This window comes from Streptomyces sp. NPDC102283 (assembly GCF_044766265.1).
GTDB lineage: Bacteria > Actinomycetota > Actinomycetes > Streptomycetales > Streptomycetaceae > Streptomyces.
Map to the genome: position 1 here is coordinate 487,490 of NZ_JBIWLQ010000002.1, position 57,671 is coordinate 545,160.

Genomic DNA, 57,671 nt, shown 5'->3' on the forward strand with positions numbered 1-57,671 from the left:
CCACCGGGGCGAGCGGGTCCGCGGCGGCGCCGACCGAGCCGAGCATGGCCAGGGAACGGCAGTACGCGCCCTGGGAGTTGGACCACGGCAGGTAGCCCTCGGCGGGCAGTGCGGTGCGCCCGGCGCGGTGGGCGCCCAGCACGTCCTCGACGGCCGCCACGGGGTCGATGTCCGCCAGGCAGGCGCGAACGGCCGCGCGGTCCAGGAAGAGGAGTTGTTCCTTCGTGGTCGGGGGCGCGGTGTGGGTGGTCATGTAGGTGCTGGTCCTCTCCGTCAGGGGCGGGGCGTTTCGCCCGCCGGCGGCGAGCGGTTCGGCTCGCCTGGTCAGATGTCGGTGCGCAGGTGGCCCGCGATCAGATGCAGCAGCGCCTCGTCGGCTCCTCCGGCCAGCCCGTGGGCGCGGGCGTCCCGGTAGGCCCGCTCGACCGGCCCGTCCTCCATGTAGCCGCCCGCGCCGTGCAGTTGGAGTCGCAGGTCGGCGCTTTCGCGTTCCAGCCTGCTCGCCCGCAGCTTGGCGATGCTCGCCTGCCGCAGGGCGGGAGCCTTCTCGTCGAGCAGGTGGAAGACAGCCCCGGTGTACTGCTCGACCAGCGCCAGCTCGGCGTCGAGTTCCGCCAGCTTGAAGGCGATCGCCTGGTGGTCCATCAGGGATCTGCCGAGCACGGCGCGTCCCCGCGCGTGCTCGACGGTCTCCCGCAGGGCCGTCTCGGTCCGTGCCGTGGCGACCGCGGCGAGGAAGGCGCGCTCGCGGGTGAGGACCCGGGTCAGCGCCTCGTACCCGGAGCCGGGTTCGCCCAGCAGGTTCTCCTCGGGCACGCGTACGTCGGTGAAGGTCAGACTGCCGTGGTCGCAGGCCCGGTTGCCGAGCTTTCCGGTGTACCGTGCCCGGCTCACACCCGGGAGCCCGGTGGGGACCAGGAGCAGGGCCAGCGAGTCCAGACCGGTGGCTCCCCGTTCCCCTTCCCCCTCGACGAGGTGGCAGACCACGACGGCGAAGTCGGCCACGGAGCCGTTGGTGATGTACGCCTTGTCGCCGGTCAGCCGGATCCCGTCGGCCGTTCTGACGGCTGTCGCCCGCAGCGCGGCCAGATCCGAGCCACCGCCCGGCTCCGTGGCGGCCAGGGCCGCGACCAGCTCGCCGCGGACCGCGGGCCGCAGGAACTCCGTACGGACCCGCTCGCCGCCCGCCTCGGCGAGCAACGGCAGCACGATGTCGGTCTGCACCGACAGGCTCATGGCCGGGGATCCCGCCGGGAGGCGGCCCAACTCCTGTGCCCAGACCCAGGAGTAGCCGAGGTCGAGGCCGAGTCCGCCGCTCTCTTCGTCCAGGGGCAGGGTCAGTCCGAGCAGGCCCTCCTCGCCGAGAGCGCGGCAGATCTCGTGCGTGGGCATCCGGCCCTCGCTCTCCCAGCCGTGCAGGCCGGGCAGGAGGACGCGCTCCAGCACGGCGCGCACCGAGTCACGGAACAGCTCGTGGTGCCGGTTCAGCCTCATGACGCGCCTCCGGTCACCGCGCGGGCGACGTGGCCGAGGGCCAGCAGGTACTGCTCGGCCCAGGCCAGGACCGTCGGGCGGCGGAAGAGGGACGGGCGGTAGGTGACGGTGAGGGCCTGTCCCTCGATCCCGTTGCCGCCGCCGGTCAGGCTGAAGGCGAGGTCCATCTTGCTCTGGCGCTCGGCCGGGTCGCGCTCCGCCCACCGGAAGCCGAGAGCGGGGTCGGGCGGTGGGGCGTCGGCGAAGTCCTGGACCGCCAGCGAGACCCTCGCAAGCGGCATCCGGGTGCCGTCCCGGGGCGCTCCGAGCCTGCTGACCAACTGGTCGAAGGGGTAGGTCTGGCAGTCCAGCACCTCGGCCACCTCCTTCCTGGCGAGGGCGACCAGGCCGTGCGCATCGCGGACGCCGTCCAACCGCATCCTGGCGAGCGCCGTGTTGACGAAGAGACCGACCGTCCCCTCGTCCTCGGCGCGCACCCGGCCGGCCACCGGCACGGCGACCACCAGGTCGTCGGCGCCGCTGACCCTGCGCAGCAGTACGGCGAGGGCGGCCAGGGCGAGGGTCAGCCGGGTGTGGCCGCCCTCCGTGCCGGCGCGGGCGACGAGGGCGCCCAGTGCGCCGGGCAGCGGCACCGAGACGTCGTCACCGTCGGCGTGCTCGTCGACCGGCACCGGGTCGACGGGCAGCGGGAGCGGCTCCGGGCGGTCCTCGAACCGGCGGGCCACCCGGTCGGCGAGGCCGGGCCAGCGGGACGACTCCGTCTCGCGCTCCCAGCGGACGTGGTCGGCGAAACGGTGCGGGCGGGGGCCGGGCTCCGGTTCACCCGTCGTGACCCTCCGGTAGGCGGCGAGGAAGTCCGCCACGAGGATCGTCAGGCTCCAACCGTCGCAGAGGATGTGGTGCACGACCAGTTCGAGCCGGAAGCGGGACGGGGCGGTGCGCAGCAGCGCGACACGGCACAGCGGCCCGACACGCAGCGGGAGCGGGGTGCGGTGCAGCAGCCGGACCCTCTCCTCGACGACCCGGGAGCGCACCGCTTCGGGCAGGCGGACCGTGTCCAGGAAGCTCCACTCGGTCAACGACTCGTGCTCCACGACCTGGTGGGGCTCCGCGCCGTCCTGGTCGGGCGCCTCGAACCGGGTGCGCAGCGCCTCGTGCCGTCCGGCCACCCGCAGCCACGCCGTGCGGGCGACGATCGGGTCGAAGGAGCCCGTCACCTCGAAGGAGACGGTGACGAGGTGGTCCAGTCTGTCGGGGTCGACCTCGTGCAGCAGCCAGACGCGGCGCTGAGCGGCGCTGAGCGGATACCGGTGGGCGTCGGCGGTACTGCCCGTGGTGGTGCCGGGCGTGTCACCGGGGGCCGGGGCGCCCGGGGCGCCCGGGGCGGCGGGGTCGGGCACCACCGCCAGATGGCCGGCGAGCGCCTGGGCCGTCGGGTGGTCGAGCACAGCGGTCGGCGGGACACGGCGGCCCAACGCACGGCTCAGCCGTCCCGCCACCCGGACCGCGAGCAGCGAGTTCCCCCCGAGGGAGAAGAAGTTGGCGTGCCGGTCGAGCCGCGCCACGTCCAGCACGTCCCGCAGCGCCGTCGACGTGATGTCCAACAGGGCGGTCGTGGGGCCGTCGTCCACCGTCGGCGGCGGCCCGTTCTGCGACATCGCGGTCATCGAAGCTCTCCTCGTATCGCGTCTCTCAGGTCCCGGCCCAGCTCGTCGAGGAGCCGCTCGCGCTGTTCCCGCAGATAGAAGTGGCCTCCGGGGTAGCCGCGCCGGGTGCTGCCGCCGGAGGTCAGCGCGGCCCAGCCCGGGTGGGTGCGGGGCGAGACGGTGGGGTCGTCGTCCCCCGCGACCACCAGGAAGGGCGTGGCCAGCGGGGACCGCACGGCACGATCCGCGTACGAGCGGTAGACGTCGTGCAGGCGGAGGTCCGCCCGCAGCGGCCCGAGCACCATCTCGCGCCATTCCGGATCGTCGAGCAGGGCGGCCATGCCGTCGTGGTCCAACCGCCGTACGTAGTCCAGGAGTTCTTTCGTGGTGCGGGGCGGCCCGGTCTCGGTGGGCATCTCCTGCGGCGCCTGGTGCGCGGAGGCGGCGAAGAGCACGGGCGCGGGATGTCCGCGCCGCTCCAGCTCGCGCAGCAGCTCGTAGCCGGTCAGCGCACCCATGCTGTGGCCGAACACCGCCATCGGGCGGTGCGCCAGGGGCGCGACGGCGTCGGCGAGCGCGGACACCAGCGCCGCCCAGTCGGTGACCGCTTCCTCCTCGACGCGGTCCTCGCGGCCCGGGAGGCGCACGGCCACGGGTTCGAAGCCCCCCAGCGGATACCGCTCCCAGCCCGCGTAGCCCAGGGCACCGCCGCCCGCGCAGGGCAGGCACAGCAGTACGGGTCCCGCGCCCGCCCGCCAGCCGCCCGCGCAGGGACGCAGCCAGCGCGTGTCGGTCAGTTCGTCCATGCCGTGCCGCCTTCGCTCTCCTCGGCGCCCGCCAGCTCGGCCAGCGCCGCCTGCCACAGGGGGACGATCTCCTTGAGGGCCGCTTCCGGCAGGTCCCAGCCGGTGAGTCGCAGGGCCGCCCCGGAGGCGCCCGCCACGACCGTGAACTGGACGGCCCCCGACAGCTCCGGGGCCTTCGCCGTGGGGCTGCCGTGCTCGGTCAGCCGTCCTCCGGTGCCCGGCACGGCGGTGCCGGTCCCGGTGCGCTGCTCCGCCGGCTCCACCGTGAACAGGAACGAACTGGTGAGCGCTTCCCGCCGGCCGGGCCAGCGGCCCGCGAGCCCCGGGCAGTGCTCCAGCAGCGCCGCCGCCCAGTGGGCGTCGGGGCCCGCGTGCGCGCTCCACGCGGCGGCGGCCGAGCGGAGGGTTCCCGCCGCTCCGCCGCCCTCCGCGTGGACCAGCAGCGGGACCGTGTCCGAGAGATTCGCCACCGCGACCGTGGGGCCGCCCTGCCGTGGCAGGCTCAGTGGTACCGCCGCCGACCCCAGCCAGCGGTGGACGGCCAGCGCGACGGACGCGATCAGCCGCGGCTCCCACTCCCCCGCCGCGCCGCGCATGAGCGGTTCGGGCAGTGCCCCCGCCTCCACCTCGGTCACGGTGCTCTCGGGGGTGAGGCGGGGGGCGAGGCGCCATTGCGCCTGCCGCTCGGCCTCCATGAACGCCTTCAGATGCTCCTCGGGGTGCAGCGCGCCGGCCTTCTCGGACAGCCGCGCCAACTGCTCGGGGAGCGGCACCAGGGGGGCGGGCGGCGCGCCGAACCCCAGCGCGGCGGCGAGCTCCTCGGTGATGCGGCGCAGCGCGTTGCCGTCCACGAGGAGATGCCGCACGGCCAGCAGCAGCCGGGACCCGGTGGGCAGCCTCAGCAGAGCGGCGGTGACCGGCAGCCCGTACCGCAGCCCGGTGCGGGCGGCGAGCAGCGGACGGACCCGGTCGACCAGGGCGGGACTGTCCCCGTCCAGCACGGGGAGGTCGAAGCGCAGGACGCGCAGGGCGCGCAGCCGCAGTCGCGCCTGGCTCGTGTCGAGCCGGGCTCCGAGCAGTGGATGCCGATCGACGATCTCGGCGAGCGCACGGCGTACGGCTTCGGGGGCGACGGTGCTCGGCAGCCCCAGGTCGAGCACCGCTTGGTCGCCGGTTTCCTCGGTGTCCCCGCCGAGCAGGGCCAGCGCGGTGGCCGGGGGCAGGTCGAGGTGGAGGCCCGTGTCGTCCGCCAGCTCATGGCGGGCCTCGGGCAGCAGCGGCGCGAGGGCGTTCTCGTGGGCCGCCCCGTGCCGGCCCGCGTCGTGGTGGCCGGGAGAGGGAGGGCGGCCGTTCCGTCCGGGAGGGCCGCCGGTAACGGCCGGCTCGGGGCGGCCGGCGGAGGGGGCCCGCGCGGGGAGGCCACCGATGGTGGCCCGGTCGGCAAGGGCACGGACCGTACGGGCCTGGAGGAGGTCCGCGGCGCGCACCGTCACGCCCTTCTCCCGCAGCAGGGCGACCACGCGGAAGGCGAGCAACGAGGAGCCTCCGCGCACGAAGAAGTCGTCGTCCGCGCCGACCCGGGGCACGCCGAGCACCTCCGCCCAGGCCGCGGCGATCGCCTCCTGGGCGGGCCCCCGCGGTGCGGTGCCGTCCGCCGGTGCGTTGGCGTGCCGTTCGGCGGCCAGGGCGAGCAGCCCTTCCTTGTCCACCTTGCCGTTGGCGGTCAACGGCACGGCCGTGAGCGGCACGAGGACATGCGGAACCATGTACGCGGGGAGCCGCTCGCCCAGTTCGGCCCGGACACGCTCCTCGGTCAGGCCGGGGCCCACGTAGCCGCAGACGATCTGTTTGGCGGGTTCGGTGCGCAGGACCACGGCTCCCGCGGTGACCCCGGGGACCGAGGTGAGCGCCGCCTGGACCTCTTCCAGTTCGATGCGGTAGCCAGAAACCTTGACCTGGCTGTCGGTGCGGCCCTGGAACTCCAGGACCCACTGCCCCTCGTGTTCGACGAGCCGTGCCAGGTCCCCGGTCCTGTACAGCCGCTCGGTCGTGCCCGCACTCACCGTCAGCTCGTGGAAGCTGTGTTCCGTGGCCTGCTGGGAGCGGTAGCGCCGGGCCAGCCCCGTACCGGCCAGGTGCAGCTCGCCGGTGATGTGCGGCGGGCACAGGGCGCCGCGCTCGTCGAGGACGTACGCCCGGTAGTTCGGCAGCGGCTCCCCTATGGGTACCTGCCCCTCCGTCACGCCCGGGTCGACCAGGAACTCGGTCGCGTTGACGGTCGCCTCGGTGGGCCCGTAGATGGTGTTGAGCCTGGCGGGAGAGTCCACCACCCGGTACCAGCGGTGGGTCTGGTGGAAGAAGTACGTCTCGCCGCCGACGACGATCCAGCGCAGCGCGGGCAGCGCCGTGTGTCCGCGCTGCGCCGCCACGTCGAGCAGCTGCACCCAGTGCGGGGTCACGATGTCCAGGTGCGTGATCCGTTCGGCGGCCAGCCAGTCCAGGAACTCACCGCCGTCGCGTTGGACCCGGTCCGGTACGACGACCAGGCAGGCACCCGTGAGCCATGCAGGGAAGAGCTGCTGCACGGAGGGGTCGAAGGTCAGCGGCGCGGTCTGGCAGAGCCGGTCGTGCGGCTGCACGTCGTGGCGTTCGACGAACCACGCGCAGAAGTTCAGCAGGGCTTCCTCACCGGTCACCACGCCCTTCGGGGTACCGGTGCTGCCGGAGGTGTAGATGACGTACGACGTCCCCTCCCGCGGCGGCTCGCCGGCCGGCCGCCGCTCCCCCGGTCCGTCCTCGGAGGCGGTCCATCCGGCCGGGGCGTCCGCAGGGGCGCCGATCACCACCCTCGCCGCGAGTCCGGTCCCCACTCCCGTCGTCGTTGCGGATCCGGTTCCGGCCAGGAGGGCTGCCGCGGGGGCGTCCGCCACCAGGGCGACCGCCGCCGAGTCCGTCAGGGTGAACTCCAGCCGCCGTGCCGGGCCGTCCGTGGCCAGCGGCAGGTAGGCGCAGTTCAGCTTGAGGGCGGCGAGCAGCCCGGCGTACTCCCCACGCCGCCGCGCCGCGGCGACGGCGACCGTGCCGCCGTCCGTCACCCCCAGGCTCGACAGCACTCCGGCGATCCGGTCCGCCTCGGCGTGCAGTTCCCGGTAGGTGTAGGCGCCGTCGTCCGCCCGCACGGCGATCTCGCCGGGGCGCCGGGCGGCAACCTCCTCCAGCCTCCGTATCAGGGCGGGCCCGTCGGGCCACGGCCTGGCCCGGTCGTTGAAGGCCGTCCAGGCGGCCCGCTCCTCGGTGCTCAGCAGCGCGTCCGAGGGCGGCCCGAACTCCGTCGGCGGGTGGGGAGTGGTAGTCACTGGGGCGGTGGTCCTTCCTGCGAGTCTGACGGCGGGAGGTGACGCGGTCGTGCGGTTCGGGACGTACGGGCCCGTGCGGTGGCTCGCCTCCGGCTCTGCCGGGCGTCCGGCGGGCGGACGCGGGGCTCGACGGGCGCCTCCTACGCCTCCGCGGCCAGCCGGCTCAGGGCGCGACGGGCCTCGCGGGCGAGCAACGCGGCGGTGGGTGCGGCGACTTGTGCGGGTTCGTACTCCAGGCGGCAGCGGAAGCTCCCCTCGTCCTCCTCGTGGCAGACGAGGGCGAGCGGCTCGGAGCCGGTCTCCCGCCACCGGGTGGCGTCGGACGCGCGGCGCAGGGGCGCGGGGCCGGCGGGTGCGTCGGGGTAGTTCTGGAAGACGAAGGCCGCGGCCGGGTCGCGTACCGCCGTCGGCCGCCCGGCCAGCAGTTCGTCGGGGTCGGCGGCATCCTGGGCGAGAATCGCGGCCAGGCCGCGGTGCAGCCGCGCGAGTCGCTCGCGGGCCGTGCCGGAGAGGTCGACGGGGACGGGCAGACTGCGGGCGAGGCAGGCCACCGCGCGCTCGATGTGCGGGATGTCCACGTTGCGGCCGGAGGAGACGACGCCGATGGCGAAGGCACGCTGTCCGCACACCGCGCCCAGTGCCTCCGCGTAGGCGAGAAGGTAACCGGCGCTGGGGGCGCATCCGGCGTTCGCGGTCACCGCCCGTACCGCCGCGTCGGTCTTCGGGGGAACGGTCCACTCCAGGTGTGCCCGTTCCGCCTCCTGGCCCCGGCGGGCCCGGGGCAGCGTGAGCGGCTCCACCGCGTCGAGACCCGCCAGCCACTCCCGCGAGGGCGCGGTGGACGGCAGTTCCGCGAGGCGGCGGGCGAGTTCACGCGGCGGGAGCACGGGCGCCGGCAACGGACGGAAACGGCCCGCCGCGACACTGCCGTACAGCGTCTCGAACTCGCGCTGGACCAGTTCCCAGGACCAGCCGTCCGAGATGACGTGGTGAAGCGTCCAGACGAGGGCGAACCTGCCCGGTTCCAACGCGACGGCGGCGACCTTCAGCAGGGGCGGCGAGGCGAGGTCGAAGCCCTCCCGCAGCGCCGCGTCACCGTGTCGGCGCACCGCCGCACGCCGCTCCGCCAGGCCCGCGCCCGCCGCCTGGTGCACGGTGAGCGGAATCTCCACCCGTTCCTTCGTCACGGCACGGAATCCGTCGGCCCGGCTCTCGACGCCCGTCCTGAGCACCTCGTGGCGTTCCGCGAGCAGCTGGAGTGCCGTCCGCAGGGCTTCGGCGTCGAACTCCTCCTCGTACTCATGGCTCTCCTGGACGAGTCCGAGCTGCGGGGTGCGGTCGGCGAGCAGGGTCGCCACGGCGAGCCGTCGCTGAGCGGGCAGCAGCGTCGGCGCTCCGCCGGCGGCGACGGCGGCCGGCGCGGCGGGCCGGCGGGCCGGGCTGCGGTCCAGATGACCCGCGAGCCTGCGAGCCGTGGGATGGGCGAACACGTCCATGGCCTGGATGGGCAGTCCCGCCTCGGCGCAGTGCCGGCGCAGCCGGATGGTGGCGATGGAGTCCCCACCGCTGCGGAAGAAGTCGTCGTCGGGGCCGATCTCCGGCTTACCCAGGACCTGCCGCCACAGCTTCAGCAGCCGCCGCCCGGTGGTGCTGAGCGCCTGGGCGTCGCCTTCGTGGTCGCCGGAGTCCGTGACGTCGCGCAGCAGGAGCGCGACCGCCCTGCGGTCGGCCTTGCCGTTCGCGGTGCGGGGCAGGACGTCGACCACGAGGATCCGGGTCGGGACCAGCGCGGCGGGCAGCTCCGCGGCGAGGGCGGCGCGCAGCGCGGCGCCGGTGACCGGCGAGCGGGGGACGACCGCGGCGTTCAGTTCGCGGCGGCCCCGCTCGTCGTCGAGCACCACCGCGATCGCGTCGCCGACCCGGGGGTCGGCGCCCAGCGCCCGTTCCACCTCGGGGAGTTCCAGCCGTACGCCGTTCACCTTGACCTGGTCGTCGCGGCGGCCGACGAACACCAACTCGCCCTGCGCGTTGTGCCGTACGAGGTCGCCGGTGCGGTACCACCGGGCGCCGTCCCGGGTGACGAACCGTTCACCGGTGAGGGCGTCGTCGTCCAGGTAGCCGCGGGCGACCCCGATCCCGCCGAGCAGGAGCTCGCCGTCGGCCTCGGGCGGGCAGGGAAGCCCGTCCGCGTCCAGGACGAGGGCGCGCAGTCCGGGCAGGAGCCGGCCGATGGGCGGCGCGCTGCCGGTGACAGGCCGTGTCACCTCGTACGAGGTGGCGTCGACGGTCACCTCGGTGGGGCCGTAGATGTTGAAGAGCCGGTGCCCCTGCTGCCATGGCCGCCACTGGTTGACCCGGGCGGCCGGGAGGACCTCACCGGCCAGCAGTACGGCCCCGAGCGCGGGCAGCACCGTCTCGCCGGCGGCGACGCGCTCGGCGCAGTGCTCCACCACCGGCGCCCAGAGGGAGGGCACGGAGTCCCAGTGGGTGACGGACTGGGCGGCGAGCCAGTCGTACAGTCGCGCGCCGTCCGTCCGGACGGACTCCGGTACCGGCAGCAGGGTCGCGCCCACCGACCAGGCGGAGAAGATCTGCTGCACGGAGGCGTCGAAGTGCAGGGAGGCGTTCTGGGTGACCCTGCTCCCGCCGACGAGGTCCGTGGTGTGTGCCACCCAACGCGCCAGGTTGACCGCGCTCCGGTGCTCGACGAGGACGCCCTTGGGGGTTCCGGTGGACCCCGAGGTGAAGATCGCGTAGGCCACGTCGTGCGGCCGCGGCCCGGCCGGCGCTACCGCCGCCCCGGACCGCGGGCCCGGCGCCGGGGGCAGCGCGTCGAACTCCGCGAGCGCACCGCCGCCGAGCTTGCCACGCTGGAAGGGCAACGCCCGGTCGATGAGGAGCGCGGGTGTCCCGGTGAGGCCGAGGGCGGCCCACTCCTCCGCGTCGGTGACGACCGCCGAGAGCGCCGCCCGCCCGGCGATCTCACGCAGCCGCCGCGGCGGCGCGGCGGGGTCGAGCGGCACATAGGCCCCGCCCGCGGCCAACACCCCGAGGAGCGCCGGATAGATGAGCAGCGATCGGTGCGCGACGATCCCGACGCGCGGCTCGCCCGCCGGCTCCCCTCCGGTGCGCAGCGTCCTCACCCACCGGGCGACCCGGGCCGCCCCGTCTGCCAGTTCGCGGTAGGTGAGTGCCTGCTCCCCCAGGCGTACGGCTTCGGCGTCCGGCGTGCGCCGTACCTGCTCCAGCACCATCCGGACCAGCGTGGTGTCCACGTCCCAGGAGGGCGCGGGGCCCTCCAGGGCGCCGGGCAGCGCGCGCCGGTCCTCCTCCGTGCGCAGGTCCCACGTGGTGAAGTCCAGATCGGTCACTGCTCGCTCCCCGGCCGGTTCAGTAGCGATTGGCTGTCGGACGTGCCGCTCTCGGCGCTCCCGGGGCTCCTCGCTGTCGCGGGACCGGTCCGCAGGCCACGTCCGACGAGGGCGTAGCCGGCGAGGCACACCAGGACCACCTCGAAGACCAGGACGGTGCTCCAGGAGCCGAAGCGGTCGAGGAGGAAGCCGGTGAGGGCGTAGCCGAGCGGCAGGCTGCCCTTCGAGAGGAAGGTCATGAAGCCCTGAACCTTGCCGAGCTGATCGCTCCGGACCTGGCTCATCAGGTACTTCATCTGGATCACGTTCAACACGGCGACCTGGAACGCGACCAGGCCCCAGACCAGCCCGATGCCCCAGCTCGGCAGGTCGACCAGCAGCAGCGGGAAGAGGAGTGCGGTGAGCCAGTGCTTGCCGACCACGGCGCTCCGCAGCCCGAGTCCCCGCTCGACGCGGGGGGCGAGCGCGGCACCCAGCAGACTGCCCACCCCGGCGGCGGTGAAGACGGTGCCCACCTCGAATCCGGAGGCGCCGCTCTCCTTCGCCAGCACGATCAGCAGCAGACCGATGCCCGCGAAGAGGAAGTCGCCCACGATCGTCAGCGCGGTCAGGGTGCGCACCAGCGGCAGCCGTGCGGTGATCCGCATACCGGCCGTCAGTTCGCGCCGCCAGTGCAGCGGTGGCGGGGCACCCTCGGGCCCCAGCCGCGACCTGATCGCCAGGATGGCCACCACGATGGCGACGAAGGACAGGGCGTCGAGGAAGAACGGCGCGGCGGGGCTCATGGCCTCGAACATCAGGCCCGCCAGCGGGGGTGCGACGAGCGCCGACGTCCCCCAGATCGTCTCGCTCTGGCTCGCCGCCTCGCCCAGCTTGTGCGGCCCGGTGATCGCGGGCAGCGCCGCCGTGTTCGCGATGCGGTACGCCGTCGCGGCGAGGCTGTTGACGAAGGCGACCACGTACAGCTGCGGGAGGGTCAGCCCGTCCATCAGGTACGCGATCGGCACGGTGACGATCGAGACCATGCTGAGCAGCGAGGCGCCGACCATCACGGCCCGCCGGGAGACCCGGTCCACCAGCATGCCGATCGGCAGGCTCAGCAGTAGCGGGGGGATCGCCTCCACGCTGCCGACCAGCCCGGCGTGGAGCGGGGAGGAGGTGAGGAACAGCACGATCAGCGGCAGGGCGACGGCGGTCACCTCGTCGCCGACGGCACTGAGCAGCGTGCCGCCCCACCAGAGCCTGAAGTCCCGGTTGCGCCGCAGCGGCACGGGCTTCTCCTGCGACGGCGGGTCGGCAGGGGCCGTACGCGTCACCTGGGCTCCTCCCGCCGGCCGTCCGCCACCAGCTCCTCGGTGATCGCGGTGAGGCCGCGCTCCAACTCCTCCCGCGGGCAGGAGAATCCGATGCGCATCCGGTCCGGGTGCCCGAAGACGCGGCCGGGGACCGCCAGCACCCCGTGCACGGACAGCAGCCGCTCGCACAGGTCCGTCGTGTCCTCGTGGCCGGTGAACCGGGGGAAGGCCGTGACGCCGCCGCGGGGCGCCGGGCACTCGACCGCTCCCCCGCTCGCGTCGGCCCACTCCAGAAGGAGCTCGCGGTGGTGCCGCGCCTCGGCCAGCCGGGGGGCGATCAAGGTGTCCGCGTGCTCCACCGCGACGGTCGCGAGCCGCTCGACGAGCGGCGAGAGGCTGAGCGTGAGGTAGTCCCGGATCCGGACGAGTTCGGGCAGCAGCTCACGGGGCGCCACGCACCAGCCGACGCGCAGCCCGGGCAGGCCGTACGCCTTGGACAGCGTGCCGAAGGACAGGGAACGGTCGAGGTCCCGCGTGGGGTCGGCCGGCCGGGGGAGATCGTGGACGAGGTCGGTGAACGCGCCGTCCCACAGAAGGGTGGCCCCGCTCCGCTCGACCAGTTCGAGGAGTTCCGCACGGCCCTGGGCGTCCACGCAGGCTCCGGTCGGATTGTGCGGGAAGTTCACCACGACGAGCCGGGTCCGCTCGTTGAGCACCTTCCGCAGATCGGCCGGGTCCGGCACGAAGTCGTTCTCGGGGCGCAGCGGCCAGGTCCGCAGCACCGCGCCCGCGGCTGCCGCGAGCGCCCACAGCGAGTGGTAGGCGGGTCCGGGAACCACGACCTCGTCCCCGGGACGCACCAGCGCGCCGAAGGCGAGGAAGAGCGCCTCGGTGGAACCGTGCGTCGTCATCACCGCGTGGCCGGGACCGGGGCGCACCCGCGCCGCGACGGCGGCGCGCAACCGCTCGTCGCCCAGCGAGGGCCCGTCGCGGAACATCAGCCGGTCCAGTTCCGCCGGGTCCAGCAGTACGGGATCGAGGGCGCGCAGGTCCCCGAGGGTGTAGTTGTGCACCCCGCTGCTGCTGATGTCGGTCTCCGCCTGGAAGTAGCGCTCGCGCAGCCAGTCCTCCAGCGGGGCCGCGGGCAGCAGGTGCGTGCCCGCGCTCGGCGGCCGCCTCATCGCCGGCCCAGGACACGGGAGTCGCCGCCGGAGCGCACTTCGCGCGAACGGTGCAGATCCCTGGTGACGTTGATGCGCTTGAGCCAGCGGTCCCCGCCGTCGTAGCGGGGCTGGAACGCGCGCCTGCCGTGCACCGACCTGTGGTTGTCGATGAACGCCACGTCGCCCGCGTGGAGCACCACGTCGTACAGTTCCGCGTCGATCAGCTCGCGCAGGACCTTCAGCGCCGCCGCCGCCTCCTCGTCGTCGTCGGCCGGAGCGCTGAAGTCGCCGTCGATCCGGAGCCGGGGTGCGGCGCGGTGGCCGGTGAGGATCGGCACCGGGTCCGGGCGCTCGACGGCCCGAGCGATCTCCTCGAACTCCCCGCTCCCCCGCTGTGCGGTGGAGTTGTTGACCGGGAGGTGGGAGTCGTCGGGGCGGATCAGGAAACGGTCCTGGAAGAGCACGTCGACGGTCCGCTCGTCCAGCTCGCCCAGCGGGGCCCCGGCCAGGGTGGTGGCCACACGGTCGGGGTTGCGCAGGGAGAACAGGCCCACGTAGTCCGCCCGATGAGGTGAGAAGGCGTCCTCGGTGTGCCAGCCGAGCTCCTGGCGGCTGCTGGAGCTGACCAGGCTGTGTTCCCCGCCCCGAATCGGCAGGACGTCGGTGACGACCCGGCCGTCCTGCTGGGTCGCCCAGCCGAAGACGTCACCGAGGAGGCCGGCGTAGAGGACGAGGAGGAAGGAGAAGGGGCGGGATCCGGTGGTGAGGGCGTCGCGCCAGTGGGCGGGCGTGGGCCCGAGCAGCTCGTCGTCGACGAGGTTGCCCCGTACGACCAGGGCGTGCGGACGTTCCTCGAGACGGGACCTGGCGATGAACCTCCGTAACCGCTTCGGTAGTTCATGGGCGATGACGGAGGCTTCCGCGAGGAACTCCGGGTCTTCGGCGTCCTCGTACTCCCGTGCGCACCAGGAGGCCAACGCGGCTGCTTCGGCGGCTTCCCGAGGGGTCAGCCGCAGTTCGTTCCACGGCCGGGCGTGCGGAGCTGAGGCGAGCGGCGGTTCCCCGCCGTCGCGCTTCGTGCCGGGTTCGGTCATCGCGGTGCGTCCTCCTCGGACGGTGCGCCGGTGGCGGGCGAGGTGTCGTCGGCCGACCGGAAGCCGGGGCAGGCGGCGCCGGTGCGGTGCCGCAGTCTGCCGGGCTCGGCCGGCAGGCCCAGCCGGTCCAGCCAGGCCGGGTGGTAGACGGTCGGGCCGTAGTGCTCACCGAGGTCGGGGCAGACACACAGCGCGTGGCGTACCTCGGGGTTCCGGTAGAGGTACTCCAGACAGCCGGCCAGCACCGCTCCGCTGGAACCGCCGACGGCGATCTGGGTGTCGTGGCGCAGGGTGTGGCAGCAGGCCACCGCCTGGCGCTCGTCCACCAGCAGCACCTCGTCGGTGCTGGCGTCGTCGAGGAAGGCGGAGCGTCTGCTCGCACCGATCCCGGTGAGACTTCGGGGGCGCGGAACACCGCCGAAGACCGTCGAGCCCCGTACGTCCACCGCGACGATCCGCATCCCGGGGCGGGTGCGCCGGAAGTGCCGGGACAGTCCGGCGAGGGTGCCGCCGGTGGAGACCCCGGCGAAGAGCGCCTGCGCCGTGCCGTCCACCTGTGCGTCGAGCTCCGGTCCGGTCCAGGACTCGTGGATGCGCCAGTTGGCGTCGTTGGCATACTGGTTGGGCCACACCGCGTGCGGCAGGTCCCGCACCAGCTCACGCACCCGTGCCAGCCGGTCCTGGAGGTGGGTGGTGGCGTCGTCCGGGGTCTTCACCCAGTCCAGCTCGCCGCCGTTCGCCTCGATGGCCTGCTGGATGACGGGCGACTGCCGGTGGTCGACGACGGCGACGAAGCGCAGTCCGAGCTCCCGGCAGATCGCGGAGAGCGCGAGCCCGAGGTTGCCCGAGGTCGACTCCACGACGGTGGCGCCGGGCACGGAGAGCTCGTCGGCCACCGAGCGGATCAGGCTGAGCGCCGTTCTGCCCTTGATGGAGCGCCAGGGCGAATGGCCCTCCAACTTGAGCGTGAGGGTCCGTGGGATACCCGCGATCTCCGTGCGGATCGTTCGCACCGGGGTGACCGGGTAGTCGGCCATGGCCCGGGCCACATGGCCGAGCACCGGTCCGGCGGAAGGGGTGCGGGGGGCGGGCCCGGGGGTGGCGGCCGCAGTCGGCGAAGTGGGTGGCATCTCCTCGTCCTCATCTCGGTCCTGCTCTGGTTGTCGGAACTACTGCGCTGCTCGGGAAGCACGCCTGCCGGCCCCGCTTCCCAAAGGCCCCGGTGCGGCTCAGTCCTGCGGTTCCAGGGGGGCGTCGAGGTCGGCGAGCAGCCCGAGCAGAACGGCCTCCCACCGGTTCTTGATACGTGTCGTCCGGCCGCGCCCGAACCGTCCGGGCCGGTACTCGAAGACGCCGACCAGCCCGTCGGGGGTGTCGAACACCTCCAGCAGCAGACCGAACTTCGCGGTGCCGCCGAACCCCGGCTCCAGCGGGGTGACCCGGACGCCGTCGAGACGCAGGGGGGTGCGGGAGTCCAGGTAGGAGAAGGCGATGTCGTGCCCCGGCGCCCGGTCGGCGGCGTGCCGTCCGCCCAGTTCGTCCACGATCGCGTCGAAGGACACCTCCGCGTGCTCCAGTACCCTGCGCCAGCTCTCGTCCACGGCGGCCACGGTCTGCCGTGCGCTCCGGCCGGGCCCGCCGCGCAGCCGCAGGGGCACGTGGTTGACGAAGAGCCCCACGACGTCCGCGACCCGCTCGTCGGTACGGCCCGCCACCTCGACGCCGATCACCTGGTCGGCGGGGCCGTCCGCCGCGAGGGCGACCGCGAACGCCGTGAGGGTGAGGACGAAGGGGGTCACACCCAGATCTGCCGCGACGAGGCGCAGTTGGCCGGAGAGCTCGGCGCCCAACGGCACGGTCCGGCTCTCCCCCGCCCGTGCGGTGCCCGCGTCGTCCGGCGGCCCGCTCCCTCCCGCCGCCGCCACGTCCCCGGAGTCCGGTCCTCCGGCGCGGGAGGGCAGACCGGCCAACTCCTGCCGCCAGAAGTCGAGGTGCGCGCGGTGGGACCCGGCGGCGACGCGTTCGCTCTCCCACCGTGCGTAGTCGATGAAGGCGAGCCGCGGCGGGGCCGGGCACAGCCCGCCGCCCGTGGAGTGCCGTCGGTAGAGACCTTCGAGATCCCGCCACAGCAGGCCGAAGGACCAGCCGTCCACGACCAGGTGGTGCGCGGTGAACAGAAAGACCCATTCCTCCTCGCCGATCCGGGCCAGGGTGGTCTCCGCCAGAGGGCCGGACAGGTCGAACACCCGGTGCCCCGCCCGCTCCAGCAGGCCGGACACCGCCGCTTCGCCCTGACCCCGCAGATCGGACCGCAGGAGCCGCGCCGACAGCCGGTCGTCCACCACCATCTCGGGGTGATCGTCCCCCTCCACCCGTCCACGTAGGGCGTCATGACGACTCATCAGCTCGTGCAGCGCCGCCTCGAAGGCTCTCTCGTCGAGCGGACCACGCAGCCGAAACGCCTCCGGCACGGCATAGGCGGCGGTGCCGGGCCAGAGCTGCTCCTCGACCCAGATCCGGCGCTGCGCTGCGGACAGCGGCGCCCGGTCCCCGCCTAGCGGACGCAGTCCGTCGGCGTCCCGGCGCTGCCCGGCCCGCTCCGGCTCCGGGAGGGCGGCGGCCAGCTCGCGCAGCACCGGATGGAGCAGGAACAGCGTCAGCGGCGCCCGGACACCGAGTTCGTCGCGCACCCGTGCGGACAGCGTGGCCACCAGCAGCGAGTGACCGCCCAGGCCGAAGAAGTTGTCGTCGGGGCCCACCTCGTCGACACCCAGCAGCTCCTGCCAGATACCCGCGAGGGCCGTCTCGGTGGGGCCTTCGAGTCGCGCCACGCCCGGCGCGCCCCGGCCGGGCCGCTCTCCCGGCCCCGTCTCCCCGGGTGCGGGAAGGGCCGTACGGTCGAGCTTGCCGTTGACCGTCAGCGGCAGCGCGTCGAGCGTGATCACGGCGGTGGGCACCATGTAGGACGGCAGCAGCTCGGCCAGCTTCCCGCGCAGGCCCGCGTCCGTGCCGTACGGCGGACGCGCCCGCACGGCGTAGGCGACGAGGTACGCGGCCTCCGGGGTGTCCGCCCTGCGGACCACGGCCGTCGCCGCGCTCACCCCCGGCTGCTCGCACAACAGGCTCTCGATCTCACCGGGTTCGATGCGATGTCCGCGCAACTGGACCTGGTGGTCGCTGCGTCCGGCGAAGTCCAGCAGCCCTTGCGCGGTGAACCGGCCCAGATCACCCGTGCGGTACATCCGCGCGCCGGGTGGGCCCCAGGGGTCGGGAAGGAAGCGGTCGGCGGTCAACGCCGGCCGACCCAGATAGCCCCGGGCGACCGGGTCCCCGGAGACGTACAGCTCACCGACCGTGCCCCGGGGCACGGGCCGCAGCGCCTCGTCGAGGACGTACACCCGGGTGTTGGGGAAGGGCGCTCCGATGGGCAGGCGTTCGGTGCCGGAGTGGGCCCGGACGTCGAAGGCCGTCATCTCGACGGTGGTCTCCGTCGGGCCGTACATGTTGCACAGCTCCGCGCGGAGGAGCTCTCGGCACCGGTTCGCGGTCGCCACCGGCAGGGTCTCGCCGCTGGTCATCACCTGGCGCAGGGTGGGGCAGCGGTCCGTCCCCTCCAACGTCTCCAGCAGGACGTTCAGCATGCTGGGCACGAAGTGGACGACGGTGACCCGCTCCCGCTCGACCGTCTCGACCAGATGGGCGGGGTCGGCGTGGCGGCCGGGCTCCGCGACGACGAGGGTGGCTCCCGTGCTCAGCGCCCAGAACACCTCGCGTACGGACACGTCGAAGGAGAGCGGCGACTTCAGCAGCAGCCGGTCCTCGGTCGTGAGCCCGAACGTCTCCTGAAGGGTCAACAGGTAGTTGACCACGCTGTGGTGTTCGACCATCACGCCCTTGGGCCGGCCCGTGGAACCCGAGGTGTAGATGACGTACGCCAGGTCCTGTGGACGCGGGGCCGGTGCGGGGGCCGTGGCCGGAAAGCGGTCCGTCGCCGCGTCGTCGACGAGGAGCACGGAGTCGGCCGGGGTGTCCGCCAGGGCCGCGGCCAGCTGCCGCTGGGTGAGCAGGACGTGGGCCCCGCTGTCGGAGACCAGCCCGGCGATGCGCTCGGGCGGGTTGTCCGCTTCGACGGGCACATAGCCACCGCCCGCCTTGAGCACCGCGTACACGGCGGTCAGCACGTCCGCGCCGCGCAGGAGGCACACGGCGACCGGGACGCCCACGCCCACGCCCAGCTCGCGCAGGGCGTGGGCGAGACGCGAGGAGCGCTCGTCCAGCTCCGCATAGCTCAGTCGGGCGCTCTCGCCCGTGGCGGTGCGCCAGGTGACGGCCGTGCGCTCCGGAGCGAGGGCGACCTGCCGGGCGAACAGGCCGGTCAGCGTGGACCCGTCCGGCAGGGGACGTACGCGCCCTTCGCCGAGGGTCAGCAGTTCGTGGTGCGCGGAGTCGGTCAGCAGGGGCAGCCGGGCCACGGTGGCACCAGGTGCGTCCGCGGCTGCGGTCAGCAGGGTCTCCAGCTGCTCCGACCAGCGGCGGACGGTCGCGTGCTCGAAGAGGTCCGTGCTGAACTCGATGCTCAGCGCCATGCCGTGCTCGGTCGGCGGCCTGAAGGTGAACAGCGCGTCGCACTGCGCGGAACCGTCGTCCGTCTCCAGGGTGCGCACCGCGAGCCCCGGCAGTTCGATGGTTTCGGGCACGTCGTCGTACAGCGCGATGACCTGGAAGGCGGGGGTGCGCCGTGCGTCGCGCCGCACCCCCAGCTTCTCGATGACACGCGCGTAGGGCGCGGCCGAGTGGTCCATGGCGCCCAGCAGGCTTTCCTCCGCCCGCTCCACGACCAGGGAGAACGGCACGTCGGCGCGGACCGGCCAGCGCAGCGCCACCGAGTTGAGGCACAGGCCCACCAGGTCGTCCACCTCGGCGTCGAAGCGCCCGGCGACAGCGCTGCCGATCACCACGTCCTCGTGGCCCCCCGTCCGGTGGAGCAGGGTGCTCAGTCCGGCGAGCAGGATCACGAACGGGGTGGTGCGGTGGGTCGAGGCGAGGCGGCGCACCGCGCCGGCTGCCCGCCGCCCGAACTCCAGCCTGAGGGTGGCCCCCCGGCCACTGCGCTGCGGCGGCCGGGGCCGGTCCAGCGGCAGGGTCACCTCGTCCGGGATGCCGTGCAGCTCGGTCGTGAAGTACTCCAGGTGCCGGTCGGTGACGCCGTCGCGCTCGTTGCGGCGCTCGATGTCGACGTACCGCTGGTAGCTGACGGCGGGCCGGCGCGGCCTCGGCTTCCCCGCGGTGTCGGCCCCGTAGTGCGCGGCGATGTCCTCCAGCAGCAGCTCGGTGGACCAGCCGTCCGCCACGATGTGGTGCAGCACGACGACCAGCAGGTGCTCCTCGGCTCCGAGCCTCACCAGCACCGGGCGGAAGAGCGGTCCGTCGGCGAGGTCGAGACCGGCTATCTGCTCGCGGACCACACGTCGCAGCACCGCGTCCGGGTCGCCGCCCGGCTCCGGCGGTGCGTGCCGCATGCGCAGTTCGTCGGCCGGCGTCTCCGCGCGCACGGGGACTCCGTCCTGTTGGGGAAAGCACGAGCGGAGCGAGTCGTGCCGGCGGACGACCGCGTCGACGGCCCGGTCCAGCGCCTCCACCTCCAGGGCGCCCCGGAGGTGGAGAGCGAGGGTGATCGCGTACTCGGCGGGTGTCTCCGAGATCTGCGCCAGCAGCCACATCCGGTGCTGGGCGGAGGAGAGTTCGTCCGTGCCCGTGATCCCCGCGCCCTTCTCGACGGCGTCGGTGAGGGTCGGACGCAGCGCTTCGGCCAGCTGGGCCGGGGTCTGGTGCTCGAAGACCTCGCGGACGCCGATCCCCGGGTGCACCGCCACGCGCAGTTTGGCCACGAGCCGGGTCGCGTGCAGGGAGTTGCCGCCCATGCCGAAGAAGTTCTCGTCCGATGTGATGGGGATGCCGCCCAGCACGTCGGCCATGGCGTCCAGGACGGTGCGCAGGAGGAGATCGGGGTGCGGGGGCACGGTGTCCGGCGCGTCGGACCGTGCGGGCCGGGAGGCGGGTTCGGCAGGGCGTGCGGGGGATGAGGAGGCGAGCCGGGCGAGATCCCCGGCGGCGAGTTCGGCCAGTGCGTTGCGGTCGAGCTTGCCGTTGGGCGACAGCGGCAGCGTGTCCAGCTCGACGAGACGGGCCGGCACGAGGCCTGCGGGCAGCCGTTGCCCGAGGAACGCGCGGAGCTCCTCGGGCCCGGCCCCCCTGCCGGTGAAGAATCCGGTCAGTGCGGCCTGTGCACCGCTGCCCACGGCGATCACGGCGGCCGTGCCGACCTGCGGATGCGCGGTCATCTCCGTCTCGATCTCGCCGGGTTCGATCCGGCGGCCGTGCAGTTTCACCTGGTGGTCGATGCGCCCCAGCAGCCGCAGTTCGCCGCCGCCCTCCCACCTGCCGAGGTCACCGGTGCGGTAGAGCCTGCTTCCCGGCGGTCCGAACGGGTCGGGCGGGAACCGCTGCGCGGTCAGGGCCGCCCGCCCGTGGTAGCCGCGCGTCACGCTGGCCCCGCCGAGATAGACCTCGCCCACCTCGCCCCCGGTCAGCTGTCGCATCTCGTCGTCCAGGACGTAGGACGTCGCGTTGGACATGGGCCGGCCGACCAGCACCGGCGCGGCCGGGCGGTCGCGCGGCGCGGTCCACCAGGTGGAGTCGACGGAGACCTCGGTCGCCCCGTAGAGGTTCACCAGGTCGCACGGGAGCCGGTCGTGCACGTCGGTGACCAGCGCGGGGCCGAGCGCCTCCCCGCTGACGAAGATCCGGCGAAGCCCCGCGCACTGTTCGGGGTCGAGCCCGTCCACGAACGTGCGCAGCAGCGAGGGCACCATGTGGAAGGAGGTGACGCCGTGTTCGGCGATCAGCGCGCTCAGGTAACGGGGGTCCGTGTGGCTGCCGGAGAGGGGGAGCACGGTGGCGCCGCCGGTGAGGAGCGGCAGGAAGATCTCGTACACGGATACGTCGAAGGAGAGCGAGGTGACCTGGAGCATCCGGTCTCGCGGCCCCATCGGGAAGTGCTCCAGCATGCCCAGCAGGTAGCTGACGATGCCGCGGTGCTCGACCATGACGCCCTTGGGCAGGCCGGTCGAGCCCGAGGTGTAGACCAGGTAGGCGAGGTGTTCGGGCCGCGCCGCCCCCTCGACGGGCGTCAGCGGATGGTGTGCGAACCGCTCTCCCGTTCCGTCGACCGGGATCACCGCGACCGTGCCCGTCCCGCCACGCAGGCCGATCGGCAGCCGGTCACGGAGGTGTTCGCGCAGCAGGACGGCCCGCGCCCCTGAGTCGTCCACCATGTGCTGGATGCGCGCGGCCGGATACGCCGGGTCGACGGGCACGAACGCCCCGCCCGCCTTCAGTACGCCGAGCAGTGCGACGACCAGCTCAGGATCGCGCTCCAGCATCACCGCGACGGGCGTCTCCGCCCGCACCCCGAGGGCACGCAGCTCGTGGGCCAGCCGAGTGCTGCGCTCGTCCAGCTCGGCGTAGGTCAGCACCACGCCGTCATGGACGACGGCAGCGGCACCGGGCGTCGCGGCGGCCTGCGCACCGACGCGTTCGTGCAACGTCGCGGCGCGGCCGGCCCCGACCGTCGGATCGGCAGCCGGTGCTTCCGACCCGGGCAGGTGGCGTACGGCGTCCATACAGGAATACTCCCGACATTCGGCTCATCGTGCGGCGGCCGTTCCATGGTGGAGGTGTCGGGGAGTGCCGATCAATTGTTCCTTCGTCGCAGCGCGCGGTGGTCCTTCCCGCGGTCCGCGACGCCCCCCTTCGGCAGCGTCGCGGCCCCCGCCGAAGGGACCACGGCCACTACGACCTCGGAACGAAGCGGGCTCAGCCGGCCGCTCCCGGCGGATGTGCCCTGCGCTCGCCCGTGGTGCACTCCGACAGCCGGGAATGCTTCGCCGTCGAGGCCCGCGCGCGGACGGGACGGGGCCGGCGGCTCATCGGGGGGTGAAGGTGACCGGGAGGGCCCGGGGGCCGCGGAACGTCGGGGCGTAGCCCCAGTCGACCTCGCCGCTCGGGAGGTCCAGGGCCAGGTCCGGCAGGCGGCCGAACAACGTGGTGATCGCGATCTCCGTCTCCAGCTTCACCAGATGGCTGCCCAGACAGGTGTGCGCGCCGTGGCCGAACGCCAGGTGCGGGCGGGCATCACGGGTGAGGTCCAGGGCGCCGGGGTCGGGGAACCGGTCCGGGTCGCGGTTTGCCGCCGCCAGCGACAGCAGCACCACGTCGCCCTCTCCCACGCGGGCGTCCGCGATCGTCATGTCCTCGCCCGCGTACCGGTACTCCGCCACGTGCGACGGCGAGTCCAGGCGCAGCAGCTCGTTGATCGTCCGGGACCAGTCGAGGTCGCCGCCCAGCAGTGCGGCTCGCCGGCCGGGGTGGGCGAGCAGGCGCAGGACGGTGGTCCCGAGGAACTGGATCGTGGTGATGTGACCGGCGCCGATCAACGTCATGACCATCACCTCCAGCTCGTCACCGGTCAGCGCGCCCGACTCGATCAACCGCGTCGGCAGGTCGTCCCCCGGGTGCGATCGCTTGTAGGCCACCAGCTTCCGGACGTAATCCAGCACCTCGGCCAGTTTCGCCTCGTCACGCGGCTGCTGGAACTTCGCGCGGTACCACATGTCCAGCACGTCGGCGGCGGGCGCCCGCTCGGCTTCCGGGACGCCGAGCAGGTCGTGCATGACCGCGACCGGGACCTCCCGGGTGTATTCGGCGACGAGGTCCGCGTGCCCCCGCCCGGCGAACGACTCGACGGCGCGCGCGCAGGTCCGGGCGGTGCGATCGCGCAGGCGGGACACGGCGGCGGGGGTGAACGCCGCGGCGACGAGCCGGCGCAGCCCGGCGTGTCCGGGATCGTCCAGGTTGGACAGACCGGGCGGGTGCGGGTCGGGGTCGACCGGGGCACGGCTGCCCAGGCGGCGGTCCGCCAGGCAGGCGCGGACGTCGTCGTACCGGGTCACCAGCCACATCCGCCCCGGCACGTGCGGGCCGCCGACGGGGCAGACCGGGTCGTGCTCGCGCAACCAGGCGTAGCCCGGGTACGGGTCGGCGCTCACGACGGCCGGCCGGCGATCAGCAGCTTCTCCAGCGGGGACGCGGCGAGCGGCACGACCCGCGACTCGGTGAGCCCGGCCTCGCCCAGCCACGCGGCGAGGTCGGTGTAACGGTGTACGCCTCCGGCGTGGCCCTGCCACAGGGTCAGGTCGAACATGCCGAGGAATCCGGCCGCGGCCGGGCCCAGCCCGGCCGGTGGTTCCCGGTCGTGGTCGAGGACGGCGATGCTTCCCGTGGGGGACAACGATTTCGCCGCACGCCGGAACAGCTCACGGCACTCCTCGGGGCGATGGCCGTGCAGGACGTTGAACAGCAGCACCAGATCGTGCCCGGAACCCAGGTCGTCGGTGAGGTAGTCGCCCGCCCGCGCCGTCACCCGGTCCGGCGGGACGTCTTCGCGCAGGGCCGTGATCGTCTCGGGCAGGTCGAGGACGGTGACCCGCATGTCCGGGCGACGGCGGCACAGTTCGACGGTGTGGTCGCCGTGGCCACCCCCGATGTCCAGGACGGTCGACGCGGGAGGCAGTGCGGCGGCGATGTCGTCGGCCAGGGCCGCGGCGGCGCCGGCGAGCATCCGGCGCAGGCGGGCCCCGGAGGCGGGGCGCTCGCTCAGCCAGGTGTAGAAGCCGCGGCGGGGCGTGCCGGTACGGATGGTCTCCTCGATGTCGGCCCAGTGCTCGAACAGGACCTCGTGCCAGAACAGTTCGGCGTCCACCGGGCCGGGCGTCGCGGCGGTCGTGACCCCGTCCTCGTCGTGCCGCAGGTAGCCGAAGGTCACCAGAACGTTCACCAGGCTGCGCACCCCGGCCGGGTCACCGCCGATCGTGGTGGCCAGCTCCTCGACGGACAGCGGGCCGGCTTCCAGCGCGGTGAACACCCCGAGCCGGACACCGGCGATCATGGCCCGGTACCCGGCCGCGCCGAGGCGGTCCAGGACCGGAGCCGGGACACCGGAGGATTCTTCGGGCAAGGGCATGGTCATCCACTTCCGGAAAGCGCGCCGGCACCGGTGAGGAAGTCCAGGTGCCGGCGCAGCATTCGCTCGTCGGCCGGGGGAAACCCCACCCCCGCCCCGGCCGCAGCGGCCCAGGTGCGGGAGCAGTCGAACCGCGGGTGCGGGCGGGGGCGTTCGGGCAGGGAGAAGGCGAGCGGGGCGAAGGGCCCGGCCGGGTCGGCGAGCATCCGCTCCCGCCATCGGTGGTACGGCACCACCTCGGTCGGGTGACCGGCCGAGGTGAGGGCGGCGGCGAGGGCGGCACGGGTGAGGCCGCCGTCGCCGTGGTAGTGGTGGTCCCGGCCGAGGTGGTTCGGGGCCGGTGGGCCGAGGTGGTTCGGGGCCTGGGAGAGGGCGACGATGGCCGCGGCCACCGTGTCCACGGGCACCATGTCCAGCACCTCGGCGGTGTCCGGGACGGCACCGGCGGCGACGCATCCGGTGAGCCAGCGGCTGAACGCGGAGCGCGGGTCGGCGGCGCCGGTGGCGGTATCGCCGACGATGGCCGCGATGCGGTGGATCGAGACGGGCAGACCGTGGCCCCGGGCGGCGGCGGCCATGGCGTCGGCCACCCATTTGCTGAGGTCGTAGCCGCTGGTGAGGCCGCTCGGGTCGGTGGGGGCGTCTTCCTCGGTGACGACGCGGCCGTCGTAGGCCTCGCCGAGGAAGACGCCGAGGGTGGAGATCAGATGCAGTGGGGCGCCGCTGTCGCCGGCCAGGCGCAGGATCGCGGCGGTGGCGTCGACGTGGGCGGGTTTGAGGACATCGTAGGACGCGGCGAAATGCGGCACGGCGGCGTTGTGGTAGATCGCGTCCACGGTCGTGAGGGTGTCGTGATCCTCCGGGGACAGACCGAGGCCGGGTGCGGACAGGTCGCCGGGGACCGGGACCACGCGGTCGGTGACCGGCAGCCGATCGATCGAACCCGGGCGGACGAGGCAGTGGATCCGGGCGTCGGTCCGGGCCAGGAGCTGTTCGAGGAGGTGGCGGCCGAGGAAGCCGGTGGCACCGGTGAGCAGGATCGGGCGCGGCGCGCCGGCCGGGGGGACGCCGGGTGCGTGGACGGTGCGGAGCCGGATTTCGGTTGGGGGGACGGCGTCCGCGCGCAACCGGTCGACCGTCGGCAGGCCCGCCGAGGCGCCGTCGTCGATGGCTGCCGCGAACGCCGCAACGGTGGGTGCGGTGAACAGTGTGCGCATCGGCACCGTGACGCCGAGGCGGTCGCGGACGGCGGCGAGGACGTGGGCGGCGATGAGCGAGTGCCCGCCGATGGCGAAGAAGTCCGCGGTGCGGTCGATGTCGGAGCGGTCGATGTCGGAGCGGTCGATGTCGGAGCGGTCGAGAACGGCGGCCCAGACGGCGGCGACGGCTCGCTCGGTGGCGGTCCGAGGCGGATCCGCCGGGACGGAGGGGGTGAGGGGGGTGGTAGGAGGATCGGGGAGGGCGGTGTTGTCGACCTTGCCGGAGCTTCGGGTGGGCAGGGCGTCGAGGACGACCACGATGTCCGGCACGAGATGCGCGGGCAGGCGGTCGGCGCAGAAGGCGCGCAGGCCGGGACCGTCCGGGACGGCTACCCGCGAGTCGGAGGAGGCCGGATCGGGCGCGGTCGGGGTGGGTGCGGTCGGGGCCGGGGCGGATGCTTTCCCGGTAGGTGCGGTCGGAGCCGGGGCGCCGACGTAGCCGATGAGGCGATCGCCCCTGGCCACCACCACGGCCTCCGCGACGGCCGGGTGGGCGGCGAGCACCGCCGCCACCTCCCCCGGCTCCACCCGGTTGCCGCGGATCTTGACCTGGTCGTCGGCCCGGCCGACGAACTCGAGCGTGCCGTGGGGGTTCAGCCTCGCGAGGTCGCCGGTCCGGTACATGCGGGCGCCGGGGCGGTCACCGTACGGGTCGGCGAAGAACGCCGCGGCGGTCGCGGCCGGGTTTCCCCGGTACCCCCGGGCGGGCGCCGTCCCTCCGATGTAGACCTCACCGACCACGCCGACGGGTACCCGGCGCAGGGCCCGGTCGAGGAGGTGGACGCGGACGTGTCGCAGCGGGCGGCCGATCGGCAGTCGGGTGGGGTGCTCGCGGCCGTCGACGGTGCGGTGGCTGGTCGCGCAGACGGTGGCTTCGGTCGGGCCGTAGTGGTTGTGGAGGGGAATGCCGTGCTTCGCCCACGCGCGGACGGCCGCCGCCGGAACGATGTCGCCGCCGACCATCATGATCTCCAACGGGAGGCGCTCCCCGGCGAGATCGGCCACCCAGCGCTGCCAGAGGGGAGCCGCCGTGTCCACCGCGGAGACGCGGTGCTCGACGCAGAGCCCGAGGAGGTCCGGTCCGGTGAGGCCGCCCGGGTCGGGGTGGATCACCAGGGTGGCCCCGGCCGCGAGGACCGGGAAGATGTCGCCGAAGGCGGCGTCGAAGTGCAGGGGCGGGACCATGAGGAGGCGGTGCGCGGCGGTGAGGCCGTGTTCGGCGATGAACGCGGTGGTGAGGTTGAGGAGCGTGTCGTGCTGTACCTCGACGCCCTTGGGCTCGCCGGTGGATCCGGAGGTGTGGACGACGTAGGCGAGCTGGGTCGGGTGGATGGGTGTTGGTTCGTGGTGGCCCGGGGTCTGTTCGTGGTGGCCCGGGGTCTGTTCGTGGTGGCCGGGAGCCTGTTCGTAGTGGCCCGGGGTCTGTTCGTAGTGGCCCGGGGCCTGTTCGTGGTGGCCGGTGGTGGGGAGGGCGTCGCGGGTCAGGACGGTCCTCGCACCGGCGGCGGTGATCAGTGCCTGTTGGCGGGAGGGCGGCTGGGCGGGGTCGATGGGAACGAAGCATCCGCCCGCCTTGAGCACACCGAGGATCGCGATGATCGCGTCGGCGCCGGCCGGGATGGTGATCGCGACCGGTTCCTCGCTCCGGATGCCGGCGTCGCGCAGGTGGCGGGCGACGGCTGAGGATCCGCGGTCCAGGTCGCGGTAGGTGAGGGGCGTGGCGGCGAGGTCGAGGACGGCGATGGCGTCAGGGGTACGGGCGGTGTGGACCGCGATCAGGTCCACAACGGTCGTGGCGGCCGGTCGCGTGGGGACGGCCGGGCCGGTGGGCGGCGGGTCCGCTCGACCGGCGGAGACCGCCGGCTCGGACCGGATGCCGAGGGCAGTGTGGACGGCTCTGTCGGCCGGGGACAACAGGTCCAGGTGGGACAGGGGAAGACCGGGGTGGCGGGCCACGGTCTCCATGACCGCCAGCACCTGGTCGGCGATCCTGCTGATCGTGTCCGCCGCGTACCGGTCGGTGCGGTAGTCGATGAGGGCGGGCCAGTCGCCCTCGCGTTCCCTGATGTGGAGGGTGAGGTCGAAACGGCTGGTGGCACGGTCGATCGACAGGGGGGTGGTGGTCAGGCCGGTGAAGGTGACGGGGGCCGTCTCGCGGTTGAGGACCAGCATCGTCCGGAACAGGGGGTGGTCCTCCCGTGGGGCGGGGACCGTGGTGAGGATGTCGGCCAGGGAGATGTCCGCGTGGTCCATCGCGTCGGCCACCACCCCGGTGGCGTCGGCGAGCAGGTCGCGGGGGGTGGCTCGACGGTTCGTGCGGAGCCGGAGCGGAAGGGTCGTGACGAACATGCCGATCACGTCGTCCCACCCGGCCGGGCGAGTGCTGACCGGGGCACCGACGACGATCTCGTCACCGCCGTCCCGGGTGGAGGAGACGATGGCGAGGACGGCGAGGAGACCGGCGAAGGTGGTGGACCGCTCGCCCCGGCACCAGGTGGCGAAGCGGCGGGCGAGCCCGGCCGGGACGGTGAACCGGTGGGTGGCACCGGGGGCGGCGCCCGCACGGCGGCGGTGAGCCGGGCCGGGGCCGGACTCCGGGTGCGGTCCGGACTCCGGGTGCGACTCCGGGTGCGGTCCGGACTCCGGGTGCGGTGATCCGTCCGGTGTGGGGGCCCAGGCCGTGCCGTACGGGTGGTCCGGCGAGGGTCCGGAGGCAGGCGGGGCGTCGCGGAGCGCTTCGGCCCAGAATGCGGTGGTTCGTCGCCGTGGACCCACGACTGCCGGCGCGGGGACCGGTGGTAGCGGTGCGCTGGTCCTCGTGCTGGGCGCGGCCCCCGCCCCCTGGACATCCGTGGCACCGGGCAGGGGCGAGGAGGCCGGATCCACGGAGGTCATGGTCGTCAGCAGGATCGACATCGATGTGTCGTCGCAGATGATGTGGTGAGCGGTGATCGTCAGGAGATGCGTCGTGGGGGTGGTTCTGATCAGATGGGCTCGCACCAGCGGGCGCCGGGTCAGGTCGAAGGGGCGGTCGGCGTCCAGGGCGGCCAGTCGTTCGGCCTCCGGCCACGGGTCCGCGTGAGCGCTCAGGTCGGTGGTGCGCCAGGCCTTCGCCGGCAGTTCGTCCGTCCAGGGCGCCACGCTCAGCCGCGGGGTGTCGTCATGGACGACGATCGCCGATCGAAGGACGGGGTGGACGGCCAGGGTGTGGGCGAACCCGGCACGCAGGTCCGCCTCGTCGAGCACACCCTCCAGTCGGACCGCTGCGTGCACGACGTAGGCGCCGTCGTCCTGGCCCGCCCGGTGGATGATCCACAGTCCGTGCTGCGGGCCGGACAGCCCTCCTGGTGGAGCGGGCACCGGCCCGGAGTCGTCCGGAGTACCGGGATCGACCCGGCACGCATCGACCGCGGCGGCCAGGGCGGCGACGGTCGGGTTGGCGAACAGGGTTCTGATCGTCACCTCCACGCCTGTCGACGCGCCGATCCTGGCGACGGCCTTCACCGCCGCCAGGGAGTGTCCGCCGGACAGGAAGAAGTCGTCGTCGCGGTTGACCGGGCGAGCCAGCAGACCCGCGAAGATCTCCGCGATCGTGGTCTCCAGACCCGGACGGGGATCAGGGACGGCGGCATGCTCCGCCGGTGGGGGCAGAGCGCGTACGTTCAGCTTTCCGGAGCTGGTCAACGGGAACGCGTCCACGGACACCATCGCCGACGGCACCAGGTAGGCGGGAAGGAGACGGCTCAGCCGCTCCCGCACCCTCGGCCAGCGGGGCCGCCCGGCGGTCGGGATCACGTAGGCCACCAGGCGGTCACCGTCACCGGTCACACGGGCGTCGGCGACCTCCGGGTCCGCCCGCAGCGCCGCCTCCACCTCGGCCGGTTCCACCCGGTGGCCACGCACCTTGAGCTGCGCGTCCACCCGCCCGACGAACTCCACGGCACCGCCGGGCCGGCGCCGCGCCAGGTCGCCCGTCGCGTACATGCGCGCGCCGGGCACCGGTGAGTACGGGTCGGCGACGAACCTCGTCGCCGACCGGCCGGGCGCGCCGAGATAGCCGCGTGCCAGCGGGAAACCACCCAGGTACACCTCGCCGACCACGTCGTCGTCGACGGGTCGCAGGCCCGCGTTCAGCAGATGTACGGTGACGCCGTCGAGCGGGCCTCCGATACCGAACCGACCGTCTCGGCGGACCCGTTCGGCGGTCGACCAGATCGTCGTCTCGGTCGGGCCGTACGCGTTCCACAGCTCGGCCCCGCCCAGCGACCCGGCCAGCTCCGGCGTCAGCACCTCCCCGATCGACACCCGGACCCGCACGCACTCCGGCACGCCCCCGGCCGCCACCAGCACCGCCCACACCGACGGGGTGACCTGGACGACCGTGACCGCCTCGGCCCTGAGCCGCCGTGCCAGCGCGGGGCCGTCCACCACGATCTCCGGCGGCACCGTAGCCACCCGGGCGCCCACCGTCAGCGGCGCCACCAGTTCCCAGACCGAGATGTCGAACGCCGGGGAGATCAGGGCCGCCACCACGTCCCCGGCTCCCAGCCCCACCAACGCCGTCGACCGGGCCAGCATCCCGGCCACCGCGCGGTGCGGCACGCCCACCGCTTTCGGGCGGCCGGTCGACCCGGACGTGTGGAGCACGTACGCCAGTGACTCGGGTGCGATGCCGGGATCGACGCGCTCGAACTCCGCCGGCAGCTCCGGGAGTTCGGTCAGCACGAGGCGGGCGGCCCCGGTGACGGCCCGGCGCCGCTGCTCGGGCCACAGCGGTTCCACCGGCACGTACACCGCGCCCGCCCGCCAGATCCCGAGGATGGCCACCACCAGGTCCGTGCCGCGCGGCAGGTCCACCGCGACCCACGCCTCCGGCCCGGCGCCCTTCGACCGCAGCACCGAGGCCAGCGCCGCCGAACGGCGCTCCAGCCCGGCGTAGGACAGCTCCCCCACCGCGAGGCCGTCCGCGCCGAACCGGATCAGCTCCAGCACGGTCGACGGCGCCGGTCCACCGGCCGGCCCGGCCGCCGACGCGGCCACCACCGACTCCCCTGCCGTCAACGCCGACAACCGGCAATCGGGTTCGGCGCACGCGCGGTCCAGCAAGGCCAGCAGCCGCCCGGCGACACCGTCGACCGTCGCCCCGTCGAACAGGTCCGTGTCGTGCTCGGTGACCACGGCCATCTCCGCGCCGCCGGACTCCACCATCACGGTGAGGTCGACATCGGCCGTGCCCGTGTCCGGCAGCATCCGTTCGGCCCGCACGCCGGGGAGCACCACTTCGGGCGGGTCCTGCATCACGAGGTGCGCCTGGCACAGCGGCGCGTGGCTCGGGTCGCGGGAGGCGCCGACCGCCTCGACGATCCGGTCGAACGGAACCGCCGCGCCGCCCAGTCCCGCCGCGACCGCGCGGCGGGCCCTGGCCACCAGTTCGCGGAACGTCGGATCGCCGCCGATCCCCACCCGCAACGGCACCGGGTTCACGAACATCCCGACGACGCCGGCGAACTCCGGTCCCGGCCGCCCGGAGACCAGGGTGGCGACCACTACGTCGTCCTGACCCGCCGTCGTGCCCAACGTGGCAGTGTACGCGGCCTGCAGCACGACGAACGGGGTGGCGCGCGTGGCGCGGGCGAGCGCGCCGATCCGCGCGGTGAGCCCCTCGGGAACGGCGTGGCGGCGCAGCTCCCCCCGGAAGGCGCGCATCCTGGGGCGGGGCCGGTCGGTGGGCAGGGTGAGCAGGTCCGGCACACCGTCCAGATCGGACACCCGGCGGGACGGGTCGTGGTCGACGATGTCCGGCGGCGCTCCGGGATCCGGCAGCTGCCGGGCCGGGTCGGCGTACAGGGCTCCGATCTCCCCGCACAGCACCGACAGCGACCTGCCGTCGACGACCGCGTGATGCGTGTTGATCACGAGGATGTGGTCGGTCGGCGTGATCCGGCCCAGCCGGATCCGGAACAACGGCCCGGTGCGCAGGTCGAACGGCTCCCGTGCGGCCCGCGCGGCGAACGCCGCGGCGTCCGCGGCCGGCACCGTCCGCACCACGACCTCCGCGGCGCCCACCGGACCCACCCGTCCGACCGGCTCCCCGTCGACCTCGTCGAACGTGGTGCGCAGCACCGGGTGCCGGGCCACCACCAGATCCGCCGCACGCCGGAGCGCGTCCACGGACACGGGGCCGGCCAGCCGGAACACCGCCGGGTTGTTGTGCAGGGGTGCGCCATCGGCGAACGCCTCGAGGAACCACAGCCGTCGGGCCCCGGGCGGGAGCGGCACCGTCATCGGTTCGCTCCCCGGTCTCCGAAGCGCAGCCGGTACGCCGCCAGATGCTCCGGGTCCGCCCGCAGGAACGGCGCGTCGGCGGCCACCATGTGCCGCACCGCGAGCAACGGCAGCGGGCTGCGCATCGGCCGGAACTCGGCGTTCCACAGACCGGGCGCGGACGGCGGTCCCGGGTGGAACTCACCGATCATCAGGCCGCGTTCGACGAACCCGGGCTTCAGCTCCCGCTGTGCGCGGTCGATCTCCCCGGGCGTGACGTCCGGCAGCACCACCAGGACCGTCCGGTATCTGGCCCCCGGACCCTCACGCGGCGGCAGGTCGGGGAACCAGTCGCGGTAGGCGGTCATCACCGCCCGCAGGTCCGGCCGTCCGGGGTGTACGGCGAGGAAGAGCCCGCCCCGTTCCAGCGAGACGGCCGTGTACGGGCAGACGTCGCCGCCCCGACCCAGCTCGGGGTGCGGTCGGCACAGGTAGGACCGCGCCCATGCCAGTACCACCTCGGCGGCGGCCGGCAGATCCGGGTGATCCGGCTCGAACAGCGCGACGTCGCCCGCCGGGTGGCTCACCATCTCCCGCTCCGCTTCCGCCGCGCCGCGGCGAGCAACGCGAGTCCGCCCAGCCCGCCCAGCCCGGCGAGCCCGCCGAGGAGGCGGTCCTGGCGGCGGGCCCGGTAGAGCGCCTCGCCGTACGGGAGGCTGCTGTGGCTGATCATCGCGTACAGCGTCCGCCACCCCGGTATCAGGCGGGCGAGCGCGAAGTCGATCCGCTTGCGGGCCAGGAACACCGGTGACCGCACCCGGTCGCGCAGCTCCACGAAGTTGCGCGCGGACAACTCGGCGAGCACGTCGGTGTGCGGGCGGCGGCGGGCCTCGAACGCGGCGAGCGCGTCGCCAGGGGCGTGCTCGGCGAGACACGTGTCGAGCACCGCGCAGTCCTCGAACGCGGCGTTCATCCCCTGGCCGTAGAACGGGAACACGGCGTGCGCGGCGTCGCCGACGAGGACGACACGGTCGTGCTGCCACGGCGCGGTGCGCACCGACACCAGGCTGCCGGGCTCCTGCGCTAGAAACTGCGTGACCAGGTCCGGCACCAGATCGGTCAGGTCGCCGAACTCCTCGGCCAGGAACGCCCCGGCCCGCACCGGGTCGCGCAGCCCCGCGAACCCGGTGTCGCCGTCGAACGGCAGGAACACCGTGCCGGTCAGCGATCCGTCCGGGTTGGGGTGTGCCACCACCAGGCCCCGCCGGCTCGGCCATACGTGCAGCGCCTCCGGTCGGTCGACGGTCGGGATGGTGAACTCCCGGTAGCCCCAGTCCAGGTGCGTCTGGTGGAACTCGGCGCGCACCCGGCGGTGCAGGTGCGTGCGCACGGTCGAGTACGCCCCGTCCGCGCCCACGACGAGATCCGCCGGGAACGTCCGGTCCGGGGTCCGCACCTCGGTACCGGCCAGGCCGGTGACGTGCTGCCCGAACCACAGCCGCAGCAGGGGAGTCGACGCGGCGGCGTCGAGCAGGGCGATGTTGAGGTCGTGGCGGCGGACCGAGTGCAGCACCTCGGTGTCGTCCGCGCCGTAGGGCTGGTAGGTGACCCGGCCGCCGAGGTGGACGATCCGCCCGCGCATGGGAACCGCTCGGTCCAGGGCCTCCTCCAGGAGGCCGATGTCGCGCAACGCCGCCCGCCCGCGTTCGGACAGCCCGACGCTGATCGAGGCGGCTTCCGGGCCGTTCGTGCCGCGCGGGTCGCCGCGCCGCTCCACCACGTCCACCCGGTGGCCGCGGCGGGCCAGCCGGATCGCCAGCATGGTTCCGGCCATACCCGCCCCGACGATGACGACGTTCATGTCCGGCCCCCGGCCGAGTCAACCGGGTTCGTCGGGTCCACCGGGTCCACCAGGTCCGTCACGGACAGGGCTTCGGCGAGATCGGCGGGTGTGGAGGCGTCGAACACGGTGACCACGGACGCGTCCACGGCCAGTTCGACGCGAATCCGGCTGACCAGCGCGGTGGCCGTGAGCGAGGTACCGCCGAGAGCGAAGAAGTCGTCGTCGGGCGCGACCGAGTCCACCGACAGCACCTCGGCGAACAACCGGGCCAGGTCGTCGGCGAGCGCGCCCGACGCCCGCGGCGCGGGCTCGGCGAACGCGGCCCGGTCCAGCTTCCCGTTGGGGGTCGACGGGAAGTGCCCGACCACCTCGATCAGGTCCGGGACGAGGTGGGCCGGCAGCCGCTCGGCGAGGTGCGCGCGCAGGTCCGGCACGCTCGCCCCGCGCGGCAGCACGTAGCCCACCAGGTAGGCGCCGAGCGGACCGGAGCGAGCGACGACCGCCGCCCGCGCCACCGCCGGGTGAGCGCCGAGCGCGGCCTCCACCTCGGCCGGTTCGACCCGGTGGCCGCGGATCTTCACCTGGTCGTCGGCCCGGCCGAGGAACAGCAGGTCACCGCCTGGCAGCACGCGGACCAGGTCGCCGGTGCGGAACATGCGCGACCCGGGCGGGCCCCACGGGTCGGCGACGAAGCGCTGCGCGGTCGGCCCGGGACAGCCCAGATAGCCGCGCGCGACCCCGGCGCCGCCGATGTACAGCTCGCCCTCGGCGGCCGGGGCGCACGTCTCGTCGAGCACCCGTAGGCCGGTGCCGGGGATCGCCGTCCCGATCGGCACCACCGGACCGTCGGCGAGCGGCGCGCTCATGGTGGCGCACGCCGTGGTCTCGGTCGGGCCGTAAGCGTTGATCATCCGGCGGCCGGCGGACCATCGGGCGACGAGGTCCGGGCCCAGCGCCTCCCCAGCGACGATCAGGCAGGCGACCGAAGGCAGCGCCATGTCCGGCTGGGTGGCGAGCGCGCTCGGTGGCATGCACACATGGGTGACGCCGTGCTCGGCGATGAAGCGGGCGAACGGTTCGCCGGGCGGAAGGCCCTCGGGCGGCGCGAGAACGAGCGTGGCACCGGTGAGCAGCGCCATGCACAGGTCGGCGACGGCCACGTCGAAGCCGACCGACGCGTACTGCAGCACCCGGGCGCCCGGTCGGGCGTCGAAGCGTTCCCGTTGCGCCGCGACGAGGTGAGCGATCCCCGCGTGGGAAACGACCACACCCTTGGGCCTTCCGGTCGAGCCGGAGGTGTAGATGACGTAGGCGGCGCATGCCGGATCGGGTTCCGCCACCGGGGCGGCGGGCGCCGCCGCGGCCTCCAGCGCCCGCAACTCCCCCGGTGTCAGCACCAGGGCGGGACAGGCGTCGGCGAGCACGGCGGCCACCCGGTCCGGCGGTTGGGCGGAGTCGACCGGCAGGTACGCGGCTCCCGCGGCGAGCACGGCGACGACGGCCACCACCATGTCCGCGCCGCGCGGGATCGCGACGGCGACGATGTCGTCCGGCCCGATCCCGCGGTCTCGCAGCCCACCCGCCACCGCACAGGCGCGGGCGTCGAGCTCACCGTAGGTGAGCGTGCCGTCGGCGGCGACAACCGCGACCGCCTCAGGGGCCCGGGCGACCTGGCGCCGGAACATCCCCACCATCGTCCCGGCCGGTAAGGAATTCACCGTATCTATTCGCGCTTCCACTGCCGTTTCACACTCCGTGACCCACGGAAATCCATTGGGGGAACGAGAGAACTCTGTCCCATAAATCAGATCGGTGTCAACGAGGGCGACCGGCTGCTTATCCCGACGCTCACCCCATGCGCCGACCACCGGGGCAATTATGAGAACTTACTAAGGGAAACTTTGTCTCGCCGCTCTGTTCGGTGCCATAACCTGGCCAGTATCTTGTAGCCGCTTACCGAGATCTGATCGGTTACGCACTGCCGAGCGTGACCCGTCGTGCTCGGAAATGGGTTGGCCCATCTGGAGGAGTTCGGATGAGCGGGACATCGCCGGCTACGCGACCGGGGGACACGCCACCGACGTTCGTGCCGATCGACCAGCTGACCGAAACGTGTCTCGTGCGGGTCGCCGGCTCCTGCCCCGACCACGTCAGCACGCTCGCGCAGTGCCCGGACGGCCTCCCGCCGATCCTCGTGCACCGGCCGACCATGCGGGTGGTAGACGGCGAACACCGCCTGCGCGCGGCCAAGCTGCGCGGGGACACCACCATCGGTGTGCGGTTCGTCGACGGGCCGGAGGAGGACGCGTTCGTGCTGGCCGTGAGCGCCAACGTGGCCCAGGGACTGCCGCTGACGCTGGCCGACCGCACCGCCGCCGCCTCCCGGATCCTCTCGTCGCATCCGCACTTCTCGGACCGCCTGATCGCGTCGACAGCCGGATTGTCCACCAAGACGGTGGCCGCGATCCGGCAGCGTACAACCGGGGAAATGACTCAGTTGCACACCCGCCTCGGCCGCGACGGGAAAGTGCGTCCACTCGACGCCTCTCACGGACGCATGACGGCGAGTCAGGCGATTGTGAACGATCCGGGTCTTTCGTTGCGGGCGATCGCCCGCATCGCCGGGATATCGGTCGGCACCGCCCGGGATGTCCGGGAAAGAATGCGCCGCGGCGAGGATCCCATTCCGCTGCGGCATCGCCTTTCCGCCGAGCACCGCGCGGAAAGCGGTCTACCGGAAAGCAGCACACCGGAGAACAACGCACCGGGCAGCGACACCGGCGGTGACCAGGGCGCCACGGGCACCTCTCGCGCCGAACGGGAACGGTTCCTGCTGTCGCTGCGCACCGATCCGTCGTTGCGCTTCTCCGAGATCGGCCGCGCGCTCCTGCGGCTGCTCGACGCCAACACCCTCGACACCGCGCAGTGGGACAGCCTCGCCGCCGCCGTCCCCCAGCGCTGGTCACCGGTGGTCGCCGACCTCGCCATGGACTGCGCGGCCGACTGGTCGGCGCTCGCCTGCCGGGTCCGCGAGCAGGTCCGCGTCAGCGCGTGAGTCCGGCGCGCACGCCACGGCGATCGCCGCCACCACCTGGACCACCGCGAACAGCGCGACCACCGGAAGCAGCGACGACGAGCCGCCGGTGACCGCGACCGCGACCAGCGGCCAGAAGCTGGAGATCGTGACGCCCACCTGGTAGGTCACGGCGATCGCGGAGAACCGCACCATGGTCGGGAACAGGTCCACCAGGAACGCCGCGAGGCCGCCGTAGATCGCGCCGTGCGCGATGGTCAGCGCGGGGACGAGCACCAGGGCGATCAGCGTCGGATCGCCCGAGGACAGCCAGGCGCCCGCCGGGATCATCGCCACCACCGCGACCACGTAGCCGAAGATCATGACCTTCCGGCGGCCGAACCGATCGGACAGCGCGCCGAACACCGGCAGTGTCACGCACTCTCCCAGGGCCGCGATCATCAGCCCGGTCAGCACGGTCGACCGCACCTCCGGTCCGGCCTTCGCCGCGTGCGCCACCAGGAACACGGTGAACATCGCGATCACCGACCCGGTGCCGAGCGAGGCGAGGATGCCGATCACCACGCGGCGGGGCCACCGCCGCAGCACCATGATCACCGGCACCCGGGCGGCACGGTTCTCCGCCCGGCCACGCACGAACTCCGGTGTCTCCTCGATCCCCAGCCGGACCCAGATGCCGATGCCGACCAGGACGACCGACCCCAGGAACGGCAGCCGCCACCCCCAGGTCAGGAAGTCCTCCTCGGGCAGCCCGGAGATCAGCACGAAGGTCAGGTTGCTGCCGAACAACGCCAGCGCGAAGCCCATCGCGGGCCAGCTGCTGAAGAAGCCCCGGCGGGTGGGCGGCCCGTGTTCGGTGCTGAGCAGCACCGCGCTTCCCCATTCGCCACCGATGCCGATGCCCTGGGCGACGCGCAACGTCACCAACAGGACCGGCGCGAGGACACCGGCCGTGTCATACGTGGGCAGCAGGCCGACGCCGAACGTGGCGACGCCCATGACGAGCAGCGTCCACACCATCATCGACTTGCGGCCCACCCGGTCGCCGAAGTGGCCGAACAGCAGGCCGCCCAGCGGGCGCGCGACGAACCCGGCCGCGTAGGTGGCGAACGACGCGAGCACACCGCCGGCAGCCGACGATCCCGGGAAGAACAGCGGGCCGAACACCAGCGCGGACGCCGTCGCGTACAGGTAGAAGTCGTACCACTCGATGGCGGTGCCGATCGTGCTCGCGATCAGCACCCGCCGGACCGAGCGAGGCTCCGTGGTCCCTCCTGGTTTCACGCGTCCTCATCGGAGACGAGAAGCCGTCCGCCGACTTCGTGGGGATCGGCGGCGAGGTCGTAGGCCCACACCTGGCGCCCGTCCGCCTCCCAGATCACCTTCCGCCCGTCCGCCCGCACCGCGTGCAGCGCCTTCAGGTCCGGGTAGTCGTCGGAGGCGGTGGCCCGCTCCTGCGGGAAGTAGGTCTCCGCGTACGCCTCGCGGGACGCTCCGGTGCCGTCCGCGAAGAACTCGGTCAGCGAGGCGCCGTCCGACGACAGCGGGTCCAGCCCGAGATGGTCGAGCACCGTCGGCATGATGTCGACCAGCCGCACCTGGCTGTCCACGCTCATCCCCACCGGTACCCCGGGGCCGCTGATGACCAGCGGCACATGCTGGGTCGCGTCGAACAGCAGGCAGCCGTGGCCCTCCTCGTACGGGTGGCCGAGGTCGCCGGCGTGGTCGTTGGGGTACCAGCCGGCCAGGTCCTCGCCGTGATCGGAGAAGCACACCACCAGCGTCGACTCGATGTCGTGGCCCATCTCGGCGATGCGGCGCAGCAGGAGTTGGACGTAGTGGTCGGTGTAGGCGATCTCGCCCTCGTACGGGTTCGCCACCTCGACGCCGACGTCCTCCGGCGGCTCGTACGGCCAGTGCGCGTCGAAGAAGTGCGCGAACAGGAAGAACGGGCCGGCGCCGTCCAGCGACCGGAGCCAGTCGGTGGCGCGGTCGACCACCAGCGGCGCGCGCTTGAGCGCCAGCCCGCGCAGCTTCACGTCACCGACCGACAGCGGGTCGCGGCCGTCCGGCAGCAGCGGGATCTCGTCGTCGTAGAAGTCGAACCCGCGGTCCATCCCGTACCACTGGTTCATGCCGGGGCAGGACACCACCGCGCCGGTCGTGTACCCGGCCGCCGACAGGCACTCCGCCAGCGTCGGCACCCGCTGGTCCAGCGCTTCGCGGAACAGGTGCCTGACCCCGTGGCGGGGCGGCTGGAGCCCGGTGAACACCGTGGCGTGGCTGACCGGTGTCAGCGGACACGACGAGATCGCCTGCGTGAAGCTGACCCCGCTCGCGCGCAGCCGCTCGATGCCGGGGTACTTCCCCGAATAGGCCACGTCGGCGCGCACGGTGTCCAGGGAGATGAACAGAATGTTCGGCTGTGTGGTCACCGGGACACCTCGGTATTCCTTAGTCGACGCCAGCGGCCCCGAAGGCTAACAACGGGCTCCCCGCGTACGACAACGTCGAACTGTGCGGCCTGAACACCGATGCCGAACAGCACGTCCCGCTCCTACAGTTACGCGGCGGAGACTCCACGACCGTGAAGCGAGGGAGCATTCACATGGCGCGCAAGTTGTCCCTGGCCCTGGAGCTGTATGCCGACGCGAACGGCGCCGTCGACCAGCGCTACATCGATCAGATGCGCAACCAGGACGCCGAACCGGTGCCGGTCGATCCCGTGCTGCCGAGGTTCACCCTCGTCGTCGGGCCCTCGCCGTTCACCATGCCGCGCGGCTGGGAGTTCTTCCTCACCTCGCCCTACGAAGGTGCGACGTACATCTCGACCGTGCTGCACAACGCCGGATATCCGGTGCGCATCGTCGACGTCCGCTTCACCCCGAACCCGCTGCAGGCGGCGTACGAGCAGATCAACGAAGGCACCGATGTGCTCGGCCTGTGCACGTTCGAGGACAACTTCCCCTTCTGCCGCGCGCTGATGGCGATGGTCCGCGCAGCGCACCCGGACATCCCGATCATCTGCGGCGGCTCGCTGGTCACTTCCGTTCCGTCGATATTCATGTCGGACACCGACTGCGACATCGCGGTGATCAGCGAGGGCGAGATCACCATCCTGGAGCTGATGGAGAGTTACGCCCGCGGCTCGTGGCAGCGGGACCTCCCGACCGTCAAGGGCATCTGCTACCGGGACGAGAAGGGACACGCGCGCCGCACGCCGCCGCGCGGCCAGATGATGGATCTCGACGCGCTGCCCAGGATGCGGCTCGACCTGTGGCCCCAGGCGCGGTCGCCGCTCGGCATGCAGCCGCAGGTGATCGCGTCCTACAGCCGCGGCTGCAAGATGGACTGCTCGTTCTGCTACCGCACCACCCCGCAGGTGCGGGCGAAGTCGCCGGAGAAGATGGACCGCGACCTCGACTGGCTGAAGACCCAGTACGGCGTGGAGTTCTGCTTCTTCGTCGACCTCACGTTCAGCTCGCACCGCGGCCAGACCATCGAGATGTGCGACGTGATCTCCCAGCACGATCTGCGGTGGACCTGTCTGACCCGGTGCGCCGACATGGACGTACCGCGCATCGACGCGATGCGGGAGGCGGGCGCGGACATCATCCTGTACGGCGTCGAGTCGCTGGGCCGCGAGGTGTTGCGCGAGGCCCGCAAGGGCAGCAGCGAGAACCTGACCGTCCGCGCCATGCGCACCACGTTCGAGGGCGGCGTGCGGTTCGGCTCGCTGCTCATCGTCGGTCTGCCGAACGAGACCGAGGAGTCCCTGTCGGACATGGTGCGGTTCGCCGAGCAGTACAACCATGTGACCCGGGTGAAGTACCTGTCGGCCATGCCCGGTACGACGGTGTACCAGGACGCGGTGCGGAACAAGGTGATTCGCACCGAGATCGACCACCTGAACTGGCTGTCGGTCGAACAGGCGCTGCACGAGGACGAGTTCCTCAACGTGAGCGGGCTGCCCGAGCAGGTCTGCCGGGACGCGTACAAGCGTGTGTACGACGCCTATCAGCCCGGCCCGGTGATGGACTTCCAGCACTGGCCGGAGCACTTCCAGTACTTCCACCCGCAGCCGGCCGACGGCACCGAGCGGTCGACGTCGTACGCCGGGAACGGCTGGCGCGCGGAGTGGAGTTCCGCCGCCGCGCCGCTGGTTCCCGGTTCCGAGCAGTACACGTTGGACAAGGTGGCCGACCCGGAGGTGGCCGCGGTCGGGAGCACGCTGATGGACTGCGGCGCGAAGAAGCTCGCGGTAGGGGGCTGACCGGTGTCCACCCAGGACGGCCCGATCCTGATCATCGGGACCGAACGCTCCGGGTCGAACCTGCTGCGGCTGGTGCTCGACGCGCACTCGCGGATCGCGGTCCCGCACCCGCCGCACTTCATGCGGTACCTGTCCGGCATCCCGTACGACGGTGATGTCGACGCGATGGTGGGCGACGCGATGCGGTTGCTGCGCGACCACATCCACCCGTGGCCGCACGTGATCGACCGGGCCGCGGTGACCGGGGCGGCCGGCCCGTCGCTGTTCGGGGTGGTGTCGGCGATCTACGACCAGTACCGCGTCGCGGAGGGCGCGGCCCGGTGGGGGTGCAAGAGCACGTTCATGGTCGAGCACGTCGACGAGGTGCTCGCCGAACTCCCGGACGCGCGGTTCCTGTGGCTGGTGCGCGATCCCCGCGACGTGGCCGCGTCGGCGAAGCGGGCCGTGTTCGGCCACTGCCACCCGTACCGCATGGCGCTGCGGTGGACGGCCGAACAGAAGCTGGCCCGCGCGGCCCTGGAGCGGTGGGGGCCGTCAGTGGTGCGCCTGGTGCGGTACGAGGACCTGGTGTCCGCGCCCGACCGGGAGATCCGGGCGATCTGCGACTTCATCGGTGAGGCGTTCGAGCCCGCGATGCTGGCGCACCACCTCGGTGGCAACGCCCGGGTGACCGCGTCGCTGTCGGCCTCCTGGCGCACGGCGGGCGACCCGATCACCACGGCCCGGATCGGCGCCCACCGGCGGGGCCTGTCCGACCGGGAGCGGCGGCAGGTGGAGAGCGTGACCGCGCGGGCGATGGAGACGCTTCGCTACCCGTTCGACCGGGCCTCGCTGGACGAACCGGCGCCTGGTCCGCTCGGCGTCGCGCTGCGCGGGTTCGCGGTGCGGCTGGCGGTGGAGGCGCGATCGCTGCGCACCGACCGCAATCACTTCCGGCGCTGGCGGCGCGACGCCACCGTCCACCGACTGCGCCGCCGCGCGAAGCCACGCAGCGCCCCGGTTCCGGCAGGAGAGAGCAGATGAACGAAGCAGGAAGCGTCCGCACGCACTTCGCCGACCGCGCGAGCACCTACGACCGGTCCAGTTCGTGGTGCACCGACGGCGCGCTCGGCGAGCTGATGCTGTCCGCGGCCGCGCCCCGGCCGGGCGACGCGATCCTGGACGTGGCGTGCGGCACCGGACTGGTGTCCAGGCTGTTCGTCGGACGGGGGCGGCGGATCGTCGGCGTGGACATCACGCCGGAGATGGCCGTGCGGGCGCGCGACGTGCTCGACGAGCTGGTGATCGCCCCGGCGGAGGAACTGCCTTTCGGTGACGGCACGTTCGACATCGTGGTGTGCCGTCAGGGGATCCAGTTCATGACCCTGCCGGACGCGGTGCGGGAGATGGTGCGGGTGACCCGGCCGGGCGGGCGGATCGTGCTGACCCACCTGTGCGCCTACGGGGACGACGACCTCGACGAGTACGTCGAGATCCTGCGGCTGCGCAACCCGGCCCGGCGGCACTTCTTCCGGCCCGGCGATGTCGAGGCCCTGCTCACCGACGCGGGTTGCGACCCGGTGCGGTCGCAGCGGTACGTGTCGGTGGAGGACGTGGACGTGTGGTCGGACAACGGCGCTATCGGCGAGGACGCCCGGGATGCCATCCGGGACCGCTACGCACGGGCGTCACCAGCGTTCCGCGCACGGCACGCGGTGGCCGGGACGGACGGGCGGATCACCGACCGGATGCTGTTCGTCGTCGCCTCGGGAACGAGGGTCTGACATGGAACCGGACCAGTCCCCCGCCGACGGCGTGCGGGCCGCGTTCCTCGCCGAGGCGGCCACCGCGGCGCGGTACACCTACTTCGCTCAGGTCGCCGGCATCGAGGGGCACACCGAGGCGGCCCGGGTCTTCGGAGAGCTCGCCGAGAGCGTGGCCTGCGCCGCCCACGGTCACCTGGATGTGCTGCGCGACCTGCTGGGCGGCGACGATCCGGGCACCGGCCTCGTGCTCGGCGACACCCGCCGCAACCTGGCCGCGGCGATCAGCGGCGACCTCGGGGAGGCCACGCAACGCTACCCCGGCCTGGCGGCGCGGGCGCACATGGACGGCGTGGCCGACCTGGCGAGCTGGCTGGAGACGCTGTGCACGTTGAAGAAGACGCACGTGGACCGGCTGGAGCAGGCCCTCACCGGGCTGACCGAGCTGCGGTCCGCCGGGAACGGAGCGCCATGACCACCGACTACAACGCCGAGGCGATCACCGTCCACTCCGGGCTGGAGGCGGTGCGCCGCAACCCGTCGATGTACGTCGGTTCGACCGGCTCGGACGGCGCCCACCACCTGGTGCTCGAACTGGTCGACAACGCCGTGGACGAGGCCGCCGCCTGGCACTGCGGCACGATCTCGGTGGAGCTGCACGACGACGGCTCCTGCTCGGTCACCGACGACGGCCGGGGCATCCCCACCGACCCGCACCCGGAGGCCGGGATCCCGGCGTGTGAGCTCGTGCTCACCACGCTGCACTCGGGGGGCAAGTTCGACCACTCCTCGTACGCGACCTCGGCCGGGCTGCACGGTGTCGGCCTGGCCTGCGTGAACGCGTTGTCGGAGTGGTTGCGGCTGGACGTGTGGCGCGACGGCGCGCACCACAGCCAGTCGTTCGCCCGGGGCTCGGTCGAGACCCCGCTGGGCCGGGTCGGCGACAGCGGACGCCGCGGCACCCGGGTGCGGTTCCGCCCGGACCCGGAGATCTTCTCCTCCTGCGTGCTCGACGCGGACCTGCTGCACGCCCGGCTGCTCGACATCGCGTACCTGCACCCGGGGCTGCGGGTCGAGCTCATCGACCACCGCACCGGGCGGAACGAGTCGCTGTGCGAGATGACCGGGGTGCGGGGCCTGCTCGCGTACCGCGCCCGCGACGCCGAGAAGGTGCACGCCGAGCCGACCGTCATCAGCTGGGTCGGGGACGGGTGCGTGATCGACGCCGCCGTCCAGTGGACCGAGGGGTACGCGGAACAGATCTTCAGCTACGTCAACACCATCCGGACCGACCTGGGCGGGTCGCACGTGGACGCCCTGCGCGGCGCGCTGGCCGGGGTGGTGGCCGACCACCTCGGCCCGGCCGCGGACAGGATGACCGTGGTCGACATCCTGGAGGGGCTGACCGCGGTGATCGCGATCCGGATCCCGGACGCGCGGTTCGACGGCCAGACCAAGCGCACCCTGTGCAACGACGAGGCGGGCGCCCGCGTGTTCGACGTCGTCACCGAGCAGGCGCGACGGGCACTGGCGGCCGACCCGGAGCTGGCCCGCCGCATCGCCGAGCGGGCCGTCGACGCGAGTCGGGCCCGGCTCGCCGCGCGGCTGGCCGGGCGGACGGCCCGCTCCCGGACCCGGGCCGTCGAGGTCGACTACGCGCTCTACCAGCGGCAGTTCGGGATCCGCTCGAAGGACTGGCATGACTCGTGCTCCTGGCTCACCGACGAGGACCTGCTCGGCAAGCACGCGGAGCTGTGCGCGGTGCCGCCGGACGCGCGGATGCTGGACGTGTGCTGCGGCAGCGGTGTCGTCGGCGGCGCGTTCCGCGGCCGGGTCGGCGAGACGGTCGGGCTGGACCTCACCCCGGAGATGGCCGCGCTCGCCGCCACCCGGCTGGACGTCGTACACCAGGGCACCGTCTACGACCTGCCGTTCCCCGACGCCAGTTTCGACCTCGTGGTCACCCGGGAGGTGCTGCATCTGCTGCCCCGACCGGAGCGGCCGGTGTCGGAGATCTTCCGTGTGCTGCGGCCGGGCGGGCAGTTCATCGTCGGGCAGATCGTGCCGTACGCGGACGTGGACGCGTTCTGGATGTTCCGCGTGTTCAAGAAGAAGCAGCCGCTGCTGTACCAGATGTTTCGCGAGGAGGACTTCCGGGCGTTGCTCACCGGCGGCGGGTTCACCGACGTGCGGATGGAGGAGTACTTCCTGTGGGAGTCGATCGACCGGTGGATCGACACCCACGAGACGACACCGGCGAACCGGCAGGAGATCTACCGCCTCTACTACGACGCGCCGCGCGAGGTGCGCGACGTGCACCCGTTCGAGGTGCTGCCGGACGGCTCGGTGCGCGACCGGTGGCGGTGGTGCGTGTACTCGGTGCGGAAACCCGACCATGCCTAGCCGCACCGTGGACAGCCCCGTCGCCGAGGTCGCGCGCCGGCTGGAGGTGCTGCGGCCGCTGCGGGGCACGCCGGTGCCGCACTTGCGCACGAAGGTGCGCGATCTCGTCGTCGTCGCGTCGAGTTCGCGGGGCGGGTCGAGCATGCTCGCCGAGCTGCTGCGGTCCTCGCCGCACCTGCTGCACCTGCGCGGTGAGCTGAATCCGTTGCTGAGGCTGGTCGGCCTCGACCACCCGCACAGCGGCACCGGATCCGACGTGCTGGACGCGGCGCACTGGCACGGGCTTCCACCGAGGGCGCGGGCGTTGTTCGAGGCCGAACTAGCCCTGGACGCGGGCTCTCCCGGTACCGGCGTGGAGAACCTGGCGGTGGACGCGGCGTGGCGGCTGGTCGTGCAGTGGCCGGGGCGGGACCTCGACCCCGTCGACCTGGTGCGGACCGCCGAGGCGGTACTGGACCGTGATCTCCCCCGGTTCGCGCGGGCGCTGATCGGCAGGGCCGGCGTGAACCCGTGGTACTACGACCTTCCCGGGCGGCCACCGGGGCCACGACCGGCCGGTCCGCCCGGTGACGTGCTGCTCGAGGAGCCGCCCTTCGTCCTCCCCCGGCCGTGGCGGCCCGCGGACGAACACGATCTCGCCACGAAGCCGCTGGTGATCAAGACGCCGGGCAACGCCTACCGGCTCGGCTTCCTGCGCGCCGCCTTCCCCAACGCGCGCCTGCGGGTCCTGCACCTGACCAGGAACCCGGCCGCCTCGATCAACGGCCTGGTCGACGGGTGGCTGCACCACGGGTTCCACGCGTACCGGCTGGACGAACCGCTGCGCATCGCCGGATACGCCGACGTGCGGCCGGCCGACCGGCACTGGTGGAAGTTCGACCTGCCACCCCGCTGGCCCGCGTACACCGCCGCCGCCCTGCCCCGGGTCTGCGCCCACCAGTGGTGGTCGAGTCACCGGGCGGTGCTCGCGCACGGGGCGGACCACACGGTGCGATTCGAGGACCTGATCAGCGGTCCGCACGAGCGCGCGGACGCCGTCGAGCGGATCGCGGACTGGCTGGGGATCCCGTACGACGGTCCGCTGAAGCGGGCCGCGACCGACGGCATCGCCGCGACCGTGTCCACCGCCGCACCACGCCCCGGCAGGTGGCGGGCGCGGGAGGAGGAAGTCAGGTCCGCGCTGAGCGCCGACGTACTCGCGATGGCGGAGAGGCTCGGTTATGCCCGTGACGACCACTGGATCTGAGCTGAGCACCCACGGCGGCCCGGGGTGGGTCCCCCGGGTGGCGTCGCACCTGGACGAAGTCGCGGCCGGGGGTGTGTGGGCGCCGTGCGGCTACCGGTCGGAGACGGCCGCGCTGCGGTCGGTGCTGCTGGTCCGCCCGCCGGACAGCATCGCCGCGGTGCGACGGCCGGGGCCCTCGCTCATGCTGGGGCCGGTGGATCTGCCGGCGATGCGGGCGCAGTGCGACGCGCTGGCGGACCGCCTGCGGGACAACGGGGTCGAGGTACACCTGACGTCCCCCGAGGCGACGCCGAACGTGGTGTTCGCGCGAGACCTGTTCTGGATGACCCCGGCCGGGGCGGTACTGGCGCGGATGGCGTCGGCGCAGCGGGCCGGCGAGGAACGGCATGCCGCGCTCGCCCTGGCCGGGGCCGGGTTCCCGATCCTGCGCACGGTGTCCGGCACCGCGGTGTTCGAGGGCGCCGACGCGCTGTGGATCGACCCGTCGACGGTGATCGTCGGTACGGGATTCCGCACGAACGCGGCCGGCGCCGCCGAGGTCGCCTCGGCGGTCGCGGGACTGGGGGCGCGGGTGGTGACGGTGCCGTTGGTGCCGGGCGTACAGCACCTGCTGGGGACGGTGGTGTTCCTCGACCCTTCCACCGCCGTCATCCACCGGTCGGCGAGCCCACCGGAGTTGGTGACGCTGCTCCGCGAGTACGGCTATCGGGTGATCGCGCTGCCGCCGGACGAGGAACTGCTGGTGCGGCGCGGGATGAACCTGCTGGTGCTCGCGCCGGGACGGGTGCTGATGCCCGCGGGCTGTCCGGGAATCCGCCGGACGCTGGAGCGGGCGGGCATGGCCGTCGACGAGATCGACATCGGCGAGTACCTGCGGGCGGCCGGCGGGATCGGCTGCGTGACCGGGGTGGTGCGCCGTGATCACTGAGAGCCGGTCACTGGGCCGATCACTGGGCCGGGTACACCGTGGGGTCGTCCAGCGGCACCTTCAGCCAGGAGATCATCTGCCGGAGCTGGTGGTACGCCGCGAGCCGCTGCTCGTCGGAATCGGCCTCCTCCGCCGCCGCGATCGGCTCCCACAGGCGCGGCACCATCACCGGCCCGAGTTCGAGCAGGCCGCCGCTGCCGCCGGTGGCCCACTTCGCCAGCACATACCGGACGATCGCGCCGACCGGGATGTCCAGGTTCCGGGACATGCCGCGCACGGTCTCCAGCGGATCGAGGAGCCCGTAGTCGACCACCTCGGCCTTGAAGTTGGCGTGCGGGTCGTCCGGTGGCCAGCACCGTTCCCACTGGCGCAGCCGAACCGCCGGCGTACCGGTCCCGTCGTAGGCCAGGTCATCCATGTCGCCATCCATGCCGCCACCTTAAGGGCGGCACCGAGCTTGTCCGACCGGGCAGGGATGAACACCGAAGTCAGGAAAGGAGAACCAGTGAACGAGCACCTTCGTGAGGAGCAAGTCGCCCTCGTTCCGACCGACTCGGGCGCCGCGACCAGCGGCACCGCCACGGCCGACGACGAGGCGATCCGTCAGCAGCTGCGCAGCCTCGGCTACCGCATCTGACCAACCGCCCCGGCCCTCCCGCACGGGCGGGTCGGGGCGTCCCCGCGTGTCGGGGTTCACCGTGCTGGCGGGCGGGAGTGTTGACCACCCGACGGCGCGTTGTAGCGTGCGGCGACCTGGAGGCGGCATGGCTGAGACGACCAACCCGTTCGACGACGACGACGCACCGTTCCGGGTGCTGCGCAACGACGAGGGCCAGCACTCACTGTGGCCGGAGTTCGCTCCGGTGCCCGCCGGGTGGCGAGTGGTGCACGGCCCGGACGGCCGGGCGGCGTGCCTGGCCTACGTCGAGGAGCACTGGACCGACCTGCGTCCGGCCTCCCTGCGCCGCGCCATGGACGACTCGACCGGGTGAGCTGCCGGATTTCCGCGGTCGAACGTCGGAGCAGTCGCACAACCACGCTTCACACGGTGTACGGCGTGCACATCGCCCGGGAACCTGGCGGCACAGCGGCATAGGGGCAGAACAGTGAGTCAGTCCGCACTTCCGTTACCACGACTACGACCACGTTCACGGGAAAAGCGCGGGTGCGCGCTGATCGTGCAACAGGGCGCCTGGGACATGCCCAAGGAATCGATGCCGCTCGCCGCCGGTTATCTGACAGCCGCAGCCCGGGCCGATCCCGTGGTGGGACCCGAGTTCGACGTGGGAATACAGAACTTCCGCGGTGGGGAATCGCTCGGCTCGATGGCACGCACGATCTTCTCCGGGGTGGTGCCGGACGTGCTGGCGTTCTCGGTCCTCGGCTGGAACCTCAACCAGTTCGGCGCGCTCGCCGAGACCTACAAGTCGGTTCGCCCGGACGGCTTGGTCGTCTTCGGCGGAACGCACGTCGCCCACCAAGCGGAACGCGTCTTCCGTCGTTTCCCCGAGGTCGACGTCGTCGCCAACGGCGAGGGCGAGTTCACCTTCCGCGACCTGCTGCTCGCCGTCCTGGAGGAGAAGTCGCCGCACGATCTCGCGCAGGTGCCGGGAATCTCCTACCGCGACGAGGAAGGCACGATCCACACCACTGGCGAGGCGCCGCGCATCGACGAACTGGACATCATTCCGTCGCCGTTCCTCACCGGGGCCATCCCGCTGCTCGATCACCATGGCCGGTTCCCCTACGACGTCGCGCTGATGGAGACCAACCGCGGCTGTCCGTACAAGTGCTCGTTCTGCTACTGGGGTGGCGCGGTCGGCCAGAGGATGCGCGACTTCTCCCGCGAGCGGCTGCGCGCGGAACTCGACGTCTTCGGTTATCACCGGATTCCGACGGTGGTGTTGTGCGACTCGAACTTCGGCATGCGGCAGCAGGACGCGGAGTTCGTCGAGGACCTCGTCAGGACGCGCGAGAAATATGGGTTCCCGCAGTCGCTGGAGACGTCGTGGGCGAAGAACAAGTCCAAGACGTTCCACAACATCATCCGCCGGATGAAGGCCGAGGGGTTCCAGAGCTCGTTCACCGTGGCGCTGCAGACACTGGACGACACGGCGTTGCGTGACATGGGCAGAAACAACATGCGGCTCAACGAGTGGAAGGAGCTGGCGGCATGGCTCGCGGCGGAGGGGCTCGACGCCTACGCGGAGCTGATCTGGGGCGCGCCGGGTGAGACGGTCGACTCCTTCCTGACGGGCTACGACCGGCTGTCCGCACACGTGTCACGCATCGCCGTCTACCCCCTGTTGCTGCTGCCCAACACGAGCTACGCGGAGAACCGCGAGGAGCACGGCTTCGTCACCGTGCGTGGCGACAACGACGACTTCGAGTACGTACTCGCCAACCGCACCGTCACGGTCGCGGAGAACACCATGATGCAGCGGTTCATGTTCTGGGCCCGGATGTTGAGCGAGAACATGTACTTCCGGCACATCTGGGTGCCCCTGCGGGAGCTCGCCGGGCTCACCCAGAGCGCCGTACTGCTGATCCTGTCGGACTGGTTCCAGGAGTCGGCCGATCCCGCCGTCGCGGAGCTGCTCGGCCACGGCCGCGAGTTCACCGACTCCGGCCTGGTCGTCGAGTCGCTCCACAAGCTCTACGCAGACCCGCGGTTCGCCCCGATCTTCCAGCGGTGGTGGGACGAGGCGATCCTGCCGAAGGTGCCCGAGCGGCACAGGCCGCTGCTGAACGAGATCTTCCGCTACGACCGTGCGACCCGCCCGATCTACTCCGGAGCGGGTGCCGAGGACGCCGAGGTGCGCAGCATCGACGGTCTACCGCACTACGTCCGCAGCGGCCTGCGGTTCCAGTACGCGATGCCGCACGTCCTCGACGCCATCCGGGCGAGCCGGCCGTTCGACGATGAACCCTCGCCGGTCGAACTGACGCTCGCACATCGCGTCGGGTTCGACGACTACCTCGACAACCACGAGCTCGCGACCTATTACGCGGGTCGCTGCCTCGAGATCAGGTAGCCGTCGGCACGACGGACGAACGCATCGTCCGGCAACGCGTCCACACGCTGATCCCGCCGTCTCGGATTCCAGCTCGGAAATGATCGAGGGCCGGTTTCGGATTGCTCCGAAACCGGCCCTGACCTGCGACTGTCTCCAGTCGGGACGACAGGATTTGAACCTGCGACCCCTGCGCTGCATCGACGAGAGCGCCGCGTTGCCCTGCTCGATGCGCTCGCCGAGCAGAGCGTCGACGTTCGCCCCGTGGACGAACACACGCTTCGGCACCGGCTCGGTCGCCCCGGTGTGTTCGGCCTGCGAGATGGCCTTCATGGGCTGCCATCCTCCGGAGCCGACGACAGCCGGAGCATCAGCAAAACCGTTTCTGCGGCCCGGGGATGAACTCCAAGCCGGCCGTGGTGGTCCACAGGTCGGGCACGCCGTCACCGCCGGAGTCGCCGGAGGACACGAAGACGTTCACCTGCTCGAGTTCAACAAGCAGCACCAGGGCGCCGCGGTCCGCCGAGAGGCACTTGGGCAGCAGGACACCGCGGGGCCTCATCGCACCTCGCTCCCCTCGGCCTTCGGCTCCCGGGCCGAGGGGACGCGGTCCTCTCGCAGGGTGAAACCGACGAGGCCCAGCGCCAGCCCCACCAGCAGGGCCGCCGCCAGTGGCAACAGACCGGCGTCAAAGCCCACGAGCGTGCCGCCCAGTGCACCGCCGAGCGCGGCCCCCACATAGGCGGAGCTGCTGTGCAGGGCCATGGCCTGGGTGGCGCCCTCCGGCCCCACGCGGTCGATCATGAGGGCCTGAATGGCCGGTGGCACGGCCCACGCGGCGGCCGACCAACACACCAGCAGCATGGCCACGAGCACGACAGGCACGGGCCGCACCACCCACAGCGCGCAGAAGGCGACCATGCCGGTACAGAAGAGTCCGCCGCCCGACCACAGCGCCCGCAGGGCCCCGTGCCTGTCGACTATGTGTCCCGCGAACCTGGTCCCGACGATGCCCCCGGCGCCGGACAGCACCAGCAGGAGAGCCAACCCTGTGCCGGTCACCGAGGCCAATCCGTCCAGGAAGGGTGCGAGGTAGGTCTGGAGGGCGAGGTTGCCCGCGACGGTGACGGCAGTGACCAGCAGGATGAGGAACACGGCACGCCGCTGGAGGGGCCTGAGCAACACGCGGATCCCGGGCGCCACTCCTGGGCGTGGCGTGTGCGGCACCTTCGCCCAGATCAACAGCAGGGCTACCGTGCCGAGCGCTCCGGCGAAGACGAAGGTGGCCTGCCACCCGAGCGCGCCGCCGAGATAGGTACCGGCGGGCACCCCGATCAGCACCGCGCCGGTCAGGCCGGTCATGACCGTGGCCAGGTACCGCCCGCGCCGTTCGGGCGGGGCTGCCGAGGTGGCCGCCGCGAGGGCGGCGGGCAGGACGACCGCGGAGCCGAGGGCGGCAGCGACTCGCAGCCCCATGAGGACGGGGAAGGAATCGACGAACGGGACGGCGAAGTTGGCTGCACCGAAGACGCCGAGCGCCCCGAGCAGGGCCTGCTTCCGGTCGACTCTCGACAGCAGAAGCGCCCAGAGGGGGGCAGTCAGTGCGTAGACAAGCGAATAGACGGTCACCAGCTGGCCGGCCGCGCCTTCACTCACCCGCAGGTCCGCCGCCAGGTCGGGCAGCACACCGATAATGATGAAGTCGTCGGTCTGGACGGCGAAGGCGGCGAGCGTCAACGCGTAGAGCCACAGGAGCGTTTGGCGAGGGAGCACTTCCACCGAATTAAGGTAACAGATGTTGCCCTTACTGGGTGTGAGACCGTGACAGCCCCCGAAATCCCGGCCGGCGAACCCGCGCGACGCCGGAGCGAGAAGAGGTGCCGCCATGGCCAGACCGATCAACCTGGACCGCCGCCGTGAAGTCCTCGACGCAACCATCGATCACCTCGCCCGTACCGGCATCAGCCAGTTCACCCTGCGCGGCATCGCCGAAGCGCTGGGGCAGAGCACCCGCGTCCTGACCCATCACTTCGCCGACAAGCGGGATCTGCTGGGCGCCGTCGTGCTCCGGCTGGACGAGCGGCAGCACGAGGAACTGCGTTCGACCACAGGCTGGGCGGACGCAGACGTCCCGGTCAGCCGTGTCGTCCGCTCGGCGTGGGCCCGCAACCTGAGCCCGGCGGAACGCTCCATGACCAGCCTCATCCGCGAGATCGAAGGCCTGGCCGCCGCAGGGCGGTTGCCCGGGTCCGTAGTGAACTTCGTACGCGGAAGATCGGAGTTCGTCGCCTCGTGCCTTACTCTGCGTGGCATGTCCGGAGCCGACGCTCTTGTTGCGGCAACCCTCCTGAACAGTGCTTTCGCGGGCCTTCAAGCGGACTACCTCACTACCGGCGACCGGAAACGGGCCGAAGCGGCACTGGACGAGCTGTGCCTGTGGCTAGACACGAGATGTGGGGCAGCAGACAGCTGAAGCGTGTTGCAGAAGAGTGGGTGTGAGCAGGTCAATGTGGTGTTTGACCTGGTGGTCAAGCGTGTCATGGCAAGGTTGCGCATGGTGGCGACGACGGGGTGGAGGCCGTCTCCCTTTCTGGCGGCGGTCGCGAAGGATTTTCCCGTTCTTCGTGCGGGCGAAGGGCGGGCTGAGGCAATCGCCAGGCGGGTGTCCGCATCGATGATGTCCTACACATTCGCCGAGACCCGATAGCTGCGGGAGGACGCGGCGACGTGCGGTCCCGCTCCGGGACGAGAGTCCCGTCCACGATCCACAACCGCTCGACATCCGCGACGGGCCGCGGAGCCGGCTCGATCGCCAGGCGCGGCCGCGGGGCGCTGGTCGACCCGGCAGACGATGGCCGCGGAGATCCCGAAGAGCGGGAGAGCTGCCGCCACGTGAGGTTGATCCGGTAGTGGACGGCCACCAACAGGGCCCTGTCCGCCAGCGGCAGGCGCCAAGGCCAGCCGCCATCGGGACCGCTTTTAAGCTCGGTTACGAGCATCTGCGCCGCCACGACCTCCGGCACACCGCGCTGACGTGGTTCGCCGACGCCGGGGTCCCGGTACACGTGCTCCGCAGGATCGCCGGCCACGGTTCACTGACCACCCCCCAGCGCTACCTTCACCCGGACGTCCACAAGATCACGGCCGCCGGGGCGGCGCTCTCTACCCACTTCAACATGCTGCGCGCACCGCGCTCGCTGCCGGGCCCCATCGTCATGACCCGCTGACCCGCAGACCCGGTCAAGGACGCCGGATCTCCAGCTGGTCCCCAACTGGTCCCCAAAAATGATCAAGGGCCGGTTTCGGATTGCTCCGAAACCGGCCCTGACCTGCGACTGTCTCCAGTCGGGACGACAGGATTTGAACCTGCGACCCCTTGACCCCCAGTCAAGTGCGCTACCAAGCTGCGCCACGTCCCGCCGCGTTCTCCCCGGTTGCCCCGGGTGACCGCGCAGGACAAACATTACCTCACTCCGTGGACCGTATCGACGCCCGTGCCTGTTGGGCGCGGGCGGCCAGCCCCTCGGCTCCGCAGGCCATCGCCTGCTTCTGGGCGCGGGCGAGCTCACGGTGCGAACCGATCGCGATGCCGTAGTCGACCCGGGCGAGGGCGTGCTCGTAGGCGGAGGAGGACTTCTCCAGGTGTCCCACCGCCTCGGCCAGCAGCTGCGCGGCCCGCTCAGGGGGTGCGAAGAGTGCGACGCAGCGCAGCGCCTCGCCCATGGCGGTGGGTGTGCCGAACCTTTCGGCGTGCACCCGGTTCCGGGCTGCGAGATGAGCCGCACGGGCCGGGTCGTCCTCGGCCAGGGCCCGCGCCAGGTCTCCGGCCCAGGGAGCCCAGATGCCGTTGAAGCGTTCGCGCGACTCCAGAGCGGCGCCCGCCGCTTCGAGCTCGGCGATCGCGTCCTGCTTACGGCCCTCCGCCAGCAGCAGGCGGCCCCGCATGCTCGGTCCGTCGGGCAGCACCATGGCGCTGGGATAGGGCGGGCCGAAGTCGTAGCGGTCGGCGATGCGGCGGGCCTCCTCGGTGCGTCCGCGGGCCAGCAGGGTGTCGATGAGCAGGCAGGCGGCGTCCCAGTGCACGGGGAGCCCGGAACCGACGCGGTCGGCGAGGCGGAGCCCTTCGCGCAGGAATCCCTCGGCCTCGGCGAGGCGCCCGCGACGGCGGTGGACCATCCCGAGCAGGGTGTGGGCGAACGCCAGGTGGGCCCCGCTCCAGCCGGAGATCTCGAAGGCCCGGACCGCCTCGCCGAAGAGGCTCTCGGCGCGGTCCAGCTGGTCGACGAACGTGTAGGTGATGCCGACCATGGTGGGGAGCTCGAAGCCCCACTCGGAGTCGGTCCAGCCGAGGCCCCGGGCGGGACTGCCGTCGATCAGGGCGCGTTCGCACAGGTCGACGATGAGCTGGGCGTTCTCACCGCGCACCATGGCGTCGAAGGCCCGCAGCGTGAGCAGCGCCCGCTCCGCGTTGTCGCGGCCCTTGAGGTGGTCGGCGTTGCGGGTGAGCCGCCGGGAGCGGGCCGGTCCGTCGTCCTCGGTGGCCTGCATGCCCTCCCACATGAAGTGCGCGGCCTGCAGCCGCATCAGCCCGGGGCCGGGTGCGGTGCGCGCGGCCTCGGCTGCCAGCGAGAGCGCCGCGTCCTTGAGCTGGTTGTTGTGGGCGAGCGCGGCGGCGAGGCGGAAGGTGGCGTCGACCCGCAGCCCGTCGTCGAGCCCCGGCATGTCCAGGGCGGCGCGGAGGTGCTGGACCGTGGTGGGCGGGGAGCTCAGCAGCGTCGCGCAGCCCAGCTCGTACAGCAGGACGGCCCGGTCCTTGGGGCGCGGCGGCTCCTCGATCGCCCGTTCCAGGCAGCGCCGGGCCGCTTCGGGCGCACCGACGGCGAGGTGCTGTCCGGCGGCTTCCCGCAGTTGCGCGACCAGTTCCTGGTCGTCGTCCGGGTGGACCTCCAGCAGGTGCCGGGAGGCCGCGGCGGCCCCGAGGCCGGCCCGGGTGATCGCCCAGGCGGCGCGCCCGTGCATGGCGGTGCGGGTGGCCGGCGGGATCGAGCGGTAGACCGCCGTCGCGATCAGCGGGTGGACGAACTCCAGCGGGTCGAAGCCGCTGACGATACGGGCGTCGCGCAGCCGGGCCGTGCAGTCGGCGGCCTCCGCCGAACTCATTCCGGCGAGGGTGGCGGCCAGCTCCTGCGAGATGTCGGTGCCGAGCACCGCGGCGGCCCAGGCGAACCGGTTGGCGTTCGTGCCGAGCCGCTCCAGCCGGGCGACCAGCCCGCTGCCCCTGGCGGAAGCGCCGAGCTCGCGCAGTTCGCCCGCGGATTCCTCCACCGGCGGCAGCTCGCGGTCCTGGACCTTGGCGACCAGCTCGACCGCCTCGTACGGGTTGCCTCCGGTGACGGCCCACACCTCGCGGCAGAACGGGTCGTCGGCGTGATCGCCGAGGCCCGCGCGGACCAGTACGGCGGTGGCGTCCGGGGTCAGCGCCCGCAGGGCGACCCGGGTCATCGTGCCCTTGCTGCCGAAGCCCCGCTCGGCCTCGCGGTCGGCGATGTAGTTGGCGTCGCGCTCGGCCAGCTCCTGCGGGCGGTGGGCCTGCACCACCAGGAGCGGCAGTTCACCGAGGCGGGCGGTGAACGAGGCCAGCCAGGCGAGGGATTCGCCGTCCGCCCAGTGCGCGTCGTCCACGATGAGCAGTAACGGCCGGTGGCTGAGCCGCGACGCGAGTCGGCCGACGACGAAGTCCAGGCCGTCGCGCACACCCTGCGGATCGGGCTGCGGCCCGCTCGGCTCGGCGAGTCCCAGGGCCGGGGCGGTCGTCTCGTACCAGTCGCCGAACAGGGCGCGGGTCTCGTCGGGCGGGAACTGGTCGAGTGCGGGCTGCAGCAACTGCCGCACGACGTGGAACGGTACGGAGGTGACGGTCTCGCCTCCCCGGGCGGACCAGACGGTGCAGCGGTCGGCGGCCATCCTCCGGATCTCCGCGAGCAGTGCGGTCTTGCCGATCCCCGCCTCTCCGCTGAATACCAGGAGTCCGCCGACGGCCTGGGCACCGCACAGGGCGTCCACCGCCTCCGCGGCGGCGGCGAGTTCCGGTTCACGCTCGTACAACGGTTGGGACGGCTTCATGCCCACCCTTCCCACAGAGGCAGTCTTCTCGACGGTCGAGCCTAGTCGTGCGCGGGTGCTCGTCGACAGGGTTCGCGTGATTCTCCGCAGGTGCGAGGCACAATCGAGTGGTGAACGAGACGCGCAGAGACCGTGATGCCGAGGGCCGGGCGCGCAACGCGCGCCCCCGTGACGGACTGGGACGCCCCCTGCCGTACGGCACACCCGGCGTCGAACGACAGCCGGAGGGGGTCGTCCGCACGCCCCCGGAGTCGCTCCGGGAGGCGCAGCGACTGCTGGATGCGGGCATGCCCTTCCACGCGCACGAGGTCTTCGAGGACGCCTGGAAGTCGGGTCCGGAGGACGAGCGCGAGCTCTGGCGGGGGCTGGCCCAGCTCGCGGTGGGGCTGACCCATTCCGCGCGGGGCAACACCGCGGGCGGCGCGCGGCTGCTGCGTCGGGGCGCGGGAGCGCTCGCCCCGTTCGCCGCGTCCGGGCCGCACGGGATCGCGGTCGCGGGACTGTCCGACTGGGCTCGGGAGTTGGCGGGCCGGGTGGAGGCAGGCCCGACGGTCGACGCGGCTGCGGAGGCACCCCGCCTGCGGGGGTAGCCCGCACGACCGGGACCGAGGCCGGGGCGAGGCGGGGCGGGGTCAGGAGCGGAAGAATCGGGTCCGCGGGCCCCGGCCCCGTACAGCTACTACGATCCGGCTCCATGAGCACTTCTGACCAGGACCAGGACCAGGACCAGCACCGGGACCAGCGCGAGAAGGACGGGGGCACCGACTCCCCGATAGCCGACGCCGCCGCGGAGGCGGAAGCGGCCACGGAGACGACTACGGCTACGGCTACGGTCGAAGCCGACGTTCCCGGTGGTGAGAACCGTGAAGACGGCCAGGACGGTGGGAACGGGACGAGACTCACCCCGCGCCAGGCCCGGCGGCTGCGGATCGTGCTCTCCTCGGTGGGCATGGCGGCGATGGCCCTCGTGCTCGGGCTGCGCATCGCGAGCCGCTCGTCGGTGCTCGTCGTCGGCGTCTACGGGCTCGCGCTCATCCTGTGCGGCGTGGTGATCGAGCTGAGCAGGAACGGCCGCACCCGGCTGGCCAGCTGGCTGCTGGGAACAGGACTGCTGGCCGCCGTGGGAGCGGACTGGCTGCTGCTTCCCTGAGAAGGCGTGGTGCGGTGGCCTCAGATCAGCAGCAGTTGGAGTCCGCCGATCACCGTCGCACCGATGACGATCCGGTCGAAGACCTT

39 protein-coding genes, 1 tRNA gene and 1 pseudogene (2 of these 41 running past the window's edge) are annotated in these 57,671 nt (G+C 72.7%); 15 read left to right on the forward strand and 26 right to left on the reverse strand.

Translation table 11 applies throughout. The features are described 5' to 3' along the window. From ACIRJT_RS06545 to ACIRJT_RS06625, 17 genes are all read right to left on the reverse strand, one after another. A protein-coding gene (locus ACIRJT_RS06545) for a hypothetical protein (RefSeq protein ID WP_403905335.1) crosses the window boundary here: on the reverse strand, window positions 1-253 show its 5' portion. It extends 827 nt beyond the left edge of the window; only the first 253 of its 1,080 coding nucleotides appear in the window; its start codon is at window positions 251-253; the stop codon falls past the left edge of the window. Window positions 254-324: 71 nt separating this feature from the next. Further along, on the reverse strand, window positions 325-1,494 hold the full coding sequence (locus ACIRJT_RS06550) for an acyl-CoA dehydrogenase family protein (protein ID WP_403905337.1): 1,170 nt from the start codon (window positions 1,492-1,494) through the stop codon (window positions 325-327). Then, window positions 1,491-3,161: a condensation domain-containing protein gene (locus ACIRJT_RS06555; protein ID WP_403905339.1), complete on the reverse strand. Its 1,671-nt coding sequence runs from the start codon at window positions 3,159-3,161 to the stop codon at window positions 1,491-1,493. The genes ACIRJT_RS06550 and ACIRJT_RS06555 overlap by 4 nt, the downstream gene beginning before the upstream one ends. Further along, window positions 3,158-3,946 (reverse strand): thioesterase II family protein, encoded by a 789-nt coding sequence (locus ACIRJT_RS06560; protein WP_403905341.1) that lies wholly within the window; start codon window positions 3,944-3,946, stop codon window positions 3,158-3,160. The genes ACIRJT_RS06555 and ACIRJT_RS06560 overlap by 4 nt, the downstream gene beginning before the upstream one ends. Beyond that, window positions 3,934-7,302: an amino acid adenylation domain-containing protein gene (locus tag ACIRJT_RS06565; RefSeq protein ID WP_403905344.1), complete on the reverse strand. Its 3,369-nt coding sequence runs from the start codon at window positions 7,300-7,302 to the stop codon at window positions 3,934-3,936. Before ACIRJT_RS06565 ends, ACIRJT_RS06560 begins: the two co-directional genes overlap by 13 nt. 140 nt (window positions 7,303-7,442) lie before the next feature. After that, entirely contained in the window at window positions 7,443-10,673 is a 3,231-nt protein-coding gene (locus tag ACIRJT_RS06570; protein ID WP_403905346.1) for an amino acid adenylation domain-containing protein, read from the reverse strand. Next, window positions 10,670-11,989 (reverse strand): MFS transporter, encoded by a 1,320-nt coding sequence (locus ACIRJT_RS06575; protein WP_403905349.1) that lies wholly within the window; start codon window positions 11,987-11,989, stop codon window positions 10,670-10,672. The genes ACIRJT_RS06570 and ACIRJT_RS06575 overlap by 4 nt, the downstream gene beginning before the upstream one ends. Continuing rightward, window positions 11,986-13,149, reverse strand: coding sequence for a capreomycidine synthase (gene vioD, locus ACIRJT_RS06580; RefSeq protein ID WP_403905352.1), 1,164 nt, complete (start codon window positions 13,147-13,149; stop codon window positions 11,986-11,988). Before vioD ends, ACIRJT_RS06575 begins: the two co-directional genes overlap by 4 nt. Continuing rightward, window positions 13,146-14,225 (reverse strand): arginine beta-hydroxylase, Fe(II)/alpha-ketoglutarate-dependent, encoded by a 1,080-nt coding sequence (vioC, locus tag ACIRJT_RS06585; RefSeq protein ID WP_403905355.1) that lies wholly within the window; start codon window positions 14,223-14,225, stop codon window positions 13,146-13,148. The genes vioD and vioC overlap by 4 nt, the downstream gene beginning before the upstream one ends. Then, window positions 14,222-15,355, reverse strand: a complete 1,134-nt coding sequence (locus tag ACIRJT_RS06590) for a cysteine synthase family protein (RefSeq protein WP_403905358.1) — start codon at window positions 15,353-15,355, stop codon at window positions 14,222-14,224. Before ACIRJT_RS06590 ends, vioC begins: the two co-directional genes overlap by 4 nt. Before the next feature lie 99 nt (window positions 15,356-15,454). Next, the gene (locus tag ACIRJT_RS06595) at window positions 15,455-21,907 is read right to left on the reverse strand and encodes an amino acid adenylation domain-containing protein (RefSeq protein WP_403905361.1); all 6,453 of its coding nucleotides are present in this window, start codon (window positions 21,905-21,907) and stop codon (window positions 15,455-15,457) included. Window positions 21,908-22,210: 303 nt separating this feature from the next. Continuing rightward, window positions 22,211-23,332, reverse strand: a complete 1,122-nt coding sequence (locus ACIRJT_RS06600; protein ID WP_403905363.1) for a cytochrome P450 — start codon at window positions 23,330-23,332, stop codon at window positions 22,211-22,213. Then, on the reverse strand, window positions 23,329-24,306 hold the full coding sequence (locus ACIRJT_RS06605; RefSeq protein ID WP_403905365.1) for a methyltransferase: 978 nt from the start codon (window positions 24,304-24,306) through the stop codon (window positions 23,329-23,331). The genes ACIRJT_RS06600 and ACIRJT_RS06605 overlap by 4 nt, the downstream gene beginning before the upstream one ends. Before the next feature lie 2 nt (window positions 24,307-24,308). After that, a complete protein-coding gene (locus tag ACIRJT_RS06610) occupies window positions 24,309-31,850 on the reverse strand; it encodes an amino acid adenylation domain-containing protein (RefSeq protein ID WP_403905367.1) in 7,542 nt (2,513 codons plus the stop codon). Then, the gene (locus tag ACIRJT_RS06615; RefSeq protein ID WP_403905368.1) at window positions 31,847-32,419 is read right to left on the reverse strand and encodes a DUF6875 domain-containing protein; all 573 of its coding nucleotides are present in this window, start codon (window positions 32,417-32,419) and stop codon (window positions 31,847-31,849) included. The genes ACIRJT_RS06610 and ACIRJT_RS06615 overlap by 4 nt, the downstream gene beginning before the upstream one ends. Then, complete coding sequence (locus ACIRJT_RS06620; protein WP_403905371.1) at window positions 32,413-33,690, reverse strand: FAD-dependent oxidoreductase; 1,278 nt, start codon at window positions 33,688-33,690, stop codon at window positions 32,413-32,415. The genes ACIRJT_RS06615 and ACIRJT_RS06620 overlap by 7 nt, the downstream gene beginning before the upstream one ends. Continuing rightward, window positions 33,687-35,366, reverse strand: coding sequence for a non-ribosomal peptide synthetase (locus ACIRJT_RS06625; RefSeq protein WP_403905490.1), 1,680 nt, complete (start codon window positions 35,364-35,366; stop codon window positions 33,687-33,689). The genes ACIRJT_RS06620 and ACIRJT_RS06625 overlap by 4 nt, the downstream gene beginning before the upstream one ends. A gap of 341 nt (window positions 35,367-35,707) precedes the next feature. Here ACIRJT_RS06625 and ACIRJT_RS06630 point away from each other — a divergent pair, with 341 nt between their 5' ends. Then, entirely contained in the window at window positions 35,708-36,727 is a 1,020-nt protein-coding gene (locus tag ACIRJT_RS06630; protein ID WP_403905374.1) for a ParB N-terminal domain-containing protein, read from the forward strand. Here ACIRJT_RS06630 and ACIRJT_RS06635 read toward each other — a convergent pair. Both ACIRJT_RS06635 and ACIRJT_RS06640 read right to left on the reverse strand, forming a co-directional pair. Further along, the gene (locus ACIRJT_RS06635; RefSeq protein WP_403905377.1) at window positions 36,635-37,990 is read right to left on the reverse strand and encodes an MFS transporter; all 1,356 of its coding nucleotides are present in this window, start codon (window positions 37,988-37,990) and stop codon (window positions 36,635-36,637) included. The two genes, ACIRJT_RS06630 and ACIRJT_RS06635, sit on opposite strands and share 93 nt — an antisense overlap. Then, entirely contained in the window at window positions 37,987-39,141 is a 1,155-nt protein-coding gene (locus ACIRJT_RS06640; RefSeq protein ID WP_403905380.1) for a sulfatase, read from the reverse strand. Before ACIRJT_RS06640 ends, ACIRJT_RS06635 begins: the two co-directional genes overlap by 4 nt. 173 nt (window positions 39,142-39,314) lie before the next feature. On the opposite strand from ACIRJT_RS06640, the gene ACIRJT_RS06645 reads away from it, so the two are divergent. From ACIRJT_RS06645 to ACIRJT_RS06675, 7 genes are read left to right on the forward strand one after another with little or no spacing between them, the layout of a single operon-like run. Beyond that, complete coding sequence (locus ACIRJT_RS06645; protein ID WP_403905383.1) at window positions 39,315-40,979, forward strand: B12-binding domain-containing radical SAM protein; 1,665 nt, start codon at window positions 39,315-39,317, stop codon at window positions 40,977-40,979. Between the two features lie 3 nt (window positions 40,980-40,982). Then, entirely contained in the window at window positions 40,983-42,002 is a 1,020-nt protein-coding gene (locus ACIRJT_RS06650; RefSeq protein ID WP_403905385.1) for a sulfotransferase family protein, read from the forward strand. Then, window positions 41,999-42,742: a class I SAM-dependent methyltransferase gene (locus tag ACIRJT_RS06655; RefSeq protein ID WP_403905388.1), complete on the forward strand. Its 744-nt coding sequence runs from the start codon at window positions 41,999-42,001 to the stop codon at window positions 42,740-42,742. Before ACIRJT_RS06650 ends, ACIRJT_RS06655 begins: the two co-directional genes overlap by 4 nt. Window position 42,743: 1 nt before the next feature. Next, window positions 42,744-43,196 carry a rubrerythrin family protein gene (locus ACIRJT_RS06660; RefSeq protein ID WP_403905391.1) on the forward strand — a complete coding sequence of 151 codons (453 nt, stop codon included), beginning with the start codon at window positions 42,744-42,746 and terminating at the stop codon, window positions 43,194-43,196. Continuing rightward, window positions 43,193-45,124 (forward strand): methyltransferase domain-containing protein, encoded by a 1,932-nt coding sequence (locus ACIRJT_RS06665; RefSeq protein ID WP_403905393.1) that lies wholly within the window; start codon window positions 43,193-43,195, stop codon window positions 45,122-45,124. The genes ACIRJT_RS06660 and ACIRJT_RS06665 overlap by 4 nt, the downstream gene beginning before the upstream one ends. Continuing rightward, window positions 45,117-46,370: a sulfotransferase gene (locus ACIRJT_RS06670; protein ID WP_403905395.1), complete on the forward strand. Its 1,254-nt coding sequence runs from the start codon at window positions 45,117-45,119 to the stop codon at window positions 46,368-46,370. The genes ACIRJT_RS06665 and ACIRJT_RS06670 overlap by 8 nt, the downstream gene beginning before the upstream one ends. Next, window positions 46,345-47,298, forward strand: a complete 954-nt coding sequence (locus ACIRJT_RS06675) for a dimethylarginine dimethylaminohydrolase family protein (protein ID WP_403905397.1) — start codon at window positions 46,345-46,347, stop codon at window positions 47,296-47,298. Before ACIRJT_RS06670 ends, ACIRJT_RS06675 begins: the two co-directional genes overlap by 26 nt. Window positions 47,299-47,317: 19 nt before the next feature. On the opposite strand, the gene ACIRJT_RS06680 is transcribed toward ACIRJT_RS06675, so the two are convergent. Further along, window positions 47,318-47,728, reverse strand: coding sequence for a DUF6027 family protein (locus ACIRJT_RS06680; protein WP_403905400.1), 411 nt, complete (start codon window positions 47,726-47,728; stop codon window positions 47,318-47,320). A 75-nt stretch (window positions 47,729-47,803) separates the two neighbouring features. Here ACIRJT_RS06680 and ACIRJT_RS06685 point away from each other — a divergent pair, with 75 nt between their 5' ends. The 3 genes from ACIRJT_RS06685 (at window position 47,804) to ACIRJT_RS06695 (ending at window position 50,333) form a co-directional block, all read left to right on the forward strand. Next, window positions 47,804-47,935 carry a hypothetical protein gene (locus ACIRJT_RS06685; protein WP_403905402.1) on the forward strand — a complete coding sequence of 44 codons (132 nt, stop codon included), beginning with the start codon at window positions 47,804-47,806 and terminating at the stop codon, window positions 47,933-47,935. Window positions 47,936-48,062: 127 nt separating this feature from the next. Beyond that, window positions 48,063-48,290, forward strand: a complete 228-nt coding sequence (locus ACIRJT_RS06690; RefSeq protein ID WP_403905404.1) for an MbtH family protein — start codon at window positions 48,063-48,065, stop codon at window positions 48,288-48,290. Between the two features lie 186 nt (window positions 48,291-48,476). Beyond that, window positions 48,477-50,333, forward strand: coding sequence for a KedN5 family methylcobalamin-dependent radical SAM C-methyltransferase (locus ACIRJT_RS06695; protein ID WP_403905406.1), 1,857 nt, complete (start codon window positions 48,477-48,479; stop codon window positions 50,331-50,333). 349 nt (window positions 50,334-50,682) lie between these two features. Here ACIRJT_RS06695 and ACIRJT_RS06700 read toward each other — a convergent pair whose 3' ends face one another. After that, complete coding sequence (locus tag ACIRJT_RS06700; RefSeq protein WP_403905408.1) at window positions 50,683-50,874, reverse strand: hypothetical protein; 192 nt, start codon at window positions 50,872-50,874, stop codon at window positions 50,683-50,685. Further along, window positions 50,871-52,091 carry an MFS transporter gene (locus tag ACIRJT_RS06705; RefSeq protein WP_403905411.1) on the reverse strand — a complete coding sequence of 407 codons (1,221 nt, stop codon included), beginning with the start codon at window positions 52,089-52,091 and terminating at the stop codon, window positions 50,871-50,873. The genes ACIRJT_RS06700 and ACIRJT_RS06705 overlap by 4 nt, the downstream gene beginning before the upstream one ends. Before the next feature lie 106 nt (window positions 52,092-52,197). On the opposite strand from ACIRJT_RS06705, the gene ACIRJT_RS06710 reads away from it, so the two are divergent. Beyond that, window positions 52,198-52,785, forward strand: a complete 588-nt coding sequence (locus tag ACIRJT_RS06710) for a TetR/AcrR family transcriptional regulator (protein WP_403905414.1) — start codon at window positions 52,198-52,200, stop codon at window positions 52,783-52,785. A 107-nt stretch (window positions 52,786-52,892) separates the two neighbouring features. Here the strand turns inward: ACIRJT_RS06710 and ACIRJT_RS06715 are convergent. After that, window positions 52,893-53,287, reverse strand: a pseudogene (locus ACIRJT_RS06715) (transposase family protein); the annotation flags it as partial. Here ACIRJT_RS06715 and ACIRJT_RS06720 point away from each other — a divergent pair. Then, on the forward strand, window positions 53,222-53,539 hold the full coding sequence (locus ACIRJT_RS06720) for a tyrosine-type recombinase/integrase (RefSeq protein WP_403905417.1): 318 nt from the start codon (window positions 53,222-53,224) through the stop codon (window positions 53,537-53,539). The pseudogene ACIRJT_RS06715 and the gene ACIRJT_RS06720 sit on opposite strands and share 66 nt — an antisense overlap. Before the next feature lie 118 nt (window positions 53,540-53,657). Here the strand turns inward: ACIRJT_RS06720 and ACIRJT_RS06725 are convergent. Both ACIRJT_RS06725 and ACIRJT_RS06730 read right to left on the reverse strand, forming a co-directional pair. Continuing rightward, a tRNA-Pro gene (locus ACIRJT_RS06725) sits at window positions 53,658-53,731 on the reverse strand. Between the two features lie 49 nt (window positions 53,732-53,780). After that, window positions 53,781-56,435, reverse strand: a complete 2,655-nt coding sequence (locus ACIRJT_RS06730; RefSeq protein WP_403905420.1) for an ATP-binding protein — start codon at window positions 56,433-56,435, stop codon at window positions 53,781-53,783. Window positions 56,436-56,545: 110 nt separating this feature from the next. Between ACIRJT_RS06730 and ACIRJT_RS06735 the strand changes: the two genes are divergently transcribed. Both ACIRJT_RS06735 and ACIRJT_RS06740 read left to right on the forward strand, forming a co-directional pair. Further along, window positions 56,546-57,025 (forward strand): DUF309 domain-containing protein, encoded by a 480-nt coding sequence (locus ACIRJT_RS06735; RefSeq protein WP_403905421.1) that lies wholly within the window; start codon window positions 56,546-56,548, stop codon window positions 57,023-57,025. Between the two features lie 104 nt (window positions 57,026-57,129). Beyond that, the gene (locus tag ACIRJT_RS06740) at window positions 57,130-57,585 is read left to right on the forward strand and encodes a hypothetical protein (RefSeq protein ID WP_403905424.1); all 456 of its coding nucleotides are present in this window, start codon (window positions 57,130-57,132) and stop codon (window positions 57,583-57,585) included. A 20-nt stretch (window positions 57,586-57,605) separates the two neighbouring features. Here the strand turns inward: ACIRJT_RS06740 and ACIRJT_RS06745 are convergent, their stop codons facing one another. Next, window positions 57,606-57,671, reverse strand: the 3' portion of a protein-coding gene (locus ACIRJT_RS06745; protein WP_403905427.1) for a sulfite exporter TauE/SafE family protein. 786 nt of this gene lie beyond the right edge of the window; the window shows 66 of its 852 coding nt (coding positions 787-852); its start codon lies off the right edge, out of view — the gene reads right to left on this strand; its stop codon occupies window positions 57,606-57,608.

What these genes read in the sequence shown, in the direction of transcription:
- ACIRJT_RS06550 (WP_403905337.1), bottom strand. Translation starts at nt 1,494, where the DNA reads ATGAGGCTGAACCGGCACCACGAGCTGTTCCGTGACTCGGTGCGCGCC.
- ACIRJT_RS06555 (WP_403905339.1), bottom strand. Translation starts at nt 3,161, where the DNA reads ATGACCGCGATGTCGCAGAACGGGCCGCCGCCGACGGTGGACGACGGC.
- ACIRJT_RS06560 (WP_403905341.1), bottom strand. Translation starts at nt 3,946, where the DNA reads ATGGACGAACTGACCGACACGCGCTGGCTGCGTCCCTGCGCGGGCGGC.
- vioD (WP_403905352.1), bottom strand. Translation starts at nt 13,149, where the DNA reads ATGAGGCGGCCGCCGAGCGCGGGCACGCACCTGCTGCCCGCGGCCCCG.
- vioC (WP_403905355.1), bottom strand. Translation starts at nt 14,225, where the DNA reads ATGACCGAACCCGGCACGAAGCGCGACGGCGGGGAACCGCCGCTCGCC.
- ACIRJT_RS06590 (WP_403905358.1), bottom strand. Translation starts at nt 15,355, where the DNA reads ATGCCACCCACTTCGCCGACTGCGGCCGCCACCCCCGGGCCCGCCCCC.
- ACIRJT_RS06595 (WP_403905361.1), bottom strand. Translation starts at nt 21,907, where the DNA reads ATGGACGCCGTACGCCACCTGCCCGGGTCGGAAGCACCGGCTGCCGAT.
- ACIRJT_RS06605 (WP_403905365.1), bottom strand. Translation starts at nt 24,306, where the DNA reads ATGCCCTTGCCCGAAGAATCCTCCGGTGTCCCGGCTCCGGTCCTGGAC.
- ACIRJT_RS06610 (WP_403905367.1), bottom strand. Translation starts at nt 31,850, where the DNA reads ATGACGGTGCCGCTCCCGCCCGGGGCCCGACGGCTGTGGTTCCTCGAG.
- ACIRJT_RS06615 (WP_403905368.1), bottom strand. Translation starts at nt 32,419, where the DNA reads ATGGTGAGCCACCCGGCGGGCGACGTCGCGCTGTTCGAGCCGGATCAC.
- ACIRJT_RS06620 (WP_403905371.1), bottom strand. Translation starts at nt 33,690, where the DNA reads ATGAACGTCGTCATCGTCGGGGCGGGTATGGCCGGAACCATGCTGGCG.
- ACIRJT_RS06625 (WP_403905490.1), bottom strand. Translation starts at nt 35,366, where the DNA reads ATGGTGGGGATGTTCCGGCGCCAGGTCGCCCGGGCCCCTGAGGCGGTC.
- ACIRJT_RS06630 (WP_403905374.1), top strand. Translation starts at nt 35,708, where the DNA reads ATGAGCGGGACATCGCCGGCTACGCGACCGGGGGACACGCCACCGACG.
- ACIRJT_RS06645 (WP_403905383.1), top strand. Translation starts at nt 39,315, where the DNA reads ATGGCGCGCAAGTTGTCCCTGGCCCTGGAGCTGTATGCCGACGCGAAC.
- ACIRJT_RS06655 (WP_403905388.1), top strand. Translation starts at nt 41,999, where the DNA reads ATGAACGAAGCAGGAAGCGTCCGCACGCACTTCGCCGACCGCGCGAGC.
- ACIRJT_RS06660 (WP_403905391.1), top strand. Translation starts at nt 42,744, where the DNA reads ATGGAACCGGACCAGTCCCCCGCCGACGGCGTGCGGGCCGCGTTCCTC.
- ACIRJT_RS06665 (WP_403905393.1), top strand. Translation starts at nt 43,193, where the DNA reads ATGACCACCGACTACAACGCCGAGGCGATCACCGTCCACTCCGGGCTG.
- ACIRJT_RS06670 (WP_403905395.1), top strand. Translation starts at nt 45,117, where the DNA reads ATGCCTAGCCGCACCGTGGACAGCCCCGTCGCCGAGGTCGCGCGCCGG.
- ACIRJT_RS06675 (WP_403905397.1), top strand. Translation starts at nt 46,345, where the DNA reads ATGCCCGTGACGACCACTGGATCTGAGCTGAGCACCCACGGCGGCCCG.
- ACIRJT_RS06680 (WP_403905400.1), bottom strand. Translation starts at nt 47,728, where the DNA reads ATGGATGGCGACATGGATGACCTGGCCTACGACGGGACCGGTACGCCG.
- ACIRJT_RS06690 (WP_403905404.1), top strand. Translation starts at nt 48,063, where the DNA reads ATGGCTGAGACGACCAACCCGTTCGACGACGACGACGCACCGTTCCGG.
- ACIRJT_RS06700 (WP_403905408.1), bottom strand. Translation starts at nt 50,874, where the DNA reads ATGAGGCCCCGCGGTGTCCTGCTGCCCAAGTGCCTCTCGGCGGACCGC.
- ACIRJT_RS06710 (WP_403905414.1), top strand. Translation starts at nt 52,198, where the DNA reads ATGGCCAGACCGATCAACCTGGACCGCCGCCGTGAAGTCCTCGACGCA.
- ACIRJT_RS06730 (WP_403905420.1), bottom strand. Translation starts at nt 56,435, where the DNA reads ATGAAGCCGTCCCAACCGTTGTACGAGCGTGAACCGGAACTCGCCGCC.
- ACIRJT_RS06740 (WP_403905424.1), top strand. Translation starts at nt 57,130, where the DNA reads ATGAGCACTTCTGACCAGGACCAGGACCAGGACCAGCACCGGGACCAG.